Source organism: Methylobacter sp. Wu8 (genome assembly GCF_036440755.1).
Lineage (GTDB): Bacteria > Pseudomonadota > Gammaproteobacteria > Methylococcales > Methylomonadaceae > Methylobacter_A > Methylobacter_A tundripaludum_A.
Window position 1 is genome coordinate 1 of the sequence record NZ_JAZGVT010000036.1, and the last position, 43,269, is coordinate 43,269.

General features: G+C 51.3%; 37 protein-coding genes. 17 read left to right on the plus strand and 20 right to left on the minus strand.

The genetic code is table 11. The features are described from left to right. Window positions 1-224 precede the first annotated feature (224 nt). Complete coding sequence (locus tag V3O24_RS02485) at window positions 225-1,529, plus strand: DUF3422 domain-containing protein (RefSeq protein ID WP_104424054.1); 1,305 nt, start codon at window positions 225-227, stop codon at window positions 1,527-1,529. A 46-nt stretch (window positions 1,530-1,575) separates the two neighbouring features. Here the strand turns inward: V3O24_RS02485 and V3O24_RS02490 are convergent, their stop codons facing one another. The 7 genes from V3O24_RS02490 to V3O24_RS02520 form a co-directional block, all read right to left on the minus strand. Then, window positions 1,576-2,229, minus strand: coding sequence for a SagB/ThcOx family dehydrogenase (locus tag V3O24_RS02490; RefSeq protein ID WP_331306043.1), 654 nt, complete (start codon window positions 2,227-2,229; stop codon window positions 1,576-1,578). 59 nt (window positions 2,230-2,288) lie between these two features. Continuing rightward, on the minus strand, window positions 2,289-3,539 hold the full coding sequence (locus V3O24_RS02495) for a glycosyltransferase (protein WP_331306044.1): 1,251 nt from the start codon (window positions 3,537-3,539) through the stop codon (window positions 2,289-2,291). A gap of 86 nt (window positions 3,540-3,625) precedes the next feature. After that, window positions 3,626-4,519, minus strand: coding sequence for a PfkB family carbohydrate kinase (locus tag V3O24_RS02500; RefSeq protein ID WP_331306045.1), 894 nt, complete (start codon window positions 4,517-4,519; stop codon window positions 3,626-3,628). Between the two features lie 432 nt (window positions 4,520-4,951). Continuing rightward, entirely contained in the window at window positions 4,952-5,674 is a 723-nt protein-coding gene (locus tag V3O24_RS02505) for a rubredoxin-like domain-containing protein (RefSeq protein ID WP_331306046.1), read from the minus strand. A gap of 50 nt (window positions 5,675-5,724) precedes the next feature. Then, the gene (locus V3O24_RS02510) at window positions 5,725-6,159 is read right to left on the minus strand and encodes a heme-binding protein (RefSeq protein ID WP_331306047.1); all 435 of its coding nucleotides are present in this window, start codon (window positions 6,157-6,159) and stop codon (window positions 5,725-5,727) included. Between the two features lie 512 nt (window positions 6,160-6,671). Beyond that, window positions 6,672-7,103, minus strand: a complete 432-nt coding sequence (trxC, locus tag V3O24_RS02515; RefSeq protein WP_331306048.1) for a thioredoxin TrxC — start codon at window positions 7,101-7,103, stop codon at window positions 6,672-6,674. A 65-nt stretch (window positions 7,104-7,168) separates the two neighbouring features. Continuing rightward, window positions 7,169-7,681 (minus strand): YqiA/YcfP family alpha/beta fold hydrolase, encoded by a 513-nt coding sequence (locus tag V3O24_RS02520; RefSeq protein ID WP_331306050.1) that lies wholly within the window; start codon window positions 7,679-7,681, stop codon window positions 7,169-7,171. Window positions 7,682-7,756: 75 nt separating this feature from the next. Here V3O24_RS02520 and V3O24_RS02525 point away from each other — a divergent pair, with 75 nt between their 5' ends. Beyond that, window positions 7,757-8,752 carry a hydrolase gene (locus tag V3O24_RS02525; RefSeq protein ID WP_331306051.1) on the plus strand — a complete coding sequence of 332 codons (996 nt, stop codon included), beginning with the start codon at window positions 7,757-7,759 and terminating at the stop codon, window positions 8,750-8,752. A gap of 8 nt (window positions 8,753-8,760) precedes the next feature. On the opposite strand, the gene V3O24_RS02530 is transcribed toward V3O24_RS02525, so the two are convergent. Continuing rightward, window positions 8,761-9,267 (minus strand): hypothetical protein, encoded by a 507-nt coding sequence (locus V3O24_RS02530; protein ID WP_331306052.1) that lies wholly within the window; start codon window positions 9,265-9,267, stop codon window positions 8,761-8,763. A gap of 300 nt (window positions 9,268-9,567) precedes the next feature. Here V3O24_RS02530 and V3O24_RS02535 point away from each other — a divergent pair, with 300 nt between their 5' ends. Beyond that, window positions 9,568-11,412 carry an autotransporter outer membrane beta-barrel domain-containing protein gene (locus tag V3O24_RS02535; protein WP_331306053.1) on the plus strand — a complete coding sequence of 615 codons (1,845 nt, stop codon included), beginning with the start codon at window positions 9,568-9,570 and terminating at the stop codon, window positions 11,410-11,412. A gap of 72 nt (window positions 11,413-11,484) precedes the next feature. After that, window positions 11,485-12,366 carry a methyltransferase domain-containing protein gene (locus V3O24_RS02540; RefSeq protein ID WP_331306054.1) on the plus strand — a complete coding sequence of 294 codons (882 nt, stop codon included), beginning with the start codon at window positions 11,485-11,487 and terminating at the stop codon, window positions 12,364-12,366. 222 nt (window positions 12,367-12,588) lie between these two features. Here V3O24_RS02540 and crtI (V3O24_RS02545) read toward each other — a convergent pair whose 3' ends face one another. From crtI (V3O24_RS02545) to V3O24_RS02560, 4 genes are read right to left on the minus strand one after another with little or no spacing between them, the layout of a single operon-like run. Continuing rightward, complete coding sequence (gene crtI / locus V3O24_RS02545; protein WP_331306056.1) at window positions 12,589-14,088, minus strand: phytoene desaturase family protein; 1,500 nt, start codon at window positions 14,086-14,088, stop codon at window positions 12,589-12,591. Between the two features lie 49 nt (window positions 14,089-14,137). Next, a complete protein-coding gene (locus V3O24_RS02550) occupies window positions 14,138-15,733 on the minus strand; it encodes an aldehyde dehydrogenase family protein (RefSeq protein ID WP_331306057.1) in 1,596 nt (531 codons plus the stop codon). Further along, on the minus strand, window positions 15,730-17,235 hold the full coding sequence (gene crtI / locus V3O24_RS02555) for a phytoene desaturase family protein (protein WP_331306058.1): 1,506 nt from the start codon (window positions 17,233-17,235) through the stop codon (window positions 15,730-15,732). Before crtI (V3O24_RS02555) ends, V3O24_RS02550 begins: the two co-directional genes overlap by 4 nt. A 47-nt stretch (window positions 17,236-17,282) precedes the next feature. Then, window positions 17,283-17,855 (minus strand): isoprenylcysteine carboxylmethyltransferase family protein, encoded by a 573-nt coding sequence (locus V3O24_RS02560; protein WP_104424039.1) that lies wholly within the window; start codon window positions 17,853-17,855, stop codon window positions 17,283-17,285. 85 nt (window positions 17,856-17,940) lie between these two features. On the opposite strand from V3O24_RS02560, the gene V3O24_RS02565 reads away from it, so the two are divergent. Together V3O24_RS02565 and V3O24_RS02570 are read left to right on the plus strand one after the other, a co-directional pair. Then, window positions 17,941-18,648, plus strand: coding sequence for an ABC transporter ATP-binding protein (locus V3O24_RS02565; protein WP_104424038.1), 708 nt, complete (start codon window positions 17,941-17,943; stop codon window positions 18,646-18,648). Next, a complete protein-coding gene (locus tag V3O24_RS02570; RefSeq protein WP_331306060.1) occupies window positions 18,645-21,071 on the plus strand; it encodes an FtsX-like permease family protein in 2,427 nt (808 codons plus the stop codon). The genes V3O24_RS02565 and V3O24_RS02570 overlap by 4 nt, the downstream gene beginning before the upstream one ends. A 276-nt stretch (window positions 21,072-21,347) precedes the next feature. Here V3O24_RS02570 and V3O24_RS02575 read toward each other — a convergent pair whose 3' ends face one another. The 6 genes from V3O24_RS02575 to V3O24_RS02600 all read right to left on the minus strand — a co-directional run bounded on the left by V3O24_RS02575 (window position 21,348) and on the right by V3O24_RS02600 (window position 28,497). Then, window positions 21,348-24,806 carry a hypothetical protein gene (locus tag V3O24_RS02575; RefSeq protein WP_331306061.1) on the minus strand — a complete coding sequence of 1,153 codons (3,459 nt, stop codon included), beginning with the start codon at window positions 24,804-24,806 and terminating at the stop codon, window positions 21,348-21,350. Between the two features lie 165 nt (window positions 24,807-24,971). Further along, window positions 24,972-25,928, minus strand: a complete 957-nt coding sequence (locus V3O24_RS02580; protein ID WP_331306062.1) for a DHH family phosphoesterase — start codon at window positions 25,926-25,928, stop codon at window positions 24,972-24,974. A gap of 3 nt (window positions 25,929-25,931) precedes the next feature. Beyond that, window positions 25,932-26,555 (minus strand): adenylyl-sulfate kinase, encoded by a 624-nt coding sequence (gene cysC, locus V3O24_RS02585; RefSeq protein WP_331306063.1) that lies wholly within the window; start codon window positions 26,553-26,555, stop codon window positions 25,932-25,934. Between the two features lie 12 nt (window positions 26,556-26,567). Further along, on the minus strand, window positions 26,568-26,777 hold the full coding sequence (locus V3O24_RS02590) for a dodecin (RefSeq protein ID WP_104424033.1): 210 nt from the start codon (window positions 26,775-26,777) through the stop codon (window positions 26,568-26,570). A 5-nt stretch (window positions 26,778-26,782) separates the two neighbouring features. Continuing rightward, window positions 26,783-27,454 (minus strand): N-acetylmuramate alpha-1-phosphate uridylyltransferase MurU, encoded by a 672-nt coding sequence (murU, locus tag V3O24_RS02595; RefSeq protein ID WP_331306064.1) that lies wholly within the window; start codon window positions 27,452-27,454, stop codon window positions 26,783-26,785. Next, a complete protein-coding gene (locus tag V3O24_RS02600) occupies window positions 27,451-28,497 on the minus strand; it encodes a phosphotransferase (protein WP_331306065.1) in 1,047 nt (348 codons plus the stop codon). Before V3O24_RS02600 ends, murU begins: the two co-directional genes overlap by 4 nt. Before the next feature lie 863 nt (window positions 28,498-29,360). Here V3O24_RS02600 and lptD point away from each other — a divergent pair. The 3 genes from lptD to V3O24_RS02615 are packed head-to-tail and all read left to right on the plus strand — an operon-like array spanning window position 29,361 to window position 33,295. Then, window positions 29,361-31,571 (plus strand): LPS assembly protein LptD, encoded by a 2,211-nt coding sequence (lptD, locus tag V3O24_RS02605; protein ID WP_331306066.1) that lies wholly within the window; start codon window positions 29,361-29,363, stop codon window positions 31,569-31,571. Further along, entirely contained in the window at window positions 31,564-32,868 is a 1,305-nt protein-coding gene (locus V3O24_RS02610; protein WP_331306068.1) for a peptidylprolyl isomerase, read from the plus strand. Before lptD ends, V3O24_RS02610 begins: the two co-directional genes overlap by 8 nt. A 40-nt stretch (window positions 32,869-32,908) precedes the next feature. Beyond that, on the plus strand, window positions 32,909-33,295 hold the full coding sequence (locus tag V3O24_RS02615) for a DbpA RNA binding domain-containing protein (protein WP_104424028.1): 387 nt from the start codon (window positions 32,909-32,911) through the stop codon (window positions 33,293-33,295). 73 nt (window positions 33,296-33,368) lie between these two features. Here the strand turns inward: V3O24_RS02615 and V3O24_RS02620 are convergent, their stop codons facing one another. Continuing rightward, entirely contained in the window at window positions 33,369-34,016 is a 648-nt protein-coding gene (locus tag V3O24_RS02620; RefSeq protein WP_331306069.1) for an MBL fold metallo-hydrolase, read from the minus strand. Between the two features lie 107 nt (window positions 34,017-34,123). Between V3O24_RS02620 and rnd the strand changes: the two genes are divergently transcribed. The 7 genes from rnd (at window position 34,124) to V3O24_RS02655 (ending at window position 40,608) form a co-directional block, all read left to right on the plus strand. Then, on the plus strand, window positions 34,124-35,290 hold the full coding sequence (gene rnd / locus V3O24_RS02625) for a ribonuclease D (protein ID WP_331306070.1): 1,167 nt from the start codon (window positions 34,124-34,126) through the stop codon (window positions 35,288-35,290). A 202-nt stretch (window positions 35,291-35,492) separates the two neighbouring features. After that, window positions 35,493-35,897: an exosortase system-associated protein, TIGR04073 family gene (locus tag V3O24_RS02630; protein WP_104424025.1), complete on the plus strand. Its 405-nt coding sequence runs from the start codon at window positions 35,493-35,495 to the stop codon at window positions 35,895-35,897. Between the two features lie 78 nt (window positions 35,898-35,975). Continuing rightward, window positions 35,976-36,680: an OmpA family protein gene (locus V3O24_RS02635; protein WP_331306072.1), complete on the plus strand. Its 705-nt coding sequence runs from the start codon at window positions 35,976-35,978 to the stop codon at window positions 36,678-36,680. Between the two features lie 260 nt (window positions 36,681-36,940). Further along, window positions 36,941-37,504, plus strand: a complete 564-nt coding sequence (locus tag V3O24_RS02640; protein WP_331306073.1) for an SRPBCC family protein — start codon at window positions 36,941-36,943, stop codon at window positions 37,502-37,504. A gap of 19 nt (window positions 37,505-37,523) precedes the next feature. Next, window positions 37,524-38,525 (plus strand): cytochrome D1 domain-containing protein, encoded by a 1,002-nt coding sequence (locus tag V3O24_RS02645; RefSeq protein ID WP_331306074.1) that lies wholly within the window; start codon window positions 37,524-37,526, stop codon window positions 38,523-38,525. A 105-nt stretch (window positions 38,526-38,630) separates the two neighbouring features. Continuing rightward, a complete protein-coding gene (pabB, locus tag V3O24_RS02650) occupies window positions 38,631-40,019 on the plus strand; it encodes an aminodeoxychorismate synthase component I (protein WP_331306075.1) in 1,389 nt (462 codons plus the stop codon). Window positions 40,020-40,047: 28 nt separating this feature from the next. Beyond that, the gene (locus V3O24_RS02655; RefSeq protein WP_331306076.1) at window positions 40,048-40,608 is read left to right on the plus strand and encodes a uridylate kinase; all 561 of its coding nucleotides are present in this window, start codon (window positions 40,048-40,050) and stop codon (window positions 40,606-40,608) included. 104 nt (window positions 40,609-40,712) lie between these two features. Here the strand turns inward: V3O24_RS02655 and V3O24_RS02660 are convergent, their stop codons facing one another. Continuing rightward, window positions 40,713-42,278, minus strand: a complete 1,566-nt coding sequence (locus V3O24_RS02660; protein ID WP_331306077.1) for a sigma 54-interacting transcriptional regulator — start codon at window positions 42,276-42,278, stop codon at window positions 40,713-40,715. Window positions 42,279-42,439: 161 nt separating this feature from the next. Between V3O24_RS02660 and V3O24_RS02665 the strand changes: the two genes are divergently transcribed. Continuing rightward, window positions 42,440-43,093: a DUF938 domain-containing protein gene (locus tag V3O24_RS02665; protein WP_104424018.1), complete on the plus strand. Its 654-nt coding sequence runs from the start codon at window positions 42,440-42,442 to the stop codon at window positions 43,091-43,093. The last annotated feature ends 176 nt before the right edge of the window (window positions 43,094-43,269 follow it).

Sequence of the window (43,269 nt, forward strand, 5' to 3'; positions counted from 1 at the left end):
ATTAATTTAGGCAATTACCATGAAGGACATGAAGACTTAAACCTTTCATGCCGCTTCATGTCCTTCATGGTTAAAAAATGAAAAATAAAACTTGCTCAAGTTATTTCATGCACGTTCCTTAGATATTTAATTTATGCGGAATCGTCAATAATAGCCAAGCCCAACTGCGTTTTTTAGGTAAAATTGACTTAATTCATTCAGCTAAGAAATTATAAAAAACACCTGTGACGACTTTATTCCCGATCCCTGAAAACCATCCCCAACGTTTTGTACTGCATAACGAAGTCCATGCACGAGCGCCGTCTATCGGCCATTTGCCGGTTAGGGCCAGCCATCTTGCGTTATTGCTGTCCAGTGACGAAAAAATGCAGGAACGCAAGCACTTGACGGCGCTTTGCGAAAGATTCGGCGTTGCCCCGCCTGAAAAAGACGTGGATCACTTCAGCGCTACCTTCAATTCCTTTCAGATACGTTGGGAGCAGCACGGCGAGTTCAGCACTTACAGTTTTTATGTGCATGACACCCCTAAGGAGCCTTTTGCGGATTCGGCGCTAAAGAAAGTGCCGGTGGATTGGATGTCGCACTTGTCCGGGCAAGTCATTGTTGCGGCGCATGCGACTATTGTCACCGCTGCCGATATTCATTACCAGGAGAGTACCGATTTGGCGTCTTTGTCGGTTCACTTTGCCAATAATCCGGTCGTCGGTTCCAAAGTAACCGGCGGCGCGGCTTCGGTATTCACGGACTTTCGCATTCACGTTGACGGTTTTAGCCGCTTTTTGATTGTTAACCATGACTTAAGAACGGAACAGGCCGGGCGCTTGCTGCAACGGCTGTTTGAAATTGAGGTGTACCGGGTTATGGCGCTGCTGGCTTTCCCCATCGCGCGCCAGCTGAGGCCTGCATTAAACAAGTCCGACCGGCAGCTGTACAGCATCACCAACGCAATGACGCTGCCCGACAATAATGACGGCGAATTATTGGATGAGCTGACTACATTGGCGGCTGAAGTCGAAAATTACATCTCCAGCAATCATTTCCGTTTTGCGGCCGCCAGCGCTTATTACCAATTGGTGCAACAGCGGGTCAACGATTTACGCGAGGTTCGGATCCAAGGCATTCAGACCTTGGGCGAATTTATCAAGCGGCGGCTGGAGCCGGCGATCAATACCTGCGAATCGATCTCGCAACGCTTCACCCAGCTTTCCGAACGGGTCAGTAACGCGAGCCAGTTGCTGCGCACCCGCGTCGACATCATCATCGAGAAACAAAATCAGGGCTTGCTGACGTCGATGGCTTTACGCGCAAAAATGCAGCTGCGGATGCAACAAATGGTCGAAGGCATTTCGATGGTTGCGATTACCTATTATGCGGCCAGCTTGATCGGCAAAATAGCCGAAGCGCTTCATCTGGTCGGCTGGAAACTCAGTCCTGAGCTTGTTGAAGGCATTTCAATACCTTTCATTTTTATCATTATCGCTATCAGCACCAAGCGGATTCATAAAATCATTGCCAATACCACGGAGTGAAGGGATTCTGCAAAAGTGGCTGGCCCGGTATCAAGGTTTAGCTTTTCTACTTTTTCGGAAAACCCACGCTTTGCGCCGCGACTATCCATTGCGTTGACTTGAGCGACATGGCTTTCGCCAAAGCTTCATCGTCAATCGAACCCCGAACGACGGTTGCAAGCCCCATCGACGCGGAGTACAGGTAGACGTTCTGCGCGATAAAACCGGTGTCGATGGCTGCGGCGATTTTTTTGTCTTCCGCGCCGGTGTCCGAATCCATGCGGGTGAAGTCGGAAACGTAAATCAAGTTAATCGGCGCGCTGCCGACGAAATCCTGCGTGCCGGTCAGCGCCCGGATGTCCTTAGCCTGAATCATGTTCAACGCATGGTTTTTTGCATCGAACAGGTAAAGGCCGTCCGCGCTTGCTATATAGATGTCGATGTCCTGCCAGTTGCTCGTTGAAGGGGCGGTACGGCCTCCTGTTTCCGGCCGGTTTACGCCAAATGCGGCCCAAAGCAGGTCGGAAAGTACTTGCTCAGGCAATTTTTCAGCGCTGAATTCCCGCGTGGATTTGCGGCCCTGCAGGGCTTGCATCAGCGGCATTCCTGTTTCGAGCCGGGGTTGTGGCAGTTTCATAGGCCGGTTTTCCTGGGCGGCGGCGAGCGAGGCGCTAAATATCAGCCCTGTTAGCCATGAGTATTGGATTATGATTGTTTTCATGGGGTGTGCATCTTATTTAATGGGATCTTCTCGAATCTGCAATAGGGGAAAGCAGGTTTTTAAAACTGTGCTTCCAACAGTTGCACCGCCCGAGCCGTTCCGTCGTTGCTTTGCATGGATTGGCTTGCTTGTTTGGCGTTGTCTTGCATTGTTTTTGAGCTTAAGACTGTGCGTATGCCCTCGGCCAAAACGGCGGCGGTCACTTTTTTTGCGGGCAGGGGGTTTCCGGCCAAACCCAGCGCTTGCAGTTGCCTGGCCCAGAACAATTGCTCATCCATAAACGGCGCCACCACGGACGGGCAGCCTGACCGGGTTGCCGCATGGGTAGTGCCTGCGCCGCCGTGGTGTACGACCACCGCGCAATGCTTGAACAGCGGTTGGTGCGGATGCTTGCCGATGAAATAGACCTTGTCGGTCTGGCTGCCCGCAGGATAACGCGCTGAACTGGTCTGGATAATGGCGCGGCAACCGGCCAAGTTCACCGCTTCCAAGAACAGCGCCATGCTCCAGTCGGGCACAGCCTGTTGCAGGCTGCCGAAAGTCATATATACCGGGGCCGGGCCATGATCGAGAAAGCCGGTAAGGTCGGCTGGAATCGCCCAATGCCGGGCATCTTCGGTTAGGTTCAGAAAGCCGCAGGCTTGGTGATGCGGCCGCCAGTGCCCGGACGAGCGGCAAAACAACGGATCGACCGCTACCAAATTGAGTTGTTGCGAGGTTAAAAGTTCGCTCAGTACATTGGCCGGCGGCGTCTGCCCGGCTTCCAGCCACAAACGGCTCAACGGTTTTTTCAGCGCCCAATTGAACGCTAGATCGAGCAGCTTCCAGCTCAATGTATTGAGATGACAGCCCAAATCAGGAAAGCGGAAAGGTGCAACGGCGGGATTGGGGATCGCCGCATGGCAAAGCGTAACGCTGAAAAACGGTTTTTGCCTGAGTAATGCCGCCAGTTTTAAAGGGTAGAGAAAATGATGGCCGATCACATAGTCGTTATCGGCGACTAATTGTTGCGCGGCCTGATACACGGCTTGCTCATGGGGAAAGAAGGCCTCGTCAAGCAACGCCCGAAGCCATTGCAGGGGATTCATCCGAAACGAGCGCTGGGCAAAATCCTGCATAGCGAAATCGATATGCTCCGGCGCTTGCCGGTAGGCGATTCCCAACTGGCTGGAGATTTCTTGATAACTGTGGTTGTCGATGCTGCTGACCACCAGCGTCACAGTGTGACCGGCTTTTTGCAGGCCGGCCGCCAACGCCAGCATCGGGCGGATGTCGCCGTTGGAACCCCAGGTTTGTATACCGATTTTCATCAGTTTCATCCTAAGCAGTTAAAAAATCATTTACCGCATGGTGCGAACATCTTCCGGCCGCACCCTGACAGTAGGGGTAATTGTAGTTAAAACAGGGGACGGTTAAACAATCGGGCATGTTCTTGTCGGCTGGGTAGCCCCAAGCGTGCTCCCATTTTCGTACAGCACAACGAGCCTGCGGCGCTCGCGTATCGAAGCAGCGCTTGCCACTCCAGCCGCGCCGCCAGCGCGGCGGCGAAAGCGCCGTGAAACGCATCGCCGGCGCCGGTGGTATCGATCGCGGTAACAGGATAGGCGGATAGTGCGCCCTGTTCATTGCCGCGTTGCCAAACCAGCCCGCGCTCGCCCAGTGTGATAACCACGGTTGGCGCAAGTGCGGCCAGTCGGCTTAAGGCTTTATGTTCGTCGCCTGCATATTGGACGGCAAATTTTTCCGAACAGACCAGATAATCGACGCGATTCATCAACGCCAACGTGCCGTCATGCACCGAACCTGCATCCAACACCGTTGGGATCTTGCTTTGCCGTGCCTGTTCGGCAAGCGCTAACGAGATAAAAGGCTCGTGCCCGTCGAACAATACAACCTTGGCCGGGATAGGGGCGAGGTTTAGCGCATCGGCCGGTAACGCTTGGGTGTCGCCCTTGTAATTGATCAAGCAGCGCTTGCCGTCGGGCTTGACCAAGATGGTCGATAACGGGGTGGGGGACGCGCCGCGAATGATTAACTGCGTATCGACGCCTTCATCATTCAGTTCCTGAAAATGTTTGTCGCCGTAAAGATCGCGTCCCAGGTAACCGGCAAAGGCGGAAGTGAGGCCCAGCCGGGCAATGCAAACGGCGGCGTTGGCAGCCGGGCCGCCGCCGCAGCTGAGCAGGTTGTCGGCAACCACTTTTTCATCGGCGTCCGGGTGGCGGCTTACCGAAAAAATCAAATCGTAAGAAGCGTGTCCTACGCACAGTACATCAACAGTTTGGGACATGGTTATGGCGCTAAATCAGCGAAAGAAATAATTAATTCAGGATAAAAACGTTGCATTTTACATGGCGGATGAAGTGTTTACCTTGTTTCTATTTTTTGCTGGTTCCCAAGCTGAAGAGACTGTGAAAGTATTCGTTTTAGAACAAAAGCAAAAAACCTTCACCACGAAGGCACGAAGGACACGCAGTTTTCAATGTATTGAGTTTAAACAATTATTTTTCCTTCGTGATCTTCGTGCCTTCGTGGTGAATAGGTTTTTAAATTAATTTTGATAATACTTTCACAGTTTCTCAAGCTTGGGAAGTTGGTTTTGGAAGCTCCAGCTTCCTGTCTCGCGAAGCTGGAGCTTCGCCTTCCGGGTTCCCAATCTGGAGATTGGGAACCAGCGCAACAGGCGCAATAAGCTTAACGTCGAGCTAGCCGGAGGCAGGTCTCAGCGGTTCTGAATAAGACACTCAAACCCGTCCAGCCAATCGGCAAAATCAGCAACATAGTTATAGCCGCAAACCGTTTTGAGCGGTCTGGCCTTGACGACTTCATGTATCCGTTGCGCCCGTTTTATGGTTTCCTGTTCCGGTCCGTAGGGATTAAAGCGCATATCCGCGCCGGTCAGAAATACATAATCGCAGATAAACAATGTGTCCTTGTAGATATAAAAGGTAAATCCGGGCGTATGCCCGCCGGTATGGTATGCCTCTATGCCGTAGGCGACAAAATCATCGGCAAACCGCCGGTCAATATCGAATAATGCGGACAAGCGGTGTTTGGCGTCCAGCTCATGCAGCCGTACTTCCGCAGTCCAGATGCGGCGATATTGGTTGGATGCGCCCATGAAATGATGGTGTGTGAATAAAATGGCGTCAACCGGCGCCAGATCGCGGTTGAATGCCGATGGCGAATCGATCCATACTGCGCCCTGTCCGGTTTCGACGCGATAAGCCGCATGCTCCAGGCCCAGTTTGGGCGCCGAAAGCAGTTGGCTGACCACATTGTTGACGGCGTGGCTTGTGACGCGATAGGTTTTTTCGGCCTGATCCCAAGCCATGAAACGGTCATGACGGGCTCCGCAAAACGGACAAATATCGGGCATTTCGCCGATCATGTTGTAGCCGCATTGCAGGCAAACCCATTGTTCGGCGGTAGGTATATTCATCATCCGATCTCCTCCGGCTGGTTAAAGAAATGCTAGAGCTGAAGCTGTCGAACTCAGGTCCGCCAAGGGTGGGACGGCAAATCGGCCACGCCGATGACCTCAACGCCGGCTTTTGCGACCTGATGATCGTTTTCGACCGAGCTGCCGCTGACGCCGATGGCGCCAATCAGGATGCCGTCGTTATCGACAATGGGGATGCCGCCGGGAAAGGTGATCAAGCCGTCGTTGGAATGTTCGATCCCGTAAAGCGGGCCGCCCGGTTGCGATAGTTGGCCGATTTGTCCGGTGTTCATGCCGAAGAAGCAGGCGGTCTTGGCTTTTTTGATCGCAATATCGACGCTGCCGACCCAAGCCCCGTTCATGCGGACAAACGCCTTTAAATCGGCCCCTGAATCGACAACGGCGATACACATTTGCGTGCCGATTTTTTTGGATTCGGCAATGGCCGCCGCTATCGCTATTTCCGCTTGTTCATAGGTTACGTGCATGGTCTTACTCCTAAATTTCTGTAGTGATAACTGATGTTACGCAGTTAGTCGAATTTCGACCGTTTTAACATTAAGGTGTCGCTAGCGCGACAGTTAATTGAATCGGGTTCTCGCACCCGAAGGCGAGTTACTTTCTTTTGCGTCGCCTCGGCAACTGCTCCTGCGTTGCTCTACCTCCTGCATCCATGCAGTCGAAAAGAAAGTAACCAAAGAAAAGGCGACCCGGTTGCCGCTTACTTCCTGCGCTCCTCGCTTTTATCGAGGGTCAGCAGAAGGGGCTCCTGCCCCTCTGCTGACGTGCGGCATCCCTGCCGCCCCCCTACCGGGCTGTTCTCGATAAAAGCTCCGGTGCTCGGCGCGGCAAACGGGAGAAATACCAGCCGTGCGAAACATCAGGTGATAAAAAACAATGCCTTATTTTGGCAAAAGCATCGGTTCAGGACGTATGGCTAAGCAGGGTTGGGCGATGCAGATAGCCGGGCAATTTCGTCTCCCGCCGGATTGCAGCAGGCTCAAATACTGCTGTTGACCCAGCGGACAATATCCGCAGTGCTCATAGCGCCGGACTTGCGGGTGACTTCGCGGCCGGATTTGAATATGACCAGGGTAGGGATGCTGCGAATGATGAATTGTCCGGCAATACCCTGTTCCCGTTCGGTATTCACCTTGGCTAAACGTACCTGCGGTTCAAGCGTGGCCGCGGCTTGGGCAAAGGATGGCGCCATCGTCTTGCACGGCCCGCACCAGTCGGCCCAAAAATCGACTACAACGGGAATATCGTTGCGTTCAATGTGCCGTTGGAAATTGCGTCCGGTTAATTCCAGCGGATGCCCGGTAAACAAAGCCTCTTTGCATTGGCCGCATCGGGGATGCTGGAACTTGCGTTCGGAGGGTATGCGATTGATCGTATCGCAGTGGGGACAGACGATGTGCAATGTGCTCATAAGACGCCTCTAGCGTTAAGATTTAGTTGTTGAGAATATGAGGCCGCCGGCTCTAAAACACAACTTTAAATTGCCTGTTCTTTGAGTCCCGCCAAAAACCGGCTGAATTCATCGCTTAACTGGGGCATCACGCTGAGCATCCGGTGGTCGGTATCGTACATATTCAATCGGACGCGATAGCTTTGGCAAAACCGCCACGCATTTTCAGGCGGCACAATATCGTCCCGCCAGCCGTGAAATACCCTAATTTCCTCAGCGGTCGGCTTAAATTCCGTTTGCCGGTAGCCGGGCAAGTAAAACGCAGGCGCCAACAGGAAAAGCCCCTTGGGTTTGATCGATGCCGACGCCACGGTTGCAACATAAGCGCCCATGCTGGAGCCGATTAACACGATTTCATCATAGCCGGACAAATCCATCGCCAGCAGTTGCCCGGCGCGCTTATCGGGATCCAACTGTTCCCGGTAATCCGGGCTTTCAAACGCATAGCCGTAATGTTTCGCAACGTCGGCAAATTGAAGAGTCTTTTCGCCCCAAGGTATGCTGTCTTTTCCGTGATTGTAGATGACTAATTTTTTCATAGGGGTAACCGGAGAGATTGATTGTTAGCGAATGGTATTACAATCAGTCATTCTTGTTACGGAAATCTATAAGACATGCGCATCAAAACAACATTCAAGCCCGCCTGGTGGTTAAAGAACAGGCATTTGCAGACTATTTATCCGTCCTTATTCAGGAAAGCGCCTAATCCGCCTGATTATCGCCGCGAACGGTTGGAGACTCCCGACCATGATTTTATCGACATCGATTATTGCGGGACAGGCAAGCAACCGCTGGTTATGCTGGTACACGGTTTAACCGGCAGTTCGCAATCGGGCTATATCAAAGGCTTGCAAAGCGTTTTGCTCAAACACGGATTCCGCAGTGCCGCGCTTAATTTTCGCGGCTGTAGCGGATCGTCCAACAACAGGGCGCGCAGTTATCATTCAGGCGAGACCGAGGATATTCAGTTCCTCTATCAAACCTTGCGCCGGCGCGAACCCGATACGCCTCTAGCCGTCGTCGGTTTTTCATTAGGCGGCAATGTTGTTTTAAAGTGGTTGGGCGAGCAAGGCAGCCGCTTGAACCTGTTCGCCGCCGTCGCGGTTTCCGTGCCTTTAGTGTTGGGAGTTTGCGCAACAAAACTGGATAAGGGCTTTTCAAGGCTTTATCGCGGCGTGTTGCTGGACGAGTTAAAAGCCTACATGCATAACAAGCTGCAACATTTGGACAGTACAGGGCAAACTCAGGAAGCGATGAAGGTCAGGGAATTGGGCGATTTATCGGCAATCGGTTCGTTCTGGCAATATGACGACCGAGTCGTGGCCAAATTGCATGGTTTTGACGATGTGCATGACTATTACCGGCGTTCCAGCTCAAGGCAATATCTCAAATCGATCGCGGTTCCCACGCTGGTGATTCAGGCGGTTGACGATCCGTTTATGACTCGGGAAGTCCTGCCCGGCCCGGATGAAGTCTCGCCGCGGGTGCAATTGGAATTCACTGAACACGGCGGCCATGTGGGCTTCATCTCGGGATTGATCCCGTTTAGGCCGGAATATTGGTTGGAACGGCGGATACCTGAGTTTTTGCTCAGACACCGCGTTGCATGACGGACCGGTCAGCTGTCGATAATTTCAAGACAGACAACCATTGTGTGGCGGAGTATAAAAAAAGTCATCGCTATCGGGTAAAGCGTGTAATGGCGCGTGATCAGCAGGCTAATCAGCACAAGCGCGACAATCGCAGCGGAGTTGACGCGGGTGTTTTTTTCCAGGTAACGCAGGTTCGCCACAGACTCCTGATCGAAATACTGGCTTTTGTTGATTAGGGCCGCCGTCACGATCGAGGTTAACAGCGCATAATACAGCGGGAAGAAAAAGAACATCGGCGCATCGTTGTTAAACTGAGGCTCCCAGTAGGCGTACCAGACCAACAGACAGCTGGCCGAAAAGCCGTCGTGCCAGACCGTGGTGGGGACCTTTTTCAAATAGCCGAGCAGCAGGCTGACAGCCGTCAGCGCCAGGCCGATACCTAAAGCCGTAGGCGTGGCAAGCAGTTGCAAAAAAGAGTTTGGGTTCTGAACCAGAACCGCCAGCGACAAGCTGCAAAGAATAAATCCGATCATGGGCGAATATCGTGTGAGTTTTTTTTGACTATAACATTGCAGGCGGGGGAACAGAAGCCAAAAGAACGAGCCGGCAAATTTATCACGGCTTGCATTGCGGCATTGACGCAGGGCATGGAATCAAGTCTTGATCCGGGTATTGATGCCCTATATGATCGTGAAGCATCGAAGCAATTGATCTGCTTGGGTTCGCTGTGTGAACCCTGCCGGATTTGACACATGATTGTGCGGCGTAACCGTGGGGCTTTCATCAGCCTCTAAAACGAACAAACCCAAGATCGGAAACATGGGAATTACATCATGAAACAAAAAAACAATATCAAGTCTGTGCCTCAAGCAAAAAGTTCCTCTTTCGCGCCACGCAAACCGGGCATCGGCATTCACGCGGCGGTTCTGTTGCTATGCAGCGCCGTCACAGCCAATGCCTACGCCACCGGCACGGCGACGCCGATCGACATCCCCGGGCTGATCATCCTGGATTCCAATGTTTCAGCCGATCACGTGAACACAGTAACAGTCGGCGCTACCGGCAACCCCCCCTTCGAGCCGGGCACCAGCGTTTATAAAGTCCAGACGACGCAACCCTTCATCGGCATCCGTTCCTACTATGTCCCCACGGATTCCAGCAAGGCGGGACAGGCGGGGGGCTGGATATCGCCGATTGCCGAGACACGGGGCCTCAGCCGTGCGCTGCTGCTGGATCGGCTGGCCTTGCCGATCTATCCCGACGGCACCCGGAACAACACTTTCGCGCTGGCCCTGGTTCCGTCCGGGGTCACGTTCTGGAGCGGACCCGCCGGTCCAATCACAAGCTCTATCGTGGCGCCTGTCGGAAGTTACTGGGGTGCGGGCGGCGGCATCCAATATTATATCGGCCGAAACGCCGGAGACGTCTCCGGCTTTCAGGTTCCGATCGGGAATTACGTCCTCGCTTCTCCGATGCCGGAGAACAACCTGCTTGCTTACAGCCCCCGGCTTACCGGCAATGCGCTGAAGGTGGGTGGTTATATGGACGGCCTGACTGTCCAAGCCTACAGCGATCTGGACAAGGTGATGACCTCGCTGGACCTGATCAATCTTTCCGCACCGGCAGGCGATCAAAAACTGCAACAAGCGATCAACCAAATGGGCGCCGAACGCCTTGGGGCGCTCGGGCGAGCCGGTCTGCATCAATCGAGACTGTTCATGAACCAGTTGACTGCGGCTTCCGGCAGTTTTTCCCCTGGCGGCAGGGCTGTTTCGGCAACCGATGACAAGGGACGCCGGACCTGGATGCATGCCCAAGGAACCTGGGCCAGGCAGTCATCCGACTCGGACCGCACCGGCTTTACCCAAAATACCGCGATGGTGGTTGCAGGCATTGAAACGGTTCGCCGGGAGAATTGGAATTTCGGGGCGGCGGCAGGCTACGTGACTTCCGATCTTGATTGGGCGGCGAGCGCGCCCGGTCAGGGAAAACTACAGTCCGGCTATCTCGGCGGTTACGGCGCCTATCGGGCGGATGCGTTGATGGCGACCGGGCAGGTGTTTTTGGGATACAGCAGTATCGACACTCAGCGAAACATCACCATTCCCGACGCAGGTTTGTGGCGCGGATACTCGTTCGAGGTGAACCGAACCGCCGACGGATCAAGCGACGCATTGGCCAGCGGCGCGCGTTTTGATGTTGCGCGGGCTTTTTCTATAGATAATATTGCGCGGGCGATTTCCTTGCAGAAGGTTAAGCTGACGCCTTTCGTGGGCATTGAGTACCAGCGTTTCGACCGGGATAAATTTACAGAACAAGGAGCCGGCAGCATCAATTTGGCGGTGCAATCAAAAACCCTGGACGACCTGCGCGCCCGTGTCGGTGTTTCTCTGGAGGTGGCGCTGGGCAAGGCCGCCAGTCTGGACTGGTCGGTGGATAGCAGCGTGTTGACATCGCCCCGGCTCTGGAGCAATAACGGAACCCTCACCGCCGGTTTCGAGGGACAGACGGCAACCTTTCAGTCCGCCAGCTGGCGATCCCCAGCCGACCTTACGCAGTTGGGTTTCGGTTTTTCAGGGCGCAGAAACAACGCGGAAGTCGCGTTGACGTACAACTACGAACGGGGTTCCGGGCTTGAGGCGAGTGCGGTGATGGCGAATGGCGCTTGGCATTTTTGACGCTAACCGTTATTGATCGCGGGTATAATATTTCGAGTTCCACTTACACAGCAACAATGAGAAAATTGATAAATGACAGCACAAGAAGATGATGATAATTACTTAGGACAGTTTATCCCTCTTCAATACCATTTGGCGATGCTCAAGGATAAAAACCGAATGCAAAGCTTTAAAGCCGCTATCGATTATGCAGTTGCTCCCGGAAGTAAAGTATTGGAGCTTGGCGGAGGAACGGGCGTATTGTCATGGTTTGCTGCGGCAAAGGCTGACAAGGTATGGTGCGTCGAATTCAATCCCGACCTGGTTAATGTATCGCGCCGGATATTGGAAAAAAATCACAACGGCCATAAAGTCGAAGTTGTGCAGGCCAATGCGTTTGATTACCTCCCCCCTGAGCCGGTCGATGTCATGATTTGCGAAATGATTCACGTTGCAATGCTTCGGGAAAAGCAAGTTGAAGTGGTGGAGTCTTTTAAGCATCGCTATCAGCAGCGCTTTGGCGCAACTCTGCCGCTCTTGATGCCGACAGCCGCCATATTAGCCGTGCAGCCATTGCAACAAGAATTTATTTTTGAGGGCTACTACGCCCCCATCTCCATGGTTCAGGATTTCGGCGATCAGGAGGGGTGTATAGAACTGGCGGAACCTTTAGTTTACAGCGTTCTTGACTTCACTCAGCATACTGAACGCGACATTTCATGGGAAGGTTTTTTCATAATTACGGAAAACGGCACTGTTAGCGCGTTACGTTTTATTACAAAAAATGTTCTCGCTATTTTAGAAGAAGAAAAATCGACTATCGATTGGTTAAATCGTTACATGGCTCTTCCTTTGGCTAGCCCGGTCACAGTGCAGTCTGGTGATACTCTTCGTGTGGCCTTTAGTTATCGCACCGGGGGCTCAATTTTGTCTTTGCAAAACGCGCTTCAAGCCGAGGTTGTAACAAACGGATAAAAAATCTGAATGTCTGGGGAAGCGCTGATTTAGTCCTTCGACAAGCTCAGGATGAACGGTAAGTTTTTGATTTCGTTCGTGGTGAGCTTGTCGAACCATGAGCGAAATCAATTTATTCAGCGCTTCCCTAGGCCGCAACCCAACTTACGCTGAATAACTGTTTTGGGCTAAGGATATGGTCAGATTCAGCCGGGACTCAATTTTTGAAGCGTCGGCAATTATTTAACCGCTGCCCAGATCGGCCAGGATTTTATCCCGCACCAACTGCCCGGACAAAGTCACCATCGGCATGCCGCCGCCCGGATTGACGCTGCCGCCGACAAAGTACAGGTTTTTTAACACCTTGCTGCGCTGGGCGTTCTTAAAGCCCAGGTTTTTAAAGCGGTCTGCAACAACGCCGTAAATGGAGCCTTGGTTTGAATAATATTTCTCCTGTATATCAACCGGCGTCCAACTTTCTTCGCAGACGATATGTTTTCTTAAGTCGGTCAAGCCCATTCTTTCCAGTTTAAGCAATACACGCTCGCGCATCGCGGCGTAATCTTTCGGTTGTAGCGGGCGCTCGGGGTCAAGATGCGGGATATGAGGCAGGATTTTAATGATTTCACAGCCCGCCGGCGCTTGATTCGGATCGGACTTGCACGGCGCGACCAGATAAATCGTCGGGTCTTCAGATAAGCGGTGCTCGTGAAATATCGCGTTGAAATGCTCGCGCGGATGATCGGAATAAAAGAAATTATGATGCGCCAGTTGTTCGTAAATGCGGTCTACGCCCAGATGTAAAACCAACCCTGAACAACTCGGGGCGAACTTTTCTATCCGCCGGATTTCTTTGTCATGACCTTTCAACAGGGTTTGGTAAGCCGGTATCAATTCCATATTGGAAACGACAATATCGGCCGGAATAACCCTGCCGTCGGTCAGCCGCACCGCGGATGCGCGTCCGGCATTATGCTGGATTTCCGCAGCTTCGGCGTTAACCTGGATATTCACGCCCAACTCAACAGCCAGCTTTTGCAAGCCTTGCGCCATGCCGTACATCCCGCCTTTGATGTACCACAGTCCGTAGCCGAACTGGATATACGGCAGCAGGTTCATCAACGCGGGCGCATCGTAAGGCGAGGAACCGACGTATTTAATAAAATAATTCAGCACGTCGACCAGTTTCGGGTCTTTGATAAAACGCCTGACGCCTTGATCCATCGAACGGAAGACATCAAACTCCTGCAAGCTTTTAACCGGGCCATAGTGCTTGACCAAGTCCCAGAATGAATCCAGGCCTTGCGCGAAATAGCCTTCCTCGGTCACTTCGCAAAGCCTTTTCGAATACGCCAAAAACCGGTCGAACTCCCCGGCGGTATCCGGGCCGAGCTTGTCCAGCTCCTGCTTCATGCGCACCGGATCCGAGCTTAAATCCAGTGTGTCGCCGTCTTCAAAGAAATTGCGCCAATGCGGTTCGACGGATTGTATCGCGACGTAATCGTCCATGTTTTTACCGGCGCGCTCAAACAGCTTGCGGAAAATATGCGGCATGGTCAGGATAGACGGGCCTAAATCAAAGGTGAATCCGTCTTTTTCCAGCACATTCAACTTGCCGCCGACCTTGTCGTTCTTTTCCAGTAAATCGACGCTGAAGCCTTCCGTTGCCAAGGAAATAGCGGCGGACAGGCCGCCCAGACCGGCGCCGATCACTACGATATGCGGTTTATTGTTGTCGTTCATTCAATTATCTCTGTTCATTGTAGAAAGCGTAAACCTGAGTTTACGCAGCTCAGCCGATAGATCTTTTAAATATTAAAATCGACAAATTATGCCAATGCTGGCGCAAATTCAACGACGCATAGCCACGGAATGCCTGCAATTGCCGCCAATTTCCGGCAATCCTTTGATATAAACCGCCGCTGCCGAACACAAAATCAATAAAGCCGCGCATTTGCAGGTAGCGGATGTCCGAATACGGAAACCAGTTGGGCTCATCATTTAGCGGGCTGCGGCTGGTTAATCCGGCAACGGTATAAGTGAAATGGCGCAAGCCTTCGGCGCCGTGATAGCGGCCAAAGCCGCTGTTTTTAACGCCGCCGAACGGCAAACCCGGGTGACCGATATTTTTGATCACATCATTGGCCGCCCAGTTGCCGACCTGTAATTGTCCGGCGACACGCTCGGCTTTGCTGATGTCCTTGCTCCAAACGCTGGCGTTCAGGCCGTAATCGCTGTCGTTAGCCAAGTCTACGGCCTGTTGTTCGGAGCCGAACGCCATCACCGGCAACAGCGGTCCGAACGTTTCTTCGCGCATGATGCGCATGTCGTGGGTGACGTCCCATAACACCACCGGATGCAGGTAGCGGCCTTCCAGACGCAACGGCGACGAGGCTTTTGCGCCTTTGGCAAGCGCATCATTGTAGTGGGCTTCGATGACGGCGAATTGCTTTAAGGTGGTCAGCCCGCCCAGGTCGCCGACCGCGCCGTGACCGACGGCGACATTCGCCGCCGCATCTTTCAGCATATCGACAAATTCCGCATAACAACCGGCTTCGACATAGCAGCGCTCGATGGCGACGCAGACTTGCCCGCTATTGCTGAACGCGCCGTACATGGCCGCTTTTGCCGCGCGTTCCAGGTTGGCGTCGGCAAATACAATCATCGCGTCTTTGCCGCCGAGCTCCAGGATAACCGGTACCGGATGTTGCGCGGCTCTTGCCATGACCGCCCGGCCAGCGGTTACGCCGCCGGTAAAAAACACCAGATCGGGCCTGGCGTCGATTAATTGTTCGCCTGTTTCGGCGAAACCTGTGACCTGTTGCACCAAGCCTTGCGGTAAATCCAGTTTGGACAGCAATTGCATAAGCAACTCGCCGACCGGCAGGCTCAATTCGGACATTTTAAAAATGCAGGCATTGCCGCTAATCAACGCCGTCAATAATGGGCTTAAGGTCAGTTGAAAAGGAAAATTCCACGGCGAAACGACCGCAACCACGCCGTAAGGCCGGCGTTCATAGCCGGCTTCGGCTTGCGGGAAGGCCAGCGGGGCGGTGAAGACGGGGCAGGGCGCGAGTATCTTTGCGGCGTTGTTTTTGTAATAGCGCAACAAGGACAGCACCGGATAGATTTCGCCGAGTATCACTTCGGTTTTTACCTTGCCGGTCGCTACGATGATGACCTCGGTGACCGCATCCAGTTCGGCCAGGATGACGCTTTCCAATTGCGCCAGTTGTTTAACGCGTTGCTTGACATCGATTTTAGCCCAGACAGCCGCTGCGCGCCTGGCCGCTGCCATTGCCTCGCCGATTTCGACGCTGCTGCTGACCGGGTAGGTTTTTAATGCCTGGTCATTGAGCGCCGAGATAGCGGTTATTTCTCCACTCATGACTCCAATCCGAAGCTGACCCCATGTTTTTGGCAAATCAATTTCGAGGAAATATGCGCCGATTCATAAATCGTCGGCAAGCCGCTGCCGGGATGAGTGCCTCCGCCGACCAGATAACAGTGGTCAAGTTCCTGAAACCGATTGTGCGGCCGCCAGTACAAAAGCTGGCTGAATTTATGCGATAAGCTGAAAGTCGCGCCCCTGAAAACATGTTCGTCAGTTTCCCAATCCTGCGGCGTGATGATTTTTTCGCATTCGATATGGTCGCGAATGCCGGTTAAATTCAGGCGCGCTTCCAAGGTATCCAGCACTTGCTCGCGCATGTCGGCGCAGACGGTTTCCCAGTCGACATTGCTGTCGTTGTTGGGCATAGGCACCAGCACATACAGGGCCGATTTCCCGGCAGGCGCCAGGGTGTCATCGTTGACGCAGGCGTTTTGCACATAAAACGAGAAATCTTTGCTTAAGATTTTATTGCCGAAAATATTTTTGATGTTGGTGGTGTAGTCTTCGGCAAAAGCGATCGAGTGATGCGGCAAGTCGTAACGGGTGTCCAAACCCAGATACAGCATAAAAGTCGAGCAGGAATATTCGAGTTTTTTCACTTTCTCGGGACTGTACTGTTTTAATTCGGTAGGCTTGACCAGCTGGGTCATTGCGTAGGCAAAGTCGGCATTGACAATGACTTCATCGGCGGCAATCTCGCCGCCGTCCTGCAAGCGCACGCCTTTTACCGTTTTGTCTTCGATAATCAGCGATTCGACCGCCGTGCCGGTATGAATAACGCCGCCTTGTTCGGCGATGACTTCCGCCATTGCTGCGGCAATTTTATTCAAGCCGCCTTTGACATGGTAAATGCCGTATTCATGCTCCAGATAAGACAGCATCGTAAATAGCGCCGGGCAATCCCACGGCGACATGCCCAAGTATTTGGATTGAAAAGAAAACACCAAGCGCATTTTCTCTTCTTTAAAGTATTTGCCCAGATTGGAAAAGACGCTGTGATTGAGCGCAAGACCAGGCAAAGCGCGCAGCAAGTCCAGCGAAAAAAAGGATTTCAGGCTGCTGTAATCGCGTTTAATGCAAGGGTAAAGTTTTTTAAAGCGTTCGCCTTCCTGCTTCAGATAAAGATCGTAGCCTGCGCTGCCTTCGGAGAAAGCTTGGGTTAATTCCGCGCGCATTTTGTCGCGGTCGGAGTAGACGTTGACGGCCCGGTCGGAAAACAGCAAGCGGTACATCGGGTCGAGTTTGACGAAGTCCAGATAATCGGCGCTGTTTTTGCCGCATAATTCGAACATTTCATCGAGCACATGTTTCATCAGCAAAAAGGTGGGGCCGGTATCGAAGACGAACTCGCCCAGGCGAATCGGCCGGTTACGCCCGCCGGCTTCGCTGTGTTTATCCAAAATAGTGACGTTAAAGCCGCGCCGGCTTAACAGCATTCCCGCACAGAGGCCGCCGGGGCCTGCACCGATGATGACGATATGTTTTTTTTCAGACATGGATAGGATTTCTTAAAGTTGGATAGGTGGAAGTTTGTAAGCGGGTATTAGTAAAGCCAGGGAATAAGTTTCTTGGTGCGAAAACGGTAATCATCATAAACCGGCCCAAAATGTTCTATAAGCACTTGTTCTTCAACCCGAATTCGCTGATTTAACACATAAGCGACTGGGCACAGCAGGGACAGTATCGCAATGAGATCGCCCATCGCCAGTCCCGCCGAAAAAAAACCGATTAACAGCCCCGTATAAGCCGGATGACGGATCAAATGGTAAGGGCCGCGGTCTATCAAGACATGCTCGGACTGGGTTGTTGCGGTGGTGCTGAAAAAGCGACCGAGGCTCAGCACCGCATAAAATCGTACTGTCAGTCCGATAGTTAACAAAATCAGCGCGACGGCCTGCCGCTGGAAATAATCGATCGGCAACACGGCCAGATGCAGTTGTTTAAACGCCAATGCCGCGATCAGCGAGGCGATAACAACAACCCAGATCAGCTTTTCCGAACGGTATTTTTGCCGGTCTGAGCGGCGACAAGGCAAACGGGTTTTATAAACGATAGCCATTTCCAGCATCGCCCAACTGCCGCCCAGCAGCAGCCAAAGTTGTTGTATAGAAGTCATCCCGTGTTGCCAGTCTTTAAAAGTCGGTACATGGTAGAATCTACCATCTTTTCAGAATAACACCATTATTAATACGCCTTTTGCCGTGCAAAATATCATCCAGCTCACCCACATTCATAAATCCTATACGCTGGGACAGTTAAAGCAGCCTGTTTTACATGACATTTCCTTGACCATTACCGCCGGGGAATTTGTTGCGATCGTCGGACCTTCCGGGAACGGCAAATCGACTTTATTGAATCTGCTGACCGGCATCGATCGTCCTTGCCGGGGCGAAGTCGTGGTCAACGGCAGCGCCTTGCACCGCTTGCGGGAAGAGCAATTGTCGATTTGGCGCGGGACGAATGTCGGCATTGTGTTCCAGTTTTTTCAATTATTGCCCTCGCTTAATCTATTGCAAAACATCCTGCTGCCTATGGATTTTGTCGGCAAACTGCCGAAGCGGGAACGCCTGGAACGAGCGCGATATTTGCTTAACTTGGTGGGATTGGACGAACAAGCCAAACAATTGCCGGGGCAAGTGTCGGGCGGACAGCAACAACGCGCAGCCATTGCCCGCGCCTTGGCTAATGATCCGGCTTTGATTGTCGCCGACGAACCGACCGGCAATCTCGATTCCGCGACCGCCGACAGCGTGTTTGAACTGTTTTCAGCGTTGCAGCGCCAAGGGAAAACGCTGGTGATGGTGACGCACAACGAAGACCTGGCGCAATCCGCCTCGCGCCGCATCGCTATCCATGACGGACGTATTCACGACGATCAGTACCTGTCCAAACAACAGTCAACCGCATGATTTTCAACGCCAATCTCCGGCAAAAAGTCAGCGCCGATTTACTCGCTCATAAATCCCGGACTTTGCTGGCAATCTCCAGCATTGCGACAGGCTTGTTTGTGATCGGCACGCTGCTGGGCATGATGGACCTGCAACTGGGCGGCATGGACAACGCGCATCGGCAGTCGCAACCGTCGCACATCAGCCTGATGCTCAAGCAGGACGCCGATATCGCCGTCGCCGAAACCGTTAGAAACATCGACGGCGTTGCCAATATCGATACCTTGACCCAGATTACCGCGCAATTTAAAACGCCTGGGGCGACGCAATCGCAAACCGGGACAGTATTGTTCCGAACCGATTATCAAGATCAAAAATACGACCGCATGACGTTATTGTCGGGCAGTTTTCCACGCGGCAAAAGCATTGCCGTCGAACGCTTGTCTGCGCGATTTGCCGGGCTTAACAGCGGCGACAACATCGAATTTATCACCGCGAACGGCGCGGAAAAACTGGCTATCAACGGCATTATCCGGCATCCGTTTGTTAAGCCGCCTGCGTTTGGCGGGCCGTTGCATTTCTTTATCGCGCCGGAACTGGCTCCGGTTTTCGGCATACCCGCGCATACCTTCAGGCAGTTGCTGGTGCAGATAAAGCCGCCGTACAGCGAGGAAAAAACCCGTCATATCGCCGGTGAAATCCGCGCAAAACTGGCGGCATCGGGCATAGCCGTCAACGCCACGTTATTGCAAAATCCCGACCGGCATTGGGGCCGGGCGATTTTTTCCGGCATTCACCTGGTGTTGACCGTCATGGCATGGGCATCGCTGGCATTGAGTTCGGTATTGATCCTAAACACTGTTGCCGCGTTGATTACCCAGCAAACCGACCAGATCGGTATTATGAAATCGTTGGGCGCGCGCCGCCGGACAATCGCCAACCTCTATTTGTCCGAAGTGTTTATTCTGTCGTTGATCGCGTTGCTGATCGCCGTACCGTTGAGTTGGGCAGGCGCTTTTTACAGCAGCCGCTGGATTTTGGATGTGTTCAATATCGGGTTGAACGGCTTTGTCTATTCATCGCAAGCTTTGTATCTGATGATTGCAGGCGGTTTACTCGCACCGTTGCTGGCGGCGTTGTGGCCGGTCTGGAAAGGCGCCTCGATGTCGGTCAGGCAGGCCATTGCCAGTTACGGATTAGGCGCGGATTTTGTCAGTCGCGGCTTTGACCGCTGGCTTGAGCGCGCCGCCGCGGCTTTGTTGCCGACGCTTTACGCCGTCGCGCTGGGTAATTTGCTGCGCCGCAAAGCGCGATTGCTGTGGACGCAAAGCGTGCTGATTATTGCCGGCGTGCTGTTCATCGTCATCATGAGCCTGATTGCGTCGATTAACCTGACCTTGGACAACGAATTGGCGCGTAGCCGCTATGCCGTCCGCGTCGGATTTACGCAAGACCAGCCCGCCGAAATCGTCAAAGACATCGTGCGCAACATCCCGCCAACCGCCGCCGTGGAATTCTGGAACCGCCTGCCTGCCGAGCTGTTCCTGCGCGACAAGGTGATACGGCAATCCGGCAGCTTGGGCGTGCAAATGATCGCGTTACCCACCGATACCTCGATGTATCGCCCGCTAATCGTCGCCGGACGCTGGCTCGACCGAGCCGATGACCGTCAGAACCGGCTGGTTATCAACGCCGAGACCGCCGAACTAAACGGCATTCACGTCGGCGATACGCTCAGCGCCAAGCTGATGCAACAACCGGCTCACGAATGGCAGGTCATCGGCCTATATCGCTGGTTTGCCGGTTCCGGCTATGCCGTGGAACCGGTTTATGCGCCGTTAAGCACCATTCAGCCGGGTAACTTGAACGAACGCAGGCATTCGTTTGCGCTGCTGTCAGCGGATATTCATTCCCTGGCGGAAGAAAAAATCTATGTTGATGCATTAAAAACCGCATTCCAACAGCAACATATCAAACTGGATTTTTACACTACGCTGGCCAAACTGGAACAACGCCAGTTTGCCGAAAACCAGTTCCGACCGATTACCGGCATGCTGTTGGGGCTGGCGGTAATGATTGCCGTTGTCGGCGCGATCGGTCTGTCAGGAACCCTGGCTATCGGCGTATTGCAACGCACCCGTGAGATAGGCGTACTGCGCGCCATCGGCGCAAGTTCGTCGGCCATTTTCAAACTGTTCATACTCGAGGGTTTGTTTCATGGTTTATTGGCCTGGCTAATCAGCATTCCGGCCGCCTTTCTGGTCGCCGAACCGTTAGCCAAAAAACTGGGAACAACCATGCTGGGCATACATCTGGATTTTGTTTTTTCGCTGTTGTCGGCCGGGTCCTGGTTAGGCTTTGTGCTGATGCTGGCTGTGCTGGCGGCTTATTTGCCTGCCCGAAATGCGTCCAGAATAGCGGTCAGGGCCGGGTTGAGCTATTGATGGCGTTGAGAGAGGCTTGATTGGGGGATTTCAGTCAACAGGGAACATGAATATGCCGATATTGTTGGGCGGGTTAGCGTCTATCACCGGCGACAGCGCAGTCTGGGAATGGTTGCGGAATTTGGCGGAACTATCGAGGTCGCGATTTAAGCTGTAAGCAGGGTATTGGTGTCGTATTTGTTTTGCAGGGTTTATCAGCGATTTTTTAGGCTAAGTTTAGTGAAGCGTCCCGAACTGCATCCCCACGCCGGAGCGTGGGAACGACAAGCTTCAGTCCTAGGAATGATGCACCCAATCCGCGCCTAAAGTCCCTTGCAGTTGTTGCAGGTAAGCCGGATCGTTGATTTCGGCCAGCATGCGCTCGGTCGCTTCGAGTTTTTGGTTTAAGTCGGCGCGGTTGGCTGAGTCGTGCTGTTCCGTTGCCGCCAATTGTTGCTGGATATAAGCTTTGTGTTGTTGCCAAAGCGTGCTTTCGCGCTGCTGTTTGATTTCAAGACGCTGTTGATACCAGTCGCTTTGCAGCAAGCTGTCGCGGGTGAACATCGCCCGAATAGCCGGGTCGCTGGCGGTTTTGCCCGTATAGTGGCCTTCGGCCATGATGTGCAGCAATGCTTTTAATGGCGGGCAGGCGTCACTGATGGAACCGTCCTGAAAGTATTGTTGCGCCACCCGCTGCTGCGCTTCGTAGACATTGTCGATGCCGTCGACATAGCTGGGCATGTCCTGGGTTTCCGGTTTCAGCATGGCTTCGTCGAATACCGCAGTCGGGTAATCGAACATTTTGCCGAAGTTGGTATGCACAAACTTTTCGGTAATGCGATAGCCCAGCCGGCTTTGATAAACCGTGCGGCCTTCGTATTCGAAATCTTCCAGTTTCTCCAGCTGTCCCTGTTCGATCATGTACTGCGGATCGCGCTGGGTGACCGGCAGGCGCGACCAGATCTCGGGAATCAGCAGGCTGATGTCGTGATCGATCCGGCGTTTGGAGCCGATGAAACCTGCGGCCGTGGAAAAGCCGTCGTAGCCGCACAAGATGAATGAAACCAGTGCGGTGTTCAGGTCGGCGGTGGCCGATACGGCGTTAAACGGGCCTTTGGTCAGCGCGCCTTCGGAACCCGCGCCGGTGGTAGACGGCGATTTCCCGGTCAGGCTGCAAATGAAATCCATAAACAGCTCAGGCAGTTCCTGATAGTGGATCGGGTTATAGATCGCCAGCGGCCGGATGCCCGATTCAAGGTCGGCGGGATTGTTGCGCCGTCCGGTCAATACTTCGTTAACCGGGAAATAAACGGTCTGGTCGGCGTCAAGACCCCGCGCCAGGCGGGTGGACAGTTCGGCGATATAGCGCATTTTGGGGTTGGCTATATCGGGGCGAAGTTGCAGGTAACGGACGTTCTGGCTGGGCTTTCCGTCCACCAGCCGGGGATGCGCCGATGAGACGAAGTATTCGCCGTTCTTGCCGTTGACCGCCTGACGGATGACGTTTTGCATCGGCTCGCTGAATTCGTCGAAGTGGATCACGTCTTCGATAAACTCGCGCGCGTCCTCTGCGGTCAGCGGCTGGAAGTTGGAGATGAAATTGTCGGTGCGCGAAAAATCCAGTTCGGTCTGTAAATCGGTACCCCGGTGTATCGCATCGTCTGGACGCTGAAAAAAACTTTGTTCGCAGTTTTCGACCAGTTTGACGCTGGGGTTTTTATAATCGGGATTAAGCCCGCACAGGTAACGCGTCGGCACGACGGTGGACGCGGAAATATCGTCTTCCAGCTGGACCTTGGCCGAGGCGATAAAATCCTGCCGCAGTTTGAATACCCGCCACGCGCCTTTTTCGTCGAAGCCCACGCGCAGGTAACTGGCGATCAGTTTGCGGCCTTGGAACTTCAGTTCGTTGCCGGGATAGCTGTTGACCATATCGACGGAAAAATGTTTCCTCCAGTCTGGCCCCCATTCCTGCTTGTAAAAGCGTTTAATCATCAGCGCCACGGCCAGGATATGCTGGGGTATGGTTGCCAGCCATTGGTTGTGGGCGTCCGAAAATTGGGTTTCGGAAGGCGTCAGCAGTTTGATCACCGAGCCCAGGGTGCGTTCATTGCTGAGCAGGGGGCGGTGGTCGACGCCGTGCAGGGCCGGATCGCGGAAGCGGGTGGAATAATCGCGATTGAATATAGCGGTGACTATGTCCATGTCTTTATCGAAATCGTCGACAAAAACAGGACCGGAAATGATCGCTCCGGCAATCGACTTGGAAATCTCCGATTTGCCGCCCCCGGATACCGTGCTCGGTTTGTGGCAGAAAGTGCCTTCCTGGTGGGTGCCGATCAAGCGCCAGCTGGGCGCATTAGGGTGGCGTTCCATGTGGATTTTAAAGCCGTTGGGATAAACGTAAGTTTGGCCGAACAGCAGTTTAAGCGTTTGCGGTTTACGGTGATGCGTCCAGCTGATTTGCTGCTGTTGAATATCGAACTTTGCCGAATTAGGGATATAAATGATGTCGGGATAGTTTTTGTCGATAGCATAGCCTTCGTCTTGAGGCTCTATGACCGACGACAGTTGCCGGCAGACTTTATCGAAAGAATAATGCTCGCCGATATAGGAGGTATGCGGCAAAAATATCTCGCCCAGAATGACCCTAGGGAAGGCCAGCGCGCCGCCCGAATGCTCCTCTTCTGCGCCGCCGTACAGGTTGGCCGAGTAGCTGATATGGGACTTGATTTCCTTTTTGCTGTAGCCGAAATAGTTGTCGGCGATGACGGTGACGATAACCCCCTGCATGTTGCGGCACACCAGTTTAAAGGGCTGGCCGTTATTGTACAGCTCGTCCGCGTTTTGCCAGCACATGCCGTCTTTGCGCTGGCGCTCGGTCGCGTCATCAACATGCGGCAGGCCGAGTTCTTTTTTCCGGCAATGAACGAGGTGCGGCGCAAGAATGATGCAGCCGGTGTGTCCGGTCCAGTGTTCAATGTCCAGCGCGGCATCGTTTTCGGGCAGGAACGGGTCGCCCGCGTTGCCGAAAATCGATTCGACAAAATCCAGGTTGGCAACCAGTCCGCCGGGCGCAAAAAACCGCACTTCCATGGTTTTGACCGGCATGGCGGCGGAAACTTCCGGGCTCACGATAGGTCTGAGCAGCGACGATACCCAGAGTTTTGCGGCGTTGGCTTGGCCGCCGGTAAACGGCAGGCTTAAAAGATCGGAAGGAGGCGTCAGCGCAGTGCGGAGCAGCGCCGCGTAAGCCGTCACCGGTACTTCGTTTTTATCGGCCGGGACAGGAAGACCGCCTGCGGCGATATGGAACACGCCTTTGGTGGTGCGGCGGTCATTTTTCGGGTTATGCAGCACGCCTTGCTGTATCCGGTAAGAGTCGATATAAGCCGAATGAAATTCGTTATGCTGGAAGGGCAGGGACAGTTCCCTTGCCAGGCCTTTTTGTTCCAGTACAAAGGTTTCGCCCGGCAAGTTGACGGCTTCGGCTATGCCGTTTTCAACCAGGTAACTGTTAAGAAAATCCTGTATGCGTTGGTCGGCCGGGCAACGGTATTTGGCCAGCGCCAGCAGGCGGCGTTGCTGGAAATAATTTTTTAACAAACCGCCGGCAATCTTGAGGTATTGCGGGTCGTTTTCGACTTCGCAAGTCGGCTGGCCCAGCGCGGCAAGTTGCAGGTTGATATGTTGTAATTGTTCCAGTCGATCAGAGATGGATGGGGCAGGCTGGGAGGGGGCGGTCAGTGAGTTCATGCGTGTCGATTCCGGCGGTCTTTAAGATTGTAGTTATTATTCAGTGGCCAAAAATAGAACGGCGATAACGGTTTAAGCAAGGCTAAAAATTATTCATCCGCGTTATCGGCGTTCCGTTGTGTTCAATTTAAAAAGTAAGCCTTTTACCCGCATTGTAACAGCTACTCAGGAATAAAAATCCTCAAACTTTTTGATGAAAATACTCAGCTGATCGCCGGGCAAATGATTGATGCCCGCCGCGGCTTTGCGCCCTCCGCCGCTCGGAAAGGCTGAACATAGCTCGTCGGCGCCGGTTTTGTTGCATAGCGGCGCTCTGACGCCGACCTGATAGCTGTTGTCGCTGTTATGGGTGATGACCGCATGGGCTCTGGCCGGGTGAAGGTTGGACAGGGAATTCCCGAAAACGCCGTTAACGCGTCTTGCCCAGATGGTGTCCGGCAGTATGAAGACGGCGACGGCGTTGCTTTGGTATTCCGGGGTGATGAGTTCGGCATTCGCCATGTCTTCCTGGTAGCCCTGTTTCAGTTGCGTAAAGATGTCATGGTTGCCGCTGATGAAGTCAAAAGGGGATTGGAACTCCGCCATTTCCCGATACAGTGCGTCCGGGGCGAAATGCAGGTCGGCTATGCAGCTGCCGTAACCGTTATAGTTGATGTAGATGCCCAGGTCTCTCAGGGTTTCGAGTTCTGTTGGGTTGAGATTCAGGGTTGCGGCCAGCTGTTCGGCGCTGCGGTTTAAATTGTCGCCAAAAGCTGCGGTTATGGCCCACAACGGGTATTTGCCGTTCAGGTGCTGATTAACCAACAGGCTGGTGCAGACCGCGCTGTCGGTGTTAATCAACGCTTTTAAATGGGGATGTTTCGGAATATCGCCGGGTTGGTGGTGATCGACATAAAAAATATGTGCGCCCTGATTTAAAAACTCGTTAACCCGCGCGCTGTTTTTTTGCAGGGAAATATCCAGTACCGTGATCCGATCGCCGGAGCTTGCGCTGAATTTATCCAGTAACTGTATGTCGCGCTTGATGCCGGTGACGAGCTTCGCTGACAGCGGTTGATCGAGGCGTAGTTGAATCAGGGCGCAAATGCCGTCGGCATCGCCATTGAAGACATCGAAGTTCATGGTTCATTCCTTTGCGGGCAAGATATTTCGAACGCGTAGCAGTGATATGACCTGCTGTACGCTTTCTTCGAGCGTAAGCAGGTTGGTGTCGATTCTTAAATCAGGATTTTCCGGTTCTTCGTAAGGCGAGGATATGCCGGTGAACTCCTTGATTTCACCTAGCCGGGCTTTTTTATACAGGCCTTTGACATCGCGTTGTTCGCAAACCGGTAACGGGCAAAAACAGTGGATTTCAATAAAATCGCCATCCGGCATCAGGCTTCTTGCTATGGCGCGTTCCGTTTTAAACGGAGAAATGAACGCGGTCAGCGTTATTACGCCCGCTTCAAGCAACAGCTTGGCGGTTTCGCTGATGCGGCGGATGTTTTCCTTGCGGTCTTTATCGCTAAAGCCGAGGTCGCTGCACAAGCCGTGACGTACATTGTCGCCATCCAAAACAAACGTGTTTAAGCCGTATTGATGCAAGTGTTCCTCTACCGCATGGGCCAGCGTCGATTTGCCGGAACCGGACAGGCCGGTAAACCAGAGCACTGCCGATTTATGCGCGTTTTTTTGTTCGCGGCGTTGCCGGGTGACGGTGGCGCGGTGCCATACGGTATTGGGGCTTTTGTCCGGTTGCTTGTTCATCGGCGATTGAGTTTATTCAGTCAGCGCAAAGCCGATTTTAACGGTGACCTGCCAGTGTGCGACTTTGCCGTTTTCTATGTGGCCGCGGGTTTCGACAACTTCAAACCAGCGCATGTCGTGGATGGTTTTTGACGCCTTGCCGATGGCGTTTTCGATAGCTTGCTGCATGCCGATGGTTGAAGAGCCGGTCAGTTCTATTTTTTTGTAAACGTGGTCAGTCATGATCTTTACCTTTGTTGGGTGTAATAAAAGTCCAGTTCTTGCAAACGCTCCGGTGTGCCTATGTCCATCCAGAAGCCGTCCGTTTTCTGTCCTGAAACCCGGCCGCTTGTCATGGCCCGGCGTAATAACGGCCCAAGCTTGCTGGGGCCTTTAGGTATGTTGTGGAACAGTTCCGGGCGATACAGTCCGATGCCGCTAAAGGTGAATCGTTCAGCGCTGCTGGAAACGAGCAGTCCGTCCTTGTCCAGGCCGAAGTCGCCTTGTGCATTATGCGCCGGATTATCGACCAGAACCAGGTGGGCCAAATCGACAGCCAGGTTTTTGAGTTCGGCAAAAGGAAAGTCTGTCGCTATATCGCCGTTGACCACCAGAAACGCCTCGTCACCTAATAAGTGCAGCGCATTAATAATGCCGCCGGCCGTTTCCAATGCATGTTCGCCTTCCGGTGAATAGCTTATGTTTGCGCCAAACTGATGGCCGTTACCCAGCCGGTCTTCTATTTGCAGTCCCAGATGGGCATGATTGATGACTATATCGTTAAAACCGTTGGCTACCAGTTGAGTGATTGTATGTTCGATCAGCGGTTTTCCGGCAGCTTGAAGCAGGGGTTTGGGCGTGTGGTCGGTTAACGGACGCATTCTTTCGCCGCGCCCCGCTGCTAATATCATCGCTTTCATACTTCGACTTTGCTCAGTACAGGTCCTTCGACTGCGCTCAACACAGGTGCTGAGCATTTGCCGTGCGCAGGCAGCGCATGATCGTGCAGGAAGTCGTTGAATTCGGCAAGCTCGGGGTATGCCACGCAAACGGCGGTGACATAGTTCAGGGTGCGCGGTATGTCGTTAAGATAGTTAGACTTGCCGTCTCTCAAATGCAGGCGGGAGAAAATGCCGATAGCTTTAAGGTGGCGCTGTAGCCCCATCAGGTCAAACCAGCGTTTAAATTGGGCGGGGCCGCAGTGAACGAGCCCGGCTTGCCGTAGCCGCTCAAAATAGTCATTCCGCCATTGTTCAACCTGGGCTTCAGGCCAGGCTATGTAACAATCGCGCAATAATGACACCAAGTCGTAGGTGATCGGGCCGATTACTGCGTCCTGAAAGTCGATCACGCCGGGCGAATCGCTGTCTAAAACCATCAGGTTGCGGGAATGGTAATCCCGGTGTACGCAGGTGCCGGGCTGCTCCAGAGCCGATGCTGTAAGAACGGCGCGGACCGGTTCCCAAACCGCTGCAGGGATTTGAATATCCAATAACTGGCCTAAAAACCATTCGTCAAAAATAGCCAGTTCTTTGCGCAGCAGCGGCTCGTCGTAATGCGGCAGCCCTGCGTTTTGTACCGGCGTCAGGGTTTGCAGTTTAAATAAGCTGTCGAAAGCGGTTTGATATAAGTCGGCGGCAGTGGCCGCATCAAGCCGGTCCAGAAAACACTGGCTGCCGAAATCTTCCAGCAGTAAAAATCCGTCAGTCAGGTTTTGATGGAAAATGTTCGGGACGTTGATCCCGGATTGCGCCAGCAGCTTGGCGATTCTAATGAAGGGTTCAATGTTTTCTTTGGTTGGGGGAGCGTCCATGACGATAAACTGCTGTTTGTTAACGGCTCCTGCATCCATGCCGTCATTTGAAACCCGGACTCTAAAGTAACGTCGAAAACTGGCATCGCTGGAAGCGGGCGCACATGCGGTGATGGTGAGCAACAAATCGTTTTCAAGCCAGTCGAACATTAACATTGTTCTTAAGTCTTCAGGCATCATGATGTTTAGGATAGATTAGTATAATGGTGGGGTAGTAAGGTAAAATTAGCGCCCGGCATTTTATTCGATTTTTGATCCATTACGCTACTGAACTTATACCATCTATGCGCCGCCGCTTAATACTGTTTTTTTTACCTTCCATTTATGCGCCTTTCAGCATCGCTAGTGAAGCACTCTGGAATTGTGTGCAAAACAAGGATAGCAATGAGTGGGTTTGTGTAGGTGAAAAAAAGCCTGTGGATAAAACCGACGCGGTAAAGCCAAGCGCTCCAACCGCAAGCTCCGTACCCGAACCTGCGCGGGCAACGGCGCCTACGGATGTCAAGCCCGTAGAGACTGCCAAGGAGACGCCTGTTAAAGAGAAACAGCCGTTTCGTTCGGAGCCTATTGAGAATATTCCGCCGGCTGTTGTCGCAGAGCCGGGGGGCGTCAAGCAACAGCCGGTCCCGGTTAAAAAGACTGAGCAGGAAGCTGCCGCTTCCAAACTTCCGGTCAGCACCAAGTCAGACAAAGACACGCGACAAGCTAATGTAGAACTTAAACAAGTCGCCTTGTCGCCAGACGGTTCTCCAAAAAGATCGCTTCAAACTGAAACCAATCGTCCAGGCTGGACCTGCGACGCCAAGTCGGGGGATAAAAACTGGGATTGTAAGTTGGTCGGCGAAGATCCCAAGGGGCAGGCGCGCATTGTCGAAACGCCTGAAACCGGCATAAGTTTGCTGACTCCGGCGTTTGACCACGGCGAAGAGCAGACGTTTAAAAACATTAAATCGCAATTGAAGTATGATCCCTGGCAGAACTGCGCGGCGCCCGCGGGCGCCAAGCCCAGTTTTGTGCCTGGAAAGGATTTGAGGGACGTATCGCCGCTGGATATTAATTCCGATTATGCGGAAATATTCGATAACGAAATCTACAGCTATGTCGGTAATGTTGAAATGACCCGTGCGGATCAGAGTTCGGTTTCTCATAAAGCGAGTTATGACACGGTTTCTCAGGCATTAGATTTAGAGGGCAATGTCTATTACAGCGACGATGAACTGGCTCTGCATAGCCAGTCTGCATCCCTTGACATGGCTGCCGATCAAGCCAAATTGAGGGAGGCCTTGTTTATTTCTCCGGCTACGCCGCTCAGGGGGCGGGCGAACACGATTTATCGGGAAAGCAAGAGTCTGACGAGATATAAAAGTGTTGCTTATACCAGCTGCCGCCCCGGCAATCAGGACTGGGTCGTGCATGCGAGTGAGTTGAAGATGAATAAAGTGACCGGGCAAGGCGCCGCTAAAAATACCTGGGTTGAGTTTAAAGGCACGCCTGTGTTTTATTCGCCTTATATGTCGTTTCCGATTGATGACAGACGGCTTTCCGGTTTTCTTGCGCCTTCATTCGGCAATACGCAACGAGGCGGTTTGAGGCTGGAAATGCCTTATTACTGGAATATAGCGCCTAATTATGATGCAACTATACGGCCCCGGTATCTTTCAAATAGGGGCGCTTTATTGGGTGGGGAATTCCGCTACCTGACGGAAATGTCAAAAGGGAATGTGGATCTGGAATATATGCCCCGTGACAGTCTACTCAATACATCCCGTTATTTGGTAGGATTTAAGGATGCCAGCCAATTTACACCTCATATCAGTTCAAACCTGAATTTAAACAAGGTGTCGGATAAAAATTATTTTATCGATTTGGGCAATGCGTTGAGTATGTCCACTTACAACAGCTATCTTGTAAGTCAAGGTAGTCTGAATTATGCAAACACAGGGGTTTCATTAAGAGGCACTGCGACCAGTTATGAATCGATTGACCAAGCGATAAACGACGCGGGATTACCGTATCGGACGCTGCCGCGAGTTAATTTGAATTTGAATCATGCATTCGATTTTATGCCGTTGAATACGGCGATGGATACGGAATATGTATATTTTCAACATAGCACATTGCTGAACGGTCAGCGGGCCGGTGTTAGGCCGTCAGTCAGTTTTCCGTTGCAAACTGCCAGTGCGTTTTTAATACCCAAGCTCTCCTTGCAGCATACCCAATATTCGTTAAGTAACCCAAAAGACAGTGCTGCATTAGCTCCGAGCAGCATGTCAAGAACTATACCGATTTTTTCTACAGATAGCGGCCTGTATTTAGAAAAGGATGTAAACTTTTCTAATAGATCTTATCTGCATACGCTTGAACCCAGATTGTTTTATTTGTATATCCCCAGGACTGATCAGAGTGGTATCCCCGTTTTCGATACCGGGTTAACTGATTTTTCATTTAACAGCATGTTTTTGGAAAACCGCTTTAGCGGCGGGGATAGGGTGCAGGATGCTAACCAGCTAACGGCGGCCTTAACAACGCGTCTGGTCGATACTAAATCCGGTCGAGAAAAGTTAAAGCTCAGTGTGGGTCAGATTGCTTATTTTCAGGATAGGAAGGTTAATTTGCCGGGCTATCAGGAATCTTTGCCAGGCTATTTCCCGGATACCGATAGGTTCTCGAATCTGGTGACTGATCTCAACTTTGAATTGACAGATCATTTATCGGTTAGCTCAGGGGCGCAATGGAATCCTCATCTGAATCGGGTTGTCAGGCAGAACCTCGGGATACATTACCAGAATGAGCCTGGTGAGATTATTAATCTCGGTTATCGTTACAGGAAAAATACAACTTATCCAGATGCTTCAGGATTAAGGCCTTATGACATTGTTAATAGTGACGTTTCCTTTCACTGGCCGATTTATAACGATTGGTCTGCTGTTGGACGTTGGAGTTATTCATTGCTGAACAATAACACTCAGGAAAGTTTTATTGGCGCGGAAAAAGAAAATTGTTGTTGGCGTTTCCGTGTTATTGGACGGCGCTGGATTAGTGGTATAGGTATTAATTCAGACCCAAATAATCCGAACGCGCCAATTGCCCTCAATGTGACGGGCATACCCCAGACGGGTGTGTTTTTTCAGATTGAACTAAAAGGATTGACCGGTATCGGGACAAAACTGGAGGAGTTTTTTCAGCAGCAAATTTATGGTTATCAGGCACCGAAAAATGATTAAACAAGAAAATATCAAAATAGCCATTGTAGCGGCGCTGTTATGCAATCTACTGTTCGGCAGTTTTTCAGTGCATGCCGAAGTTCTTGATACCATTATCGCTGTGGTTGAAGATGACGTTATTCTTGAAGGAGAGTTACAAAAGGAAGTGGCCGTCATTGAACAAAGAATGCAGCAAGGTAACGCCACGCTCCCGCCCGCGTATGTGCTGCGCAAACAAGTGCTGGAAAAAATGATTATCGATAAACTCCAGCGGCAATTAGCGGAAAAAGCGGGGATTACTGTCAGCGAAGAAATGCTCAACAGCTCGGCGGCCGATATAGCCCGAAGAAACAACATGGAGCTAGATCAATTCAGGACAGAGCTGGAAAGCCAGGGCATGAGCTATCAAAGCTTTTTGGATAGTATCCGCAATGAAATCGTCATTAATCAATTGCGTAGTAGAGAGATAGGCGGACGTATTAAGGTTACCGACCGTGAGGTCGAACATTATATGGAAACCCAGGATAAAATAGGCGAAGCGGCCACTCAATACCATCTGGGACATATATTGATTGCGGTTAAGGAAGGTGCGTCATCGGCAGAGATACAGCGAGCGATGAGCAGGGCCGAAGATATTGTCGGGAGCTTGCGGGGAGGACAAGACTTTAGTCAAACAGCGATCAGTGAGTCCGATGACGCTAATGCTCTGAAGGGGGGCGATTTGGGTTGGCGTACCGAGAGTGAAATACCAACCCTGTTTGTTAATGAGGTCAGTCAGATGAAGCAGGGCGATGTGTCTGAGCCGATACGCAGTCCGAGCGGTTTTCATATCATTAAAGTACTAGAGCTAAAAGGCACGGACAATCATATGATCATCAAAACCAAGGTTCGACATATTTTAATTAAAACCAATGAATTGGTTGACGATGCCGAAGCAAGAAAACGTTTGCTGGCATTAAAAACCCGTATTGCCGATGGCGATGATTTTGCTGCTTTGGCACGGGCGCATTCAGACGATAAAGGTTCTGCATTAAAAGGCGGTTCATTGGATTGGGTGGGGCCGGGGGATTTGGTTAAGCCGTTTGAAGACGCGATGGCAAAACTCGGCATTAACGAGGTTAGCGATCCTGTACAAACGCAGTTCGGCTGGCACATGATTCAGGTTTTAGGCCGGGAAAATAAGGATGATAGTGATGAGTTCAAAAAGAACCTGGTCAGAGATGCTATCCGCAAACGGAAAATTGAGGAAGAAACAGAGCTTTGGGTGCGCAGATTGCGCGATGAGGCTTTTGTGGAAATCTATCAAGACAGGCTTTGAAACAGTGTTGTGCGGTTAGCGCTTCAAGATCGGAATTGGGATGAACGGCAAAAATAAAAAGGATGATGCGGATAAGGGGCTAATAAATGCTGCCGCAACCCAGCCGGGCATTAAAATGGTACGCTATCGTTTGGATGTCGGATGTAAACATCAGATTACCCCGGAAGAGCTTAAGAAGGTGTTGATTGAGGAGTCCGGGGTCGACAAAAACAATATCAACAATATTAATATTCAAGGTGATTACACGCTGGTTGAGTTGCCTGATGAAATGCCGCCGGATATATTCCAGCATTTAAAAGCAGTGGAAATCAATCAGCATAAGCTGGATATAAAACGGATAAAAGCACGTCATAAAAAACGCGGCAACTACCGGGGGCGGAGGGGGAAACCGCGTACTCCCCAAGCTGATAATGGCGGAGCTGAATAAATTGGCGTTAATCTGATCGACTAGAGATAGCGTTAAATTCCGCCGGCTACGAAGGAGACAGAGGCAAGGCGCTTCAGTCGATGCGGGAGGCGTTGCCGACGAAAGGGTTGCTGCGCATTTCTTCCCCAAAAGTAGACATCGGGCCGTGACCGGGAATAAAAGAAAACTCTTTACCCAAGGGCCATAGATTATTTTTGATTGAATTAATCAAGGTATTGAAATCTCCTTTCGGTAAATCGGTTCGACCGATTGAGCCTTTAAATAACACATCGCCGACTATAGCCAGTTTTGTGTTGCGGTGAACAAAAACCACATGTCCCGGTGTATGTCCAGGGCAGTGAAAAACGTCCAGTATCTCTTCGCCAACCTTGACAATATCACCCTGACTTAACCAGCGGGACGGTGTAAATGAATCACAGGCCGGGAAGCGAAAAGTCCGGCATTGTTCGGGAATGGCGTCAATCCAGAATTGGTCGTCTTGATGAGGCCCTATGACGGGGATGGAAAGCAAAGCCGCCAGTTCAGCAGTGGCGCCGATATGATCAAGGTGGCCGTGAGTGATTAAGATCGATTCGGGCAATACATTTTCCCTGTTAATGATTTTTAGAATCATATCAATATCACCGCCGGGATCAACGATGGCCGCTTTATGAGACTGCTCGCAAATCAGCAAGGAACAGTTCTGCTGATAAGCGGTAACCGGAATAATACAAAATCGCATAGGTAAGTGAAGACAAAAAAACAAATCTTATCACTAAAATGAAAAACCACCATTAACCGTGAAATGCATGATTTTCACGGTGCGTTACTGACTGCTCGTTTAACACTATGACAAACATACAATATATCAATACCCCTGATCAGCTGGTTAAGCTGTGTAAACAGATTAAAAAAGAGCCCTGGTTGGCTCTTGATACAGAGTTTTTGCGCGAAAAAACCTATTATCCGAAATTTTGCCTGCTGCAAATAGCGACACCGGAATGGGTGGCGTGCGTTGACCCTATAGCATTACCGTCGTTGGACATCCTTTTTGAAGTCATATACAGCCCCTCCATCGTAAAAGTATTTCATTCCTGCCGACAGGATTTGGAGATATTTTATCAATTGACCGGGAGGATACCTGCGCCGCTATTCGACACCCAAATAGCTGCACCGTTGCTGGGTTTTCAGGAGAATCCAGGCTACGCGATGCTGGTCTCGAGCCTGTTGAACGTGAATTTAAACAAGGCGCATACCCGAGCCGATTGGACCAAACGGCCGCTGATAGCTGCGGAAATTCAATACGCTGCGGATGATGTGATTTATTTATGCAAGATTTATCAAATGATGTTGCAGAAATTAGCCGAACTGGGACGTACTGATTGGTTGGAGCGGGACTTTGCTGAGCTGGAAAATCCGAATTTGTATGAGGTAAAGCCCGAGAAAGCCTGGTTGAAAATTAAAGGCAAAAATAAACTGACCGGCAGGCAATTATCAATAGTTCAAGCGTTGGCCGAATGGCGGGAAAAAACCGCGCAGTCTGAAGATCGTCCCAAGAGCTGGCTGTTGCGCGATGAGTTGCTGTTCGATATGGCCAAGCTGCAACCGGAAGCCGTTGGCGACTTGGCCAATGTTCGGGGCATCAATGAACGCGTGGTTAATCGTTACGGTGCGGAACTGTGTCAACTCATCACTGCGGCCAAGAATCGCCCCCCTATACCCCTAAATGAAAAAGGCCGGCCTGCTAAAAAAACTCAGCAACAAGAAGCGATATTGGATATTTTAACAGCGCTGGTCAGAATACGCGCCGAAGAAAATTCGTTAAATCCGGTTATTCTTGCAACGCGCAAAGACCTGGAAGTGTTGCTGTTCAATGACGATGATGAATGTCCGCTTTTGCACGGCTGGCGCTTCAAAATGGCCGGTAGGGAATTGGTAGGTTTGTTAAAAGGCGAGTTGTTATTAGGGATAGAGTCTGACAGGCTGGCTATTATTGAAGGCCAATCTTTGGCATAGGTTAATTCCTATCCAATTGGTTTTAATTACTGGTCCACATATTCTGTGTGGATATTTGACATTACAAAACTGTTGGGATACCGTTGCCTTAAGGGAATTTTAAGTTTTGATCCCCTTGCCAGCCTTTTTGGGGTAGATTTATGACCGGATCGGTTAAGGTTATAAAAACCCTGTGGACTAAACATTTCATGAGGAATCAATAATGAATAAGAAAAACCTCTTCACTGCCTGTGTACTTTGCAGCGCATTATTGTCAACAGGAGCGGCTTATGCGGATGAGAGTTATCTATCCGGCGTGGGCTCTAAAATAGGTCAGGGACTAGCTAATACAACGACTGGTGTTGTCGAGATACCGAAAAACATTATCAATATCAGTCACGATCAAAATGTTTTCGTCGGAATAACATGGGGGTTGTTGCGTGGCGTCATAGAGACTGTCAACCGGACGACTGTGGGTGTAGTGGAATTGATTACTGCACCTATCCCTTCAGATGATTTTATTACTCCGCCTTATGTATGGAACCGGTTTAGTGAAGATAGCCGTTATTTTGGTCTTCATGTGCCGGGATACTGGACTACCTACGGACCGTTAGATGACGGCGAATAACCATTGACCCATTAAATATAATCGTGCGTCGATTCGCGAGAAGGTGACGTGTGATTAGGATTGAAAAAGGATAAAGTTATGAACAAACAATGTATTTACGTGCCGTTCGCCGTATTAGTCGCAGCTCTTGCCGCTTGCAGTGCGCCAGCACAGAAAGATATTCCGGCGCTAACTGCGGGAATTGATGCCGCTAATGCCGGTCATTACCGCCAAGCTATCATGCATGAGGAGATAGCCGAGGAAAAACTCGAAGAGGCCGACGAAGCTTTAGCTCACTGGAAAAAAGATCATTACTGGAATATCAATGACCGGCAAAAAGCCCTGGATGCGGCTCGTGAAGCTGCGGAACACCGGCTCGCGTCGGAAAAAGAGATGTGCCAGTGGTTAACGCAGGTTCACAGTCAAAATCATCTTAAGGATGGGGCGGTTTCAGCCCAATATTCCGCCGTATTTTTCGCGGATGGCAGTGCGGTACCTTATAAATACGAGGAACATGAAATTGCTATCCTAGGCTCATATTTGGAAGCTCATCCCGACGTTTCAGTCAATATAGAGGCTTATACCGACACGGTCGGCAGCGCGGCAAGCAATCAAAGTCTCTCGGAAAGAAGAGCCTCCACTGTCAGAGACATGCTGGTCAAGAACGGCGCCAAGGTTCAGCAACTGCATGTAAAGGCTTTGGGTAAAGCGCATGGTCCTGACAATACCCGGGATCAGCAACATCGGATAGTCTCGATGGTTACTATTCACCCTGCTTATGCCGATTGTTCTGATTTGAAATAACCTTCATCAAAGTTCCCTCCCTGTAACCTCAAATGGCTACAGGGAGGGCGGTATTCCTCTCTGTTTTATTCAAAAATCCACTGCCGGCCCCCGTTCAGCAAAAAAACCAGCAAGCGATAATAAAAACTGACAGCTTTTAGTGTCAGACTTGTTTCCTAATATTATGTTTAAGTTTAAGTTAGTTTAAGCTGATGCTTGCAGCGCGTGATTGTCATATAATGACCGTTTTAGTTTTTATTGTTCCCGGAAGGTACGTTAATATGAAAAAGATCGTTTTGTTTGTTTCAGTTTTGTTGTTCTTTTTTAGCTCACTAGCCAGCGCTCATGGCCCTGTGCGTCAAAAAGCCGAAGAGAAAATCACCATCAATGCACCCGCTGAAAAAGTCTGGGCTATTATTAAAAATTATGGCGATATGTCCTGGCATCCTGAAGTTTTTAACACAACCGTTAAGGGCGACAATACAAAAGGTGCGATTCGTGTTTTGACCTTAAAAGACGGCGGCACGATTACCGAAGAATTAAAAAAGCATGACGACGCGAAAATGTCTTATGCATACAAAATCACTGAAATGAGTTCATCTAAATCGATCACTCATGCCGGTGCTGAAGAAAAAGTTCCAGCGTTACCGGTAAATGATTACGCAGCGAGCATCGAATTGGCCGATAAAGGCGGCAGCACCGAGGTTATCTGGAAAGCCGGTTACTACCGTGCCTACATGAACAACAACCCGCCGGAAGAAATGAACGAAGAAGCCGCTAACACAGCAGTGAAAGCTATGTTGGAAACAGGATTGATTAACTTGAAAAAATTGGCTGAAAAGTAAGGTTTAGCGAGTGTTCCCTGTGAACTATCGCCACGCCAGCTCCCGGCTGGCTAGTGGCATACACACCATCCTTGGCAATAAGGCTGTAGCGATTTACATCGCTACAGCCTTTTTATCTACGCCGCTGGCAGCCCAGCCTTTTGCCTACATCAGCAACCAATTGGCCGACAGCGTATCTGTTATCGATACGGCAACGGCCCGAGTGGTCGATACGATTGCCGTTCCCGGCAAACCGGCAGGAATTGCGGTTGCTCCTAACGGCAAGCATTGTTATGTCAGTACGCCGGAAGCCAAAGGCTTTGCCGTTGTCGATACAACAAAACGCGAAGTCATCGCCACTGTTGCGGTCAATGACGGCACCCTGGGTATTGCTGTCGGACCCGATAGCAAGCGGATTTATGTGGCGGATTGGTATAAGAATACCGTTTCGGTTATCGATGCGAACAGTCTGCAAATACTGAGTACGATAGCAGTCGGCGAATCACCGTCAGGATTGGTTGTCAGTCCCGATAACCGCTGGCTCTATGTCGCCAACCGGATCAGTAATTCGGTTTCCCAGATCGATTTGAAGACCTTGGACGTTAAAAGAACCGCGCAGGTTGGGACGCATCCGTTTGGACTCACCATCGATGCCAGAGGCGAACGCATTTATGTCGCCAATGTACAAAGCGATGATGTGACGGTTGTGGAAACAGCCAGGATGAAGCCCGTTGCCACCGTAAAGGTCAACATGTTGCCTTATGCAACAGCGCTGGCGCTTAATGACAGCCGACTGGTGGTGACCAATCAGGATGATGGTTCGGTTTCCGTTATCGATACGGAAACCTTAAAGGAAATCGCCCTGATTAAGGTGGGCGAAAAGCCCGAAGGCGTCAGTACCCATCCCGATGACCGGCATGTCTACGTCGCTAACTGGTTTGACGGCAATGTTTCGGTGATCGACGCCAGAACCTTGAAAGTGATTGATACCATTACAACCGGCGAAGGCAGTCGTGCATTTGGGCAGTTTATAAGCAAATGATTGCTGTAGAAGAAGGGACCCAAAAAGTCTCGTCTTCTACCGGCCTTTAAACAGTCCCGATACAACACGCATTACAATCCCTCCTCAATCAGATTACCCCTTTAAATGCCGTCACCGAATCAACTTATCGCTTCTCTTCCTTATTTTTCCGACAGTGCAGAGCTGTTTTCCATTTATGCAGACAAGGATTGGGCTGTTTTTTTGGATAGCGGTTTTCCCCACAGCAACCAGGGACGATACGATATTATTGCGGCTGATCCGGTGTGCACCCTGGTTACACGCGGCGAGATGACCGAGATTACCCGCAATGGCATAACTCTAAAATCAACTGAAAACCCGTTTGATTTGGTTAAACAACAGCTTCGTTCATTTCCAGATTTTAACCTGAAGACAGATCTCGGTGATTTGCCGTTCAACGGCGGGGCCATCGGCTATTTTTCTTATGATTTAGCGCGCAGACTGGAAGTCTTGCCGGCAATTGCCCAAGATGAAGAGCATATTGCCGAAATGGCGGTGGGGATCTACGAGTGGGCTGTCATCGTCGATCATCACCGGCAAAAAAGTTACTGGGTCGGGCAATGCGATCAGCAAAAGCGGCAGGACTTAATCAAGCAGTTCAGCCAATTACCGGCAAGACAGGATGATCATGGTTTTAAGGTTGTCGGCGAGATTAAGTCCAATATGGACAAGGATTTTTATATACGCGCCTTTAACCGGATCAAGCACTATCTTAAGGAAGGCGACTGTTATCAGGTGAATCTGACGCAACGGTTTGTAGCAGGTTGCGAAGGCGACCCGTGGACAGCCTATCAAACCTTGCGCAAATTAAACGCCGCCCCGTTCAGTTGCTATCTTAATCTGCCCGAAGTGCAGATTTTAAGCTCATCCCCGGAGCGGTTTTTGAAACTGGCTGATGGCGTGGTCGAGACCAAGCCCATTAAAGGAACGCGGCCGAGAAAAACTGATTATGTGGAAGACCTGCAGCAGATAAAAACCCTGCAAGCCAGCAACAAAGACCGGGCGGAAAACCTGATGATCGTCGATTTGCTGCGTAATGACATCAGTAAAACCTGCAAGAGCGGTTCGGTCAAAGTGCCGAAGTTATTCGATGTCGAAAGTTACGCCACCGTACATCATCTGGTCAGCACGGTAACCGGCCTGCTGGCGGATAACCGGCACGCATTGGATTTGTTAAAAAGCTGCTTTCCGGGCGGATCGATTACCGGCGCACCCAAGATCAGGGCCATGGAAATCATCGAGGAACTCGAACCCAACCGGCGCGGCGTTTATTGCGGCGCTATCGGTTACATCGGTTTCAACGGCAACATGGACACCAATATTGCAATCAGGACATTGGTGCATTCGGACAACACCATCCGTTTCTGGGCGGGCGGCGGTATCGTCAACGATTCCGTCGCCGAAGAAGAATACCAGGAGAGTTTTGACAAGGCGGCGGCCATGCTCGATTTATTGCAGCGTTTTACGGTCAGGTAATGCGCGATTTAACCGCCGCTGGCATAACATGATTATTATCAAACTGGGCGGCAGCCTGTCCCGCTCGGATGTGCTCGTCAACTGCCTGGATGCGGTGGAGAAAAACTGTCAGGGCAGGGCGGTGGTGATTGTTCCCGGCGGCGGCGCGTTTGCCGATCAAGTCAGGCTCGCGCAACAACACTGGCAATTCGACGATACCACCGCGCACCACATGGCCCTGTTAGCCATGCAGCAAATGGCCTTGTTGTTCAAAGGGCTTAAACACGGATTTGCTATTGTCCATACCGTTTCGGCGATTCAAGAACAGTTAAACCGGCAAAAAACCGTCATTTGGTCGCCGGATATTATTGAACTTGATAACGCAGGCATACAGGCAAGCTGGGATATAACCTCGGACAGCCTGGCGGCATGGTTGGCTAAGACGCTGTCGGCAACCGAGCTTATCCTGATAAAGTCAGCCGGTATCGATGCCAACCTTAGCCTGCAACAACTCGCCGAACAACAGATAGTCGACAAAGCCTTTTGCGATTTTGTCGCGCAAGCCGCTTTTACGACACGCATTATTAATGCGCAAACCTGGACTGAATAGCCCGCATTCGCCACCCCCCATTCATAGCGGTCAGGACGTTTGAACTGGCGTTCACATAACGAAGACTTTCTCGGTGCACTTGCCGCTTTTAAAAAAGCTGTATATTAGCGGCGCGCTCTGCGATAGTCCGCCAAATTAATTTCATGCTTTTTCAGCTTGGTGTAGACGGCGCGGGCTGTCATTTCCATGTCTTCCGCCGTTTTCTTGATGTCGCCCTGATGTTGTTTTAAAGAGCTTTCAAGAAACGATCGCTCGGCTTTGGCAATCGCGTATTCCTTGATGTCTTTCCATAGTTCGGCATTGTTCGAGTCAGTTGGAAGTTCCAAATCCAGTTGGGCCATTTCCTTGCCGGAGGCGAATAAAATGCTGCGTTCAAGGATGTTTTCCAGTTCGCGGACATTGCCCGGCCAGGGATAAGCGCGAATCTTTTGCATGACTTCACGGCTGACCGATTCAACCGCTTTGTTATACTTCTTGCTGAGGCGCTGCACTATCAATTGTACAAGATAAGGCAGGTCTTCCGGGCGTTCGGCCAGCGGCGGGATGCTTAATCGAACCACATTGAGGCGGTAATACAGGTCATTGCGGAACAGGTTTTGTTTAACCAGTTCTTCCAGGTTGTTGTTGGTCGCGGAGATGATTCTCAGGTCGACCGACAAGGTTTGCTTGCCGCCAACCCGTTCCAGTTCGCCTTCCTGAAGTACGCGAAGCAAGCGGGTTTGCGCGGCGGGGGACAGTGTATCGACTTCATCCAGAAACAAGGTTCCGCCCTCGGCCCTTTCAAAATAGCCTTGATGCACTTCGATGGCGCCGGTGAACGCGCCTTTTTCATGCCCGAACAGCGCGCTCTCGATCAGGCTTTCAGGAATTGCGCCGCAGTTGATTGGAATAAACGGGTTGTTGCAGCGGTCGCTCATCGCATGTATCGCGCGTGCAATCAATTCCTTGCCGACGCCGGTTTGACCCTGAATCAGCACCGTTGCCGGCGTTGGTGCAATCACTTCTATGGATTGCAGGATTTTTTGCATGGCCGGCGATTTGGCGATAATCGCAGGAGACTGGTGTTTTTTTGCAGTCTGCTTGCTTTGTTGCCGCCAAATCTGTTGCATACTCTGCTCAATGCGCGAGTGCAGTTCGTTAATATCCTGCATTTCCTTGACCGGTGTCGTGTCCGTGTATTCCGTTCCCGGCCGCTCTTTTGCCGCATTTGGGTTGGTGTATACGCAAACTTCGCACTTGCCGTCGTGGCGGGCGATGCTTTGTTTGATTTCCACCTTGGCGTAGCCGAAATTTCTGGCGGCGATGCCGCCAAAGACGCTGGACGTCATTCTGCACAATTCAGGAAAATTGGTAACCCGGTCGCCAAAAGGACAACAGCTGTTGGTCACGGTAATGCAGTCTTGGTCGCTGGAAGCGAGCGAGAATTTGCCGCCGATATTGTTTTTAAGGCCGAGGATCAGTTCGGTATAACTGTCTTTGTCTAGCAGTTCGCTGTTATGGGTCTCCTCCCGGTAGGTTTCTTCAAAAAAGCACCCGGCGGTTTTGGCGATGTGTTCGATCAATTGCTCGCAGTGCTTTTGGCCCTGCTGTTCGCTGGCATGCATCAGCTCAAGGATGAAGGTTTGCAGGAAAAAAACCGGTGTTAAATCTGAAAGAGTGCTGTTGTTCATGATGTTTTGTGAAGTTGATTTTCCATAATTGAAGCACAGCTTCTTGTATTCGGTAAAGACAAAACTCAAGTTATTGTAATTTAGTGAAAATATCAGCGAATATTACTGGCACAACACTTGCTCTCATCTGAATTGCAACTAATAACAACGAGGAGTTGAAAATGAGTCAAGACAAACCACCTTTAGATCCGCATCCATTAAGCGAGTATGTGGCCTGGGCCGGAAACCGCAACCGTGAGCCGTTGCTCGGCGTTTTAAAAGAAAAATTGCCCCAAGATCCCGGAAACGTGCTGGAACTGGCCAGCGGCAGCGGCATGCATATCAATTACTTTGCGCCGCATTTCGAGCATTTGCATTTCCATCCTTCCGACAAGGATCAAGAGGTGTTCGATAACATCAAGAAACTGTCAATCGATCACAAGAACGATAATATTGCCGATCCCGTTCATCTGGATTTAACCAATCCTGAAACCTGGTTTAATGCCGGAGCGCCCCGTTCATTTGCGGCAATTTTCTGCATCAATATTTTCCAGGTAGCGCCTATTTCAATTGCCGACGGCATGATGCAATGCGCCTCAAACTTGCTGGATGACGATGGTTTTCTGCTGATTTACGGCCCGTTCCAAGTAGAAGGTACCTTTACCACCGATTCCAATAAAGAGTTTCATCAGACATTGAGTTCGGCGGGTGTATCGGAATGGGGCTTGAAAGATGTGGCCGACCTGAAAAAAGCTGCGGAAAATCATGGCCTGGAATTAAAAGAACAGATTAATATGCCTGCCAATAATTTCTCGCTGATATTTGGTAGAAAGTAATAGAACACGGATTAAAAAGGCGAAGGGCGAAGGGCGAAGGGCGAAGGGCGAAGGGCAAAAAAAAGCTTGCATTTAAGTTTAAGGGGTATTTCAATTTTTAGCCTTTAGCCTTTAGCCTTTAGCCTTTAGCCTTTAGCCTTTAGCCTTTAGCCTTTAGCCTTTAGCCTTTAGCCTTT

What these genes read in the sequence shown, in the direction of transcription:
- V3O24_RS02490 (WP_331306043.1), bottom strand. Translation starts at nt 2,229, where the DNA reads ATGAAAACAATCATAATCCAATACTCATGGCTAACAGGGCTGATATTT.
- V3O24_RS02495 (WP_331306044.1), bottom strand. Translation starts at nt 3,539, where the DNA reads ATGAAAATCGGTATACAAACCTGGGGTTCCAACGGCGACATCCGCCCG.
- V3O24_RS02500 (WP_331306045.1), bottom strand. Translation starts at nt 4,519, where the DNA reads ATGTCCCAAACTGTTGATGTACTGTGCGTAGGACACGCTTCTTACGAT.
- V3O24_RS02505 (WP_331306046.1), bottom strand. Translation starts at nt 5,674, where the DNA reads ATGATGAATATACCTACCGCCGAACAATGGGTTTGCCTGCAATGCGGC.
- V3O24_RS02510 (WP_331306047.1), bottom strand. Translation starts at nt 6,159, where the DNA reads ATGCACGTAACCTATGAACAAGCGGAAATAGCGATAGCGGCGGCCATT.
- trxC (WP_331306048.1), bottom strand. Translation starts at nt 7,103, where the DNA reads ATGAGCACATTGCACATCGTCTGTCCCCACTGCGATACGATCAATCGC.
- V3O24_RS02520 (WP_331306050.1), bottom strand. Translation starts at nt 7,681, where the DNA reads ATGAAAAAATTAGTCATCTACAATCACGGAAAAGACAGCATACCTTGG.
- V3O24_RS02525 (WP_331306051.1), top strand. Translation starts at nt 7,757, where the DNA reads ATGCGCATCAAAACAACATTCAAGCCCGCCTGGTGGTTAAAGAACAGG.
- V3O24_RS02530 (WP_331306052.1), bottom strand. Translation starts at nt 9,267, where the DNA reads ATGATCGGATTTATTCTTTGCAGCTTGTCGCTGGCGGTTCTGGTTCAG.
- V3O24_RS02535 (WP_331306053.1), top strand. Translation starts at nt 9,568, where the DNA reads ATGAAACAAAAAAACAATATCAAGTCTGTGCCTCAAGCAAAAAGTTCC.
- V3O24_RS02540 (WP_331306054.1), top strand. Translation starts at nt 11,485, where the DNA reads ATGACAGCACAAGAAGATGATGATAATTACTTAGGACAGTTTATCCCT.
- crtI (WP_331306056.1), bottom strand. Translation starts at nt 14,088, where the DNA reads ATGAACGACAACAATAAACCGCATATCGTAGTGATCGGCGCCGGTCTG.
- V3O24_RS02550 (WP_331306057.1), bottom strand. Translation starts at nt 15,733, where the DNA reads ATGAGTGGAGAAATAACCGCTATCTCGGCGCTCAATGACCAGGCATTA.
- crtI (WP_331306058.1), bottom strand. Translation starts at nt 17,235, where the DNA reads ATGTCTGAAAAAAAACATATCGTCATCATCGGTGCAGGCCCCGGCGGC.
- V3O24_RS02560 (WP_104424039.1), bottom strand. Translation starts at nt 17,855, where the DNA reads ATGACTTCTATACAACAACTTTGGCTGCTGCTGGGCGGCAGTTGGGCG.
- V3O24_RS02570 (WP_331306060.1), top strand. Translation starts at nt 18,645, where the DNA reads ATGATTTTCAACGCCAATCTCCGGCAAAAAGTCAGCGCCGATTTACTC.
- V3O24_RS02575 (WP_331306061.1), bottom strand. Translation starts at nt 24,806, where the DNA reads ATGAACTCACTGACCGCCCCCTCCCAGCCTGCCCCATCCATCTCTGAT.
- V3O24_RS02580 (WP_331306062.1), bottom strand. Translation starts at nt 25,928, where the DNA reads ATGAACTTCGATGTCTTCAATGGCGATGCCGACGGCATTTGCGCCCTG.
- cysC (WP_331306063.1), bottom strand. Translation starts at nt 26,555, where the DNA reads ATGAACAAGCAACCGGACAAAAGCCCCAATACCGTATGGCACCGCGCC.
- V3O24_RS02590 (WP_104424033.1), bottom strand. Translation starts at nt 26,777, where the DNA reads ATGACTGACCACGTTTACAAAAAAATAGAACTGACCGGCTCTTCAACC.
- murU (WP_331306064.1), bottom strand. Translation starts at nt 27,454, where the DNA reads ATGAAAGCGATGATATTAGCAGCGGGGCGCGGCGAAAGAATGCGTCCG.
- V3O24_RS02600 (WP_331306065.1), bottom strand. Translation starts at nt 28,497, where the DNA reads ATGTTCGACTGGCTTGAAAACGATTTGTTGCTCACCATCACCGCATGT.
- V3O24_RS02610 (WP_331306068.1), top strand. Translation starts at nt 31,564, where the DNA reads ATGATTAAACAAGAAAATATCAAAATAGCCATTGTAGCGGCGCTGTTA.
- V3O24_RS02615 (WP_104424028.1), top strand. Translation starts at nt 32,909, where the DNA reads ATGAACGGCAAAAATAAAAAGGATGATGCGGATAAGGGGCTAATAAAT.
- V3O24_RS02620 (WP_331306069.1), bottom strand. Translation starts at nt 34,016, where the DNA reads ATGCGATTTTGTATTATTCCGGTTACCGCTTATCAGCAGAACTGTTCC.
- rnd (WP_331306070.1), top strand. Translation starts at nt 34,124, where the DNA reads ATGACAAACATACAATATATCAATACCCCTGATCAGCTGGTTAAGCTG.
- V3O24_RS02630 (WP_104424025.1), top strand. Translation starts at nt 35,493, where the DNA reads ATGAATAAGAAAAACCTCTTCACTGCCTGTGTACTTTGCAGCGCATTA.
- V3O24_RS02635 (WP_331306072.1), top strand. Translation starts at nt 35,976, where the DNA reads ATGAACAAACAATGTATTTACGTGCCGTTCGCCGTATTAGTCGCAGCT.
- V3O24_RS02640 (WP_331306073.1), top strand. Translation starts at nt 36,941, where the DNA reads ATGAAAAAGATCGTTTTGTTTGTTTCAGTTTTGTTGTTCTTTTTTAGC.
- pabB (WP_331306075.1), top strand. Translation starts at nt 38,631, where the DNA reads ATGCCGTCACCGAATCAACTTATCGCTTCTCTTCCTTATTTTTCCGAC.
- V3O24_RS02655 (WP_331306076.1), top strand. Translation starts at nt 40,048, where the DNA reads ATGATTATTATCAAACTGGGCGGCAGCCTGTCCCGCTCGGATGTGCTC.
- V3O24_RS02660 (WP_331306077.1), bottom strand. Translation starts at nt 42,278, where the DNA reads ATGAACAACAGCACTCTTTCAGATTTAACACCGGTTTTTTTCCTGCAA.
- V3O24_RS02665 (WP_104424018.1), top strand. Translation starts at nt 42,440, where the DNA reads ATGAGTCAAGACAAACCACCTTTAGATCCGCATCCATTAAGCGAGTAT.